The organism is Fangia hongkongensis FSC776 = DSM 21703, from assembly GCF_000379445.1.
In the GTDB taxonomy this organism is placed as follows: Bacteria; Pseudomonadota; Gammaproteobacteria; order Francisellales; family Francisellaceae; genus Fangia; species Fangia hongkongensis.
On record NZ_KB902262.1, the window covers coordinates 2,072 to 59,742 of the forward strand.

Sequence of the window (57,671 nt, forward strand, 5' to 3'; positions counted from 1 at the left end):
GCATTTTTGGCGGCATCATCAGCAACTGTTTTAGTTTTATCGCTCAGCTCTTTGGCTTGTTGGGCGGTGCTTTGAGCTTTATCGGCAGCGGTTTTAATGTCATTAATTTGGGATTTAGCCTCACTCGCATTTTTGGCGGCATCATCAGCGATTGTTTTAGTTTTATCGCTCAGCTCTTTGGCTTGTTGCGCCGCAGTTTGCGCACTAATAGCAGTAGATTTAACAAGTGATATTTCAGTATTAGCCTTAGATGCAAGCTCTTTGGCTGCATTTGCATTTGTATTTGCATTTGTAACTTCATCTTTAATGCCATTAGCAATGTTTTTTGCATCTGTTGCGTTGGTATTTGCTGCTTTTGCTATAGTCTGTGCATTACTTGCTAGGGCTTGGACCTCATCTATTTTGCTATTATATTGAGACACTCTTGTTGAAAGTGTGCTTATATTCGCCGCTGTTTGAGCGCTAAATGAGTTTATTAGTGCTGGCCAATCATTAAGCGCCCTGACAACATCACCAAGGGTTCGTTCCTTATTAACGTCAATGGGCTTCAGTTCTATTGCATAAGAAGTGGTAATTAGAGCAAATAATGGGGTTGCTATCAATAGGGCATAATTTAGTTTCATATATTCATCCTTCTCGTTTTCGTGTAAATGTATTATAAAAATTGGTATCCAATGCCAATAGAGAGATTAAACATATTGGGCACGTAGCTGGCATTAGAATAGGGTGACCAAATATTGTGACCAAGGCCATAAATGTATTGTATTTCTGTGTTGAGGGTGAAAGCGTTACTCAACTGATATTTATACTCCAGTGAAAAAAATGGCCGAACATTAATGCGATGCTTTGTATCTAAAGTGCTCGGGATATCACTTATTTCTTGCTTGGGAGAGAATGTTGAGAAAACTACTGAAGGGCCAGCTGAAAATAGAAAATCACTATGAATACTATAGACAGGCAGGTGTATAGTGGTATAAAAGTTAATTCCGGAAAATGACATATCACTTTGACCGTTTGGGTCGGGAGCGCCCATATGAGGGTCATAGGATAAGCCTGAGCTGTTTTTGAAAGTATTCCAGTAGCTAATGGCAATAGAAAAATATGTCAATGGTCTTATTTCAAACTTCATTGAAAAATAAGGGGAGTATTTGGGAGTTGGATTGAAAATATCATAGTACCCCCCATCTGCATTCAAAGGGGCAGTTTGACTATTATTTGGAAATTGTTTATATGAGACTCCACCATATAATGTCAACGAAAATAAATGGATTTTTGCACAAGAAGGGCTTTTTTGGCTTTGTGCTAAAATGAACCTATCTTGTATCCGTGTGATCAAATTTTCATTTAACTTACTGGCATAACTTACTGTTAGTAAGGATGAAAATAAGAATAAGAGGGCGGTTAAAAAAAATGGTTTGATCATTGTTATGTAAGTAAATCATATTAGAGGCATGTTAATTAGTCATGCATTTAACCTAAGTTCTTGTTTTACTGTCCACTGAAGGAAGTATGAATCGTCAAAATGATGGCATTAAAGAGGATAAGTTGCATTGCTGTGAATTGCTTTGTAGGTTGATATTGACGTTGCAAGCATATTATCAATAGTGGGTAATATGCTACTAGCAATTAGCACCACGTAAATTTTGAAAGAAAGGGATCATATATAAACATGAGTATGAATGAGCAGTCAGCCTATAAAAAACAACATAAAGAAAAGCAGTCAGAGATATCATATTTTGATGTGACAACTAAAAAATTAACCTTGGAGGAAGGCGCTCGTGAAATAGAAAGAGCGATTATATACCTAAAAAGGTATTTACAGACTCCCATTAAACGGGATTTTCCTTATATAGGTGAGGGAATTATTCAAAAAGCCAATGAGTTAGAGGATGTTGTTAAGCGTTTATACATTGAGAATGGCTTAGATAGTGCCGATAATTACTTGAAAATATATAAAGAAAAGATAATCGACCTACAGCATTCAGATACTGATAACCCCGTAACAATCCTTCACAGTATTTTGCAGCCTATTACTGAATTGAAACGAGATTTTCATTTGTTGAGATATCTATCAAAGGGAAGTCGTGTTTTTGAGGGAATATCCAAAAAAAGTCATATTGAGTTGCCTTTTGAGTTTGTAAGAGAAATTATTGAGCACATGATTGATGACAAAACGATTCAGAGGGATTTGTTTTTAGAAATTGATCAACCCCAAGACAGTAGCACCTTGTTCCGCCAAAACCTAAAGAATGCTTTCCATGGGATTTTGGAGAAAGTGAAGCCAAAAGATGACCTTAGAGCCTGTTTAGTCATCACTTCAGATATAATTGATTGTTTTCTAAATACTTGTGAGGGTAATAAAGGGAAGCTGCAGATTGAATCGCTATGTAAGGAAGTTAAAACAGAGAAGAAAGATACATATATTGATCATATTCTTGCCACTTGCCAAAGCTTTTCAAAGAATACTCAGGACAAAGAGCTAACTAAGAAGCTAGGTGGTAAAGAGATAACGACTGAAAACTTAATGGATTATATTAATGCTGAGGATGAACTGAAAAATGCTGATAATAGGGTTGAACCTAAGCGTAAGAAGAAAAAAAAGCCAAAATCAAAGTATAAAGTTGCAGAGGAGGTATACTCAAGCCTACCGACTTTAAATGCGGATAAAGATATAGATAAAAAATTGAATGAAGGTCATTCTCCCCTGTCCCATCTAGAGAGCAAGCAGGTAGTAGAAACTACAGTTACTGCATTGCCGGAGAGAATTTTCACTCAAGTGGATATGGAGTTTCAGGGTAATCAGAATGTTTCAAATGTCGTACTCAATGATGTTCAGATGGATGCGAGTAAGAATGTCGGATTGATGGTGGAGGATAAGAAAGAGCTTGAATCTGCAACAGTTATTCCAGTAGAGAACAAAATAGATACTAAAAAAGATTATTCTGATAATGAGAACTGCCTAATCAATAATGTATCTATGGAGGTTGAGATGAAAAAAAACTTACCTTTGAATGCTGAACCTTATATACCTAAAGAGAAAAAAGTTTATTTAAATATCGATCAGTCTGCAGGAGCGATACTAAACCTTTTTCTGTCTGTTAAATACAATAGAAATTTTCCTGAGAAGGCGTTTTTAAATGATACTTATATTTTAATTAAACAAGCGCTGAGCGATAGAACGGGTGGAGTGAGTAAACTATTAGATGTATATGAGAATATGAAAAAGCAACATGACGATATGGGAACATCAACCAATACAATAGAGCTGGTTAAGCAGAAAATAATAAAACTAGCTTATGAATATCATATGTTATATCAGTCTGATGGTGATGGTCATGCTATAAGCCATATTGAAGGAGAAAACAAGGACACTTTTAGTGGCGCTCAACACCATATCAAGAAACCCTCTTCAAATAGTCACTTCCACAACCAAGCGGTTAGTAGTCAAGGGTACTTAAACTTTAAATTTAACTAAACCATGTGCAATGCTTTAAGATTGTGACTTGTGAAAAGTCAGTTTCACAGCTGTGCAAATAGGTTTGATGCGCTCGACGTTTTGTCGGAATAGCTCAGGGGGTGTTGATTAGATATTCGATGAACGATAGGGTGCTAATCAGTTATTTGATTTTAAGTATGACTGAGCTTGTAGTAGCGCATGAACACCATCGATTATATAGCAAATATTTTAAAAATATTCGCAGGAGACAACAGGAATATAGGTGTTTATTCGCTATTGCAGTATTTGGCGGTGGTTATTGGTATGGTGCTGCTATTTATTGCAATGACTAGACTTACCAAGCATGGTAAAACACAGCAGATGTTTCGTTATTATGCCCCATCAACAACCATTTTTATGTTTTTCTCAGGGATTATGTTTTTATCTATGGGGAACTTCATACAAATGGTCAGTAATACCCTGTTTTATAATCTTCATGATTATATGAATCCGACTAATCGAATTGCTGAATATGTTAAAGAAGTTATCCATCTAAAAGATGCAGAGCTTGATATAGCTCAGCGATATTTAATATTTTCATTACTATCTATTGTAGGTTTTATCTCAATTTTAAGAGGGATGTTCCTTTTGATTACAAGTTCTGAAGGGCAACATCAAGGTGGGGTTTCCCATATTATAAGCCATATTGTAGCGGGGATCGTTGGAATGAATGCGGGATTTTTATGGGGAATTGTACAAAGCATTGGTTCATCTTGATTTTGGAAAAATATCAAGAATATTAGTTGTTAATACATTGTGAAATGAAAAACCATAAGGAAAGAGAAATGAAAAAGAATGAGTCGGTACAGAGTATAAGTATTATTGAAGGCAAAACTTGCAAGCGATCAAAGTCTCTATATGCTGTATACAAAAGATTTGCCATGGGGGTGCTGTTTTTTTGTTTAAGTATTGGTCTTTGTTATGCTGATGTTGACCCTGATCCTACACCGACAGATCCCAAAGCATTCTATGACTGGGCTTTGCATTTATTGTCTGTTTTCGGGCAGATAAAAAGTTTCCTTCAGGTGATTGCTTTGCTGTTAGGGATGTTTTTTGTATTCAGTGCATTAAATCATTTTAGGACGCACCATTCTAATCAGGGAGCGCAAGGTACACATCTCAAACATGGGTGTGGACATTTGGTGATAGGAATTTTTCTAATGTGTATTATTCCAGGGATTCAAATGTTGCAACAATCCATAACGAAAGATCTTGGTGATGGAAAGTATATGAAATTTACAGCTAAGACAGACTTTAAAGATACTAAAGAAACATCATAACAAGCGAAAGATACATATGATGAATCTTATAAACAAAAAAACAATATTACTACAAATGATTACTATAGGGATGATACTTTCGGGTTGTTCTTCAGCGCCTAAAAAGTCAACGCCAGAGCGTAAAGAAAGTGTTGAGTATATTAATCATATTGTGCTTGATGAGTTGAAAGCTTCAAGTGAATCGGTTCAGGGTTCATTGAAAGCACTCAACCAAGTGATGCTTGCGCGTTATGGAAACCCAAATATTCCTTTTCAAAATATTGATGATAAGAGGTTGAATCAAATTTTATCGCTATCATTTTATGGTCCTATCGAAGAGGTGGTTAAAAAAGTTGCAAAAGCAACAGGGTATAAAATGCAAATTTTTGGGAAAAAGCCACCTTTTTCTATTATTGTGATTTTGGGGAATTTAAATAAGCCTATTCATGATAGTGCAATCAATATACTAAGAAATATTGCTATCCAATCTGCTAAGCAGGCAACGCTTGAAATAAACCCTAGAGCCAATGTGATTAGTATTAGATATGTGGAGTTTTAAACGATGATCGCTGTTGATCTTCATACTTTATCACACCTCACGAATAAAACAGAACAAGTGAAATATAATGACGCTCAGATGACGCTTCGCCAAAAGATGATTATGGAAGTGGCTTTGGAGCTTGGTGTGCAAGGAGGGCTATATTTTGCCCAGGAGAAGATAAATAAAACCCTAAATAAGTTATCTTCAATACTGTATCAAACTTATAATTTTAATGCTTTAATGCTACCTAATCATGTAATGCCGCCTATTATTGCAACGGGGTACAATGGTGTTAGTGTATCTCATGACCAGCGTATCATTCAAACAAATGGGCAAGTATACCATATTGTCAAACAGGCGCATTTTGTTGCGAATGTTCCAACTTGGAGAGATTATCTTATTCGTGACTTTAAGCCGCCAACCTTACCCAAAAAAGCACTACTTCCAGGAAATGAAGATGAAGAAATGTTGTGGAAAATAACATTACAAGAAGCGTGGCAAAGTGGGATTGGACAAGCGCTGGATATTTTTAAACAGCAAAGTTATAAGCTCAAGCGTGATTTTGTAGGCATGATTACCTACTATCAGCTATTAGAGAATAATATGATTTTAACACCATACCTTGAGCGAAAATCTACGCCAGTTAAGAGTGATAGTGCAAACTTAGTGATTGACCATCAAAACGTTGCGATAGATAAGCTGCCTATGTTTCAAGGGGACCCTTCAAACTGGCGAGCGGTTATTGGTGAGAAAAGAGTTTCAGTCAAAGAAGGTAATGTTTGAAAATGTTTAGATTAATTAATAACGAGCCTGCCTATTTCTTAAAATCAACCTATTTAACTCTACTGGAAAAGTCAGTCGCTTTAAACTTAAGTGACATCACCTTTCAGACAAACTGTCCCATATTTGGAACCTTGCATGGTGAGCAGCATATTTTGACTGACAGGGAGTTGACTACAAATGAAGTGGAAGATTTAATCAATATCCTGTATGGAAGTAATGCCTATGCCAAAGTGCTAAGCGATGGCGATATTGATTTTAGCTACACTTTGAACGTGACAGAGCAAAAGTTACGATTTCGTGTTAATGCAAGCTTGATGAGTGAATATGGACATTTAGGTGTGCAAGTATCTATTCGCATACTAGGGAGTACGCCACCAACCTTAGAAAATTTAAAAACACCAAGAGCAATTAAACAACTGTCATATGTGAGAGAAGGAATAGTGCTGATTTGTGGGGCTACCGGTTCAGGGAAATCAACTTTACTGGCGTCAATGATTTTGGCAAGAGCGGAGGCGAAAGGGAGAGGTGAAAAAATTCTAACTTATGAAGCACCCATTGAATACATTTTACCAATGTATAGCAAAAATTCTCTTATTTCTCAGTCTGAGATTCCTCGCTGTATGCCAAGTTTTGCCCATGCTGTAAGAAATGCGCTTCGCAGAACGCCAACGGCCATAATGGTGGGGGAGTCTCGTGATAGAGAAACGATAGAGTCTGTTATTGAGGCCGCTCTTACGGGTCACTGTGTATATACAACATTACATAGTGAATCAGTTCAACATGCACTTAAAAGATTGTTAATGGTATTTCCAGAGGAAGATAAGAGACGTATTGCCTATGACTTTTTCAGCACAGTTAAAGCAATAGTTTGGCAAAGCTTAGTTCCAAGTGTGGATGGTGAGCGGATTGCCTTGAGAGAGTATATTGTTGTTGATGGAGAGTTAAAAGGGGAGCTACTTTTGTCGCTAGATAGTAAAAAGATAGATGATTTAATTTATCAGAGGATGGAAGAAGCTCAAAGTACTCTGTCACATCAAGGAAAATGGTTGTTAGATCAAGAGTTAATTACAGAGGAAGTTTATCAATCATATGTGCTATCAAAATTTGATCAATTTAAAAAGTAGAGAGAAATATGTATAACGATCACATTGCACATTGGAGAGATTCAGGTAGAAAAGCAAAATTTTTCATGATTGAAGCACAGGTGTTTTTCCCAATGGTATTAACAGTATTTCATTTTCGAACGTGGACAATCTCACTTAGCGTTTTGACGGCTATCTTACTATTTGTTTTGAGTCGCTATAACGTTACCTTTTGGGTGCTACTTATTAATTTACGTGAGTGGACTTTTGGCCGAGAAAAATATGTCGATATAGTAGAAGTAGATGAGTAGAATTAAAGGCTTAAGAGGCTTAACCAGAAATCAAGAAAGTAGACCTGCTGAGAGTATTCGTGATACACGCGCTTTGATCTATTTGGTATATGACTTAGCGTCTTCACGCTGGGGTAGTATATTTCTTATAATCCTTTGCTTATTCTGTCTTACTTTTTTGCCTTTGGTTACGGATATATTTCTCTTATTGATGTTAGTTATTTTTTGGAATGCCTTTTTTTATACACCAAAACTGCCCTTTCGTTTGCCCAGAGGAGTCAACTATCCAGATTTATCTAATAGTACTATAAGAGAAAAAAAATATATTAAGCCATCGGGTATTTACTTTTTTGGCAATGAGGTGGTAACCAATAAAGAGTTGTGGTTTAGTGATGAAGACATGCGAACGCACGCTTTGATACTTGGCTCTACTGGCTCAGGAAAAACGCAAACTCTCCTTTCACTTTCATTTAATGCATTAGTTCAAGGATCAGGATTTATTTATGTTGATGGAAAGGGAGATAATTCATTATACGCTCAAATATACTCTATGGCCAAATATATGGGACGTGAGGATGATCTTCTGGTGATTAACTATATGACTGGTGCTGAAGATATTATTGGACCTCAAAAAGACAAGATATCAAATACTCTAAACCCTTTTGCAATAGGTTCATCGAGTATGTTATCACAGCTTGTTGTTAGTATGATGTCTTCTTCTAGCGCAGGATCTGGCGATGGAGATATGTGGAAGGGGAGAGCGATTTCATTTGTTGAAGCATTGATGCGATTATTGGTTTATTTGCGTGATCAAGGATATTTATTACTTGAGGCAAACCTGATTCGTCGATACTTTGTGCTCGATGCGGTCGAAGACTTATTATACAGTGACAAGGTTATGGTTGATAATGGCGAGACGGTGCAGTTGAGTGAGAAGCTTCCTGTTGATGTTGTTGATCCGATGCATAACTACCTAGCAACCTTGCCGGGTTATCAGAAAAAAAATGTAGGCAAACAATCGGATAAAACTTATGAGCAGCATGGCTATATTACCATGCAGTTAACACGAATATTTGGCTCATTAGCTGATGTATATGCGCATATCATGCGAACAAACCTTGCAGATGTTGATTTTAGTGACGTTGTATTAAATAGACGTATTTTAGTTGTATTATTACCTGCATTAGAAAAATCTCCAGATGAATTATCTAATTTAGGAAAACTGATTATTGCATCGTTAAAAGCAATGCTTGCAGCAGGGTTAGGGTCAAAAGTACAAGGAACGTATAAAGATGTCATAGAAGCAAAACCCTCAAACTCTGATACCCCGTTTCTATGTATTCTTGATGAGTATGGATATTATGCTGTGGAGGGGTTTGCTGTTGTTCCAGCACAAGCGAGATCTTTAGGTTTTTCAGTAGTGTTTGCAGGCCAAGACATTCCGGCATTTCAAAAAGCCTCTAAAGAGGAGGCAGCTTCGATATTTGCGAATACGAATATTAAGCTTTGTATGAAACTTGAAGATCCAACAGAGACTTGGGATTTTTTTAACAAAACGGCAGGGGAGGCTTATGTGTCAACTGTTAGGTCTTATAACATGGGGCAAGATGGAAAATCATTTGGTTATCAAGATAGTAAAGAAGCAGGCATTGAAAAAAGGGCAAGAATTGATCTGATGGATCTTAAAGATCAGCTTCCAGGTGAAGCGCATGTATTTTTTAAGTCTAATATCGTTCGGATGAAATCTTTTTATACTGCGGTCAAAAAAACAAAAACAATTGGTTTAAATCATTTGCTAAAAGTTGAACCGCTAAGTCATGCTTTTATTAAAGCGATGCAGTTAAATCAGAAAAATAGCGTGTCTCCTTCTGCAAAACAGAGAAATTATAACTTTACTTCTAGATTATTACAGAGCTGGGTTGATCAAGAACAAAGCGATAAGGTGTTGGCAAAAAAAGACAAACGACAAACTAAACAGAATCCACAAAGTGCTGAAGAACATAGCATCTCAAATAGCGCCAATTTGATGAGTGATAAGTCAGATAGTGGCAACAGTTTGGGTGTGCTTTTTAGTTCGATCATGTTTGATGATTACGCAAATAGTGATTACTTTGATATTGGTTGCACAACAATGAATCAACAGCTTGTGAATCAAGATAGTTTGATAAGCTTGCTACACAAATATGGCATTATGAAAAACATCAATAAACATGACAGAGAAAACGACATCAGCAATAAAATGAATCGATTAAAAAAACTCTCTGAACATTACCTGAAAAATTTTGAGCCCGAATCTTTACAATCAGCGATGGAAGCATATCAACAATTAAGTGATGAAGGAGAGCATGATGGAAATAGTTGATTTGATCGATATTTTAGCAAACTTAGCTGAATTTAATTTTGTGGAAAAAGGGGTATCGAAAAATTTTAAGGAAGTGAAGGAAAAAGAGAAGCTATTGAGACATTTTACTCATTTAGCCAATAAACATTATAGTTATATTTTTGGAAAGGGCATGGAGGATAATAATAGCGCATTAAGCTTGCTGTTTATCTATGACGCTTTACTGGAATCTCAAGAAGATGCAGTGATTAATGTTGATCAGTGTTTAGTGGAGGCTTAGAGAAATGAGTGGAACTTCTGATCGTGACAATGATGGAATGGGACCTGCTTATGTTGTAGGAACACTCGTTTTAGCCGCATTGTTACTATACTGGGCTTTACATGACTATGTTGTGTGGTTCTGGTTTATGGTAAAAAAGCTGGAACTATTATTTATTATGTTATGGCATCCCCATTTTGAAATGTTAATGAACTGGTGTAATCATGTTTTAACAGCAAATGTCACTCTAGAGCATTTACAGTATCTTGCATATAATATATCAGATGCGCTCATTCCATGGGCATGGGGATTGGGTATAATTGTTATTTTATTATTGTACTTTTTCCACCCGTCACAGAAATTTCAGAGAAGTTTTTCTATGTATAAGTTAGCATACTTAATGTGTTGCCATTTTACAAAGGTATACTTTCCATCGAACAGGAAGCAGGAAAAAGCAGCTATATCCGCAGATGCCAGATCACCCTATGATTACCTTCAGCATTATAAAGTGTTGGAAAGCGGCCAACTCAATGAATCAACGCTATATTATCAGCTTTCCAAAGATTTAGGTGCTCCATGGTCTAAAGTTAAGGTGACAAATATTATTGTTTATGGTCTCTTTGCTGCTTTTTCGGCTTGTATTATCAATCAACGTAAAGTGGCGGATATGCTTTTAAGTGAGTTGACACAATATTTTGGAGATAGTCATACTCATCAAAACGGGTTTAAACAATTTCTCAGAGGGAGGCGAATCGCAAAAAATATAGAGATGATAGTGGCTGAAGTGAGTATGAAGCCAGTTATCCAGAAGTTGATAGGACAACATTTTTATGCTAGTACACTTTTGTGTGAACTTTTAAATCATGCAAGGAAAAGCGGAATTATGCCAAGTGCTAGTTTCCTTTGGCTCAAAAAAATAGATCGGTCTTTATGGTATGCATTAAATAGTGTCGGCAGAAAAACTTATTTTAGTGAGGGTGCTGCCATTGTTGCTCATTGGAATGCTGAGCGATCTTTAGGAGATCAAATACAATATCCACTGGTATGTAATGTGATTACGGCATTTAAGATGGAATATAGATTGCATGGGAGTAGAAAAGATGAAGCATTGTAGTAGCTCTTTAAACATCCGCGCTGTGTTTGATAATTGGTATGGCTTTCAAGATAGATTAAAACATCCCGCATATAAAAAGGTGAAAGAGACATTATTTCAAGAAAAAGGTTATTGCTATTTCTGTCAGCACCCTACTACACAGATGAAAGAGAGATTAGAGGTGATCAATTTAGATCAGAATTATCACAACAATAAAAAAGAGAATTTAGCCTTAGGCTGCCATTTTTGCAGCTATGTGCAACACCTAAACCCACTGGCAGAAGAATCTCTACAGGATCAATATTTTATTTATTTGCCAGCTAAGTCACAGCAAGAGCTGAGTTATTTATATCATGATTGGCAGCAAATGATTAAAAGAAAAGAAAGTATCCTTGAGATTAAAGAAGCGCTTTTAGAGCTTGCTTCGCTATCTGATCAATTGCATGAGGTGTTGGGCTTTTCTATCACATTTAAAGATGGACTGGCTTTATTTATGAGCTCTTATAGAGACAATACGGTTATGTCAGATATTAGATGGGTGCCCGGATTTGAGCTTTTATCTTACTTTGGAGTGAAGTAGATCAGTTAAATTAATTGTCCTTAAGTTTATGGTTATTGGTTGATCTCTAAAATATTATACCTTGAAGATTTTCAAGAAATTATAGCACCTTAGTTTTTTAAGGTTTAATGCCAGTTGAGGGGGCAGAAGAGGACTCTTGAAGCTTTTTATAAAATAATTCATTTGGCTCAATAGAGCTTGGTTTGGTGTTGCTCTGTTGCATAATTTTTCCAGATAAAGCATCTACTTTTTCTTGAACTGTTTCTATCCACTTGTTATTTGAAATTATGTCATCTTTAACACCTGACTGCCCTACATTTAATGATCTGGATCTAAAGCGCAAACATATTTTATCGTCTTTATCCAGCTCTACAGTAAACCCTCTATAGAATTTTCTATTTAGTTCATATTCACCATGATCGTTATGTCCTACACCTAAATAGGACTTAAGCATTACATCGTGCCCATTTGTTTGATGTCGATATCCGTTTTTCCCTGTTCGAAAACCCTCTAATGTTTCACTTTGTTTAGTATCATACACATCAAAGTACATAGCGGATCGTGGTAAAATAGGGAGCTCTTGAGATTTGAAATCTTCAAAGCTGCTTAACATTTCAAGTTTTTTATGTTCATCTACCCGATATACTCTATCTATTGGCATATCTGAAATTGCTTTATTTTCCTCTCCTGTAAACTCATACTCAATCGCAATGCCAATAAAATCATCGCCTGTGATTTTGGTAGGGTACTCTTCACCACTAACACTCCCATCCTCCTTTGGTTTCTTGCCTCTTGGCAGTGCATAATATGTAGATAGCAGCTTTCCTGTCTGCTCATTGTGGCGATTAAAAGTTTTCATAAGGTATATGCCTTCAACATCAGTACATTCATTATTTAGTTTTACAATGCCAGTAAATACAGCTTTAGCTCGTGAATACAGAGAAATTTTTTCAGCCATGTTCCTTAAATTAGCATATTCACTATCTTTAAGAAAAGCATTATGAAAATAGGATGTAAGCGTTGAAATTTCCTTATTGTCACTGTTCGTAAGCTTAGCTTTAAATTGGTTATCAAATTGCCCAAAATAGTCAAAACGGTCGCTTGTCGTTATGAGTTCAAGCTCATTAATGACTTTATTGAGTATATTATTTGCTTCTTTACTAATAGGATGGTTTTTTGCAAATTTATTAAAGCTTTCAAGTAGTAGCTTACTATACTGTCTTAACATGTTTTTCCTCATTTTTTTATATTATTAAATGGTGGTTACTTATCTTGTATTTATCTGTTAATTTAGGCCGTTTATTCAATGGTTTAATTAGTATTCGCTACTGTTGATCTTATGTATCATTCCTAACTGATTTTTATTAGTTGTGCTGAATTTCAATAGTGCTTAGCTACGATTTTAAGCCCTTTATTTATCAAACTAAAGAGGCTTGGCAGGGGTTTAGACATAATGACGAATATGTTGAATGTGTCTTGTATCTGAAGAATTGCTTAATTTAATATAGCGCTGAGTATCATAGGTTTTAAACACGGGTAGGGGGGGTGAATGAATATGAAATTAATAAGGTATTTGTTGGGAATGAAGGAGGTTTTCTTAGTCAAAAGTCGTTGTTTAAAACAATATATTTAATGCTTAGAAATAATTGGGTTTTTGAAGATTTCCCCAACTATGTTTTAAGAAAAAACTAAACGCTTAACCAACTGAAGAGTTGCAAATTAACATAGGAGAAACTAAATGGCAACATGGCAAAGAGCAAGTGATTGGAAAGATATGAGTACATTACCCAGCTCAGAGTGGCAGTATAAAAATAGGATTAAGAAATTTGATGAAACTGCGAAGGTAATCCCAAAAGCTCAATACTATGTGGATGATAAAAAGAGCCAGACTGTAGATGTTTATAAAATACAAAAAAATAATCAGACAATAGGCATTGCAGAAATGAATAATTTTTATTTTATATTTGATATGAATAAATGCATGACGAATCAAGATGACCGGGCTCTAGATATGTCAACAATTAAAGGCTGGGAATTAATAGCACACGGAAGTAGGAGTGATGTTTTTCTTAGGGATGACCCTTTTACACCGCCAAGTGGGGATTGGGACGTGCACTTTGGGGGACCTTATGGCGCTATTGCTATTACTTCTAACAGTTCAATGAGAGATGGCAATAGATATCAGGCATTTGGGTCATGGACACGTAAAAATGATAAAAATGAGCATAAAATATACTCTAAAAAAGATTCAAAGGTATTACCTGTTGACCATGTATATAGTGAATCACTATATAAATATGGGGATAAGGATAAGAAGGAGGCGCCTAAGAACTTTACTCGAAAAGGCAGCGCTAATCAGTTGCAAAAGATAGTTTCAGGAACAAATGGTTATAAAGATAAACTGATGGATATCCATTTGAGTACATTTGATAAAGACTTTGATATTATCTATAGCAATATCCAAAATAAGGATATGGGCGCTATATACACAAGAGATAAGTATCATGGAGAAGTTCAGTTAAGTGATTGTTTGAAAGACATTGCAAAACTGAAACTTGAGAGAAATGTAGGGATGATGGCTTGTCGTGGGACTTATAAAGATCGTAAAATGTATTGGTGGTCTCCGCATAATGAGGGTCCTCAAATGAGTGATCTCTTGCAAGGAAAAGAAAACTCAGCGACATACAATGAGCATGTCATTAATTCGGGGAGCAAAGGGGACTACAGCGAACAAGACAGCAATACCTCTTTATTGTTTGGCGCATTTGTCCGGGAAGATAAAGCACTTTTTGAAAGACTATGTAAAGAGGGAGAGGTTGATTTTAATCATAAGCTTAATGGGAGAAATATTAGGGAGTTAGCGGTTGAAAAAAATAAAATAGAGTTTATTGATGTATTAGATCGTTATAATCGATTAATAGAAGATAGAACTTTGAATAAAAAGAATGATAAAGATCAGCCTGTTAAAAACTGTTTTGGTGATGAGAACTTAGAAGAGTTAATGAAAAAAGCAGAAAAACTTAAATTGAGACTTAACGACTACGAAATTGAATATAACGAACTTAAATATAACGAACCATCTAGCCAAGATAAAATCAAGGAGCTTCAAGCTATAGAAAAAGAGTTACCTAAAAAGGTCACAATAGACAACTATAAAGAGACCAGTGAGAAGGTTGATAGTTTAAAAACTGGGATAAAGGAAGTGATTATAAAAGAACTACGTAACACCCCTAACCTTAATCACCTAGGAGAATTAGCAAATCGACTGACGCCAGAGATATTTATGAACACATCACCCCAGAAAAAAAGGTTAGTAAATAACGAAAACCTCTTTGATAAGAGTGTAACTTCTGAGTATAAATATTCAAAATAGTTACTCAACCAAAGCACTTTTAAGCTCATTTTGAGCCTTAAGGTAGCTGTCTTCTAGCATTTGAAATAAAGCGATATGACCTTTGGCATGCGAGCATGGAAAGGCATTTTCCATGACCCCAAAAAGATAATAGGTAAATGGTAGCGTTGATCTGATAAGATCGCCTTGTTGATGAATATTCAAGCGATTAAGATTGGCGCTCAAAATATCTGCTAAGCTTTCTGCATCTATATTCACTTCATCCCCTTTGTTATCTGAGCAAAAAAGAGGGACTTTTTGTGTCAGTCTTGCAAAGCTATCAGCTTCAATCAATAATGTTTTGCTATCATGAATGATAGACTTTGCTCGTTCAATGTCGTGTGGATTATCAGAGGAGGCAAGTTTGACATATTCAGCTACAGTTAACTCACTTAAGGGGATAAAGTGAGCACGTTGTGCGTCTGCAAATAAAGAAAGAGGCAGCATGAGAAGCATCAGCCCCCAGATAGATAGTATTTTTTTCATGATGTTTAGTTCTATTGAATAGGTTGTTGGTTATGTGTTTGTGCTTCTTTCGTTAACTCTTTAAGAATATCAATAATTTGTTGATACTCGGTTAAAGTAATAAAGTTAATGGCTGAAGTTGCTGCATAAACAGAGTAGGCATGTTCATCTGATACATCCAGTTGAATAGGCAGAGATTTTAGCAGGTTTTTATAGGTAGTGTAGCTATTTAGGTAGGTTTGCATAAAAGGATTATCTTTTAGTGTTTCTGTTGCTTTTTGATAGCTACATACTTTTTCTGGCGACTCGCTTAAATAAAATTTAGAAAACTCACTGGAATCATGCAAAAATTTAATATTATGTAAATAGCTAATGTTATCAACAAGTTGAGTGAAGCCGCCAATGATACTCCACATTTTCTTGTAAAGATCAGTTTTTCGTGATGCTTCAACAGCTAGTTTACAGTCTTGTAGCGTGAAATTTTTATAATTACTAATCCCTTGAGAAGTCGTGCTGTAAGCAATGTTTGCACCTTCAATTAGTTTTTTAGGAATTGCATAGGCGGTAGCCATAAGGTTGTAATAACGGTATTTTGCAGATTCTAGGTCAACATGATCCATTTTTTCCAAAATATGTAGGAACGTTTTTGTTGTGCTATAGCTCATAGCTTGTGCTGAACCATTCATCATTTCTTTCATTGTCACGTGATATTGATCCAAATCTCTATTGGCCTTTTCAAATTGCATATCTGATAAATGCGTTGATAAATTTTTTGAAATGGTAACCATCTTAAAAGAGTTAACCACATATTCTGGCAGTGCTTGAAATTTTTGCCAAGTTGTGTAATCGCTTGCTGCTGCACTATTGGCCCAATTTTCATGGTCCTCTTTCACTTCTTTTGTTTTGCGGGTGATATTTTCACTACTTTTTTTAATTTGATCTACAAGCTGTTGTACTCTTTCAGCTGGGTCAGTATATTGAGTTTGTACATTACTCTGGGCATAAGCTAAGGGAGTCATCAAAGGCAGCGTAAGTGTTAGTAGTCCCAATTTATAGTATTTCATCATCTATTCCTTATTTCAAAGTTGCAATTGACATGTTGATGTCATGAACGATGATGAGAGAAAGTCATCTTATAAACAATTACATGTGCTTAAATAACGACGCTTTGATGGTATTTTGTTATAGAGTTGCAGCTCTGTGAAATAGAGGTTTCATGAGCTACCACAGATAGTGACTACCTCAAGTTGAAATAGATTGAAGCAAGAGTAGGTAAACTTCGCCAGAAGAAAGAATTGCCAAATTAGTTGTTAGATATGCTGCCCAGATGTCTTTGGTATTGTGTCCCATTGTACTTGAAAATATCCTCATGCTTATTTTCACTTCGTTTTTGATCACCATATGCGTTCTTATCCCAGTTCTTAATGTCCTCTTTCGCCGCCAGATATCGAAAATCGCGTTGACGAGAGCCTATTAAGTCAAGCTCTAAATACTTGATAAGATTGTCATATGTATTCGTAGCCGAAAAAGCTTCTTTAAGCCTTTTCAGACTGCTTGTGCCACCTTTTTTAAAAAAACAGCCTCCTCGATATATCGCTGATATTTGAAATAACTTTTGGGCTGTCCCCTTTATAAATGTGGATAGTTCTTCTGGTGGCTTCTTCATGTAATCATCAATCTCTGTAATCAATTTTTGAAATAGCGTTCCTTTTGCATCATTTCTATCATTTTTCACATGCTCAATAAGCTTTTTGAGTTCGTTTAATGCTTTGTCTTCTTTAGTTAGGTCGCCAATTAAGTTTGTGACGTTACATTCCTTTTTATTTAGTCTTTTAACAAATTGAGTTTCGATATAGATCTTAGTTGTTTTTTCCGTATTACCTGTTAACTTATCTACAACAGTTTTAAGTTTAAAGTTATCAAGTTGAGAAAAAAGAGAAGTTTGTTTATTTTTGTCAGAACAGGAAACTTGAGAGTCTGCCAGTAAGTTATAATAGTTTGTTAAAAAGTGCTCTGACATATTTAATGCAGAAGTCTCAGAGGTTAGATCTTTTGTGATAAGATCTAATTTTAGCGAGGATAATCTATTAATTGCTTTATCTAGTTTATCACTTAAAGTTGTATTGATGTACTTCGCTAAGTTTTTGACCTTCTCTTCTCTTAGGGGATTACAGTATAGGTATGAATTAAGTAAAACCGATATGTTATTACATATCGCACCATGGTATTGATAATTTAGCAGACTCTTAATGTTGTCGTCATTTAAAGAGCTAATTACTCCCTCTAAGATATTATGATCACCACTAAATTTAAAACCATCATGAGCGTTTTGTAACAGGGTTAATAGCGATAGCTTTGAAACATTAAACTCGTCGCTATTTTTACGGAGCCATGTTGCATCAAAGTTTTCAAGGACTTTGTTTTTTGCATCCTTAATTGAAATGTCATTAATATAGGTATATAGAGTCGTAGCATTTTTTAAGATCAGGTCGATGTCTGATTGATTTTGCTCTTTTATGGCAGCAAAAAATAACTCAGAAGCTCTCTTTTTTATACCCGTATCTAGAGACTCTAGAGCATTTACTAAGCTTATCTTTATACTGGAGGAAAGTTTATAAAATGCCTCTTTATCTTTATTTTGTATGAGCGCATCTGAAATAATACATTTTGTTGTGGTTACAGAAATAGGTTGATTCTCATGAGTATAATAAGCTTTTAGGCTATCAAGATTATCTAAAGCTTCTTTATAAGTATTGGCATCATTTTCGTTGCTTAATTCATCTCTCAAATCTTGCAGTTCTTCTAAGAGTGTTGGCTGATCACCTTCTGGTGCTGCCCTATATCTATCCAAAAGATTATTAAGTTGATTTAGAGATAAGTCAGGTAATGTTTTTTCAGTATTATTTTTATCTTTATAGTAGCAATTTTTCTCTGGATGCTCTTCTGTGTAAAGCATAATGCCATTATGGAGTAATATCTTGGCTACATTATTTAAATTTTTATTCTCATATGGGTTTTGAGCCGAAGTGCTTGTCGCTAATGCATGAAGATTTTCAAGAAAAGCTAATAAAGTAACCATGGTAAGACAGGACTGAGAGTCTTTGCCCCAGTTTGTGATAATATTCTCGATAGCCTGCGGGGCATTATTGTATGCGGTGCTATATTTTAGCAGTACTATATAACTATTATCACAAATATCATCAAGAGAAGAGCATGCCTTGAAAAGTTTTATTAAGTCTATAAGTTTAGAGGGATTGCTCTTACAAGCAGGTATCAGTTGTTGAGATATGAGGCCATCTGTTTCATTTTCTTGCAAAAGTAACTTTAGTGTCCTCTCACTATTTTCTGGGTCATGATATATAGCCAGAAAACTATCCTTATTAAGGAGCTTCTGTTGTGTGGCAGTTACAATTGGCTTATATTGGTTAGCAGATTTATTTACATCAGGCAGTTGTCCTATTTGGGAGATAGCTTTCCAAATACTCTCAATAGCTGGCTCATCTATTTCATTCTTCGAATCCTTTGGAAGATCAAGGCTGTTGGCAAAAAACTGTAAATAGAAGTGCACATGACGAATAGATGCGCTATTATCTTTTAGGTCTATTTTTGGGAAAAGGCGCTGTGTTTTTTTCTCTAAATTTGACCAACTGATCCGAGGGCATTGTCCATCTACATATTTATATTGAGATTCATTTTGGCTTAAGAATGCTAAATACTGTTGAAAAGCAGGGTATTGTAAATTTTCTAGTGCATATTTGCTTGTAATAGCCCCTTGTTGAATAAGGCTGAGAAGTGCTTCTAGCTTAATGTTCTTGGGTTCGGCTTCACAATATTTTTGTATTATATTGCTAAGCTGATCTATTTCTCTGTACTCTATAAGTAGGGAGATATTACTAGAGTTGGATAGAAAGTTGCTTGTAGTGTCTTTGCATGCAAGAGAGTTGATATGCTTAACAGCATCCGTTGTAAGATCTTTATTATTGATGTAAGTGTTTATAATACCTTCTGAGAGAGGAATATCATTATTTAGATAGCTTGTAAGTACAGAATAAAGCGGATCTTTGTTACTAAGTTCACTCACATTTATTTCTATATCCTTAGTGAGGGCAATAAGTTGAGATAATTTATTTTTATCAAGTTCCCAAAAAACATCAGATAAGCAATAGTCCTGAATAAATGAACCATTGGTTTCTAGGGCTTTTTCAATACTTTCCCCATTTTCTGTATCTAAAGATGTTTTTAAATAAAACGCAATATCTCTTATTTCTTTTGATACATAGTCATCTTTTAATTTATATGTTGTTTTGAGATAGTCTTTCAGGTTGTTCGTGGTATCTTGTTCTAGATAGTTAGATAATATCTCATTTCGCTTAGTTTTACTTATGGTGAAATTGGGATGCGGTTTCTTAAGGCCATTTAAATCTTTACTGAGTAAAAGTGGGTCAAGTGAATCATATGCCTCCTGTATAAACTTACCAAAGATAACACTTTTATTGAAATAGTCTTCTAAATTAAGGGAAAAGTCATTTGAGTCGTCAAGTTTTTTATAGAGTAGCGTTTGAGCCGTTCTTGTGAGTTTTAAGTAAGCACCCTTTATGGTTTCTTTTTGAGTTGTATTTGTGCTAAAGTTATATAGCTCAACGACTGTTTTAACTGCATCGCTCTTGCAGAGTTCATCAAAGTTATCATAATTACTAGTAACTGCTTTTACTAGTGAGTTTAACGTGTTTGTCTTAAGGTTCTCGTGGAATTTGTCGACATCGTTGCAAGCATTCTTAAATTGTTCTTTATAGTTATAGTGTATTGGTCCTTGACCACGTACTTGCATCAAAGTATGAGATTGTAGATTTCCATTAATAGTTTGTGAAAATTGGATAATCACATTATGTGGGATATGCTCTGGATGATCACGATAAAACTTAAAGTTATCTTCTAGGATGTCTAGTCTGTCATCGTGTATACAAAAAATGTGGACGTGGTTAGGGTTTTGTATCGCAATCTCTTGAGAAAGGTAGTAAGTTAGATTGAGTTTATTCGAAAAAATGGTTTTGTTAATGCTTTTATCTGCAGCTTCATTATCACTATCTTGATCTTTATTTACATAATCTTCATCCCTAAGCTTTAGTGCATCAAAATAGCTGTTATTTTTCTTGTTTCGATATGCATCAGCAAACGACACCTTATTAAAGCTAATTTTTTTGCTATTATCTGGTTCGCGGAATAACTTTGGTAGAATAGGGAGATAGTGTCCATTGTTAAATTCTGAAGAGTTGTATTTATCTAGGGCTTCGGTTTGCCTCATGCTGAAGTTGTAGTATTCTACTTTGTTAATATTAGATTGAGCAAAGTTCTTGTAATGCGCCAGAAGTCTTTGGGTGCTGATTGTTTTTACGTGTTCTGTGTTATGGGCTTTCTCAGCTAGACAACCATCATAGTCAATCCCAAGCGCTATGTTACAATTGGTAAATCGAGCAAGCGATTCTTGTGAGACTTCTTCTCCACAGCTTGTGATAATCTTTTTTATACAAGCCTCTAAAGTATTTTCTGTAGAAATGTCAACATATTCATTATAAAATTGTTTGGCGTAGATAATGCTTAACAGTAAGCTAGTTGGCGTGTAAGGCGAGTTATCACTGTTTGAATCTTTATCGCTCTTTGCAATTTTTCCTGTTATCTCGCAAAATTGTGTAAATTGTGTATCATCAAGCAAATTAAGCATATCATTACTTGGTAGCTGATGTTTATTATCAACAAGCCTAGATAGATTTTTTATGCCCTCAGAGCTTAATTTTTCAAGTTTCGTTATGAGGAAGGATGCCACATCTATAAGTTTCTTATCTAAAAACAATTTTATAATAAGCTGCACTTTATCTCGGTATGTATTGATTGTGCTCTGATCATATTTTGCTAAAAATTGTATTGCCTCTTTACTAACTCTATGTCGAATTAACTCAGAAATATAGTCAAAGTTGTTATTAGTTAAAGAATCTAAACTATCAGAAAAATTGACATATGCTTCTTTTAGATTCTCTATAAAGTTATTGGAATGTACTATCTTTAATAGCTTGTTTTTGTTCTCTGTAGAAAGATTTTTATTATCCAGAATTTTATCATTGCATATCTGAAGAAGTTGCAGATCTTTCTCCACTAGTGCACTATCAGTGGTTTCTAAGCTCTTGATAAGAGGTTCTCTATAGTGGGAGTGAATCCTTTCTTTAAGTGAGCCTTGAAGAGATGTTACATAATCCTTCACCTTGTTATCATTATCAATTTGATTACATATTGTTTCAAAGCTATCTTTTTGTTGATGGGTATTCCAGCTCTGAGTTTTATCTGAAGCTGTGTTGTCATAATCATTAAGGTGTATGGAATAACTAGTGCAAAATTGATTTATAAGATCAGAGTATGTTGGCAAATATTTTACAGGAGCAACAGAGTTGAGACCGATATATTCTGTCTTATTATATGTAATTGTAACCTTATGATGTATAAGATCTAATATTCTTTTGTCTTTTAACCAACTATTGATATAGTCATCAAGTGCAGGAATTTTAGAGATCTCTATTTGACAAGCTTTATTAATGTCAATTCTGGAAAGTTGGCTTATTAAGGCAAGTTGAAATTGTAACATTAAAGGCGCGATGATGCTGTACTGAAGGTTATCTTTGTTGTCTAGAGTAGCTAAAATAGCCAATAATTCTTTAACCGTTGAGCTATCAAAAAAACTATTAATATTCTCAAAAGAGGCTTCTGAAAGGCTTGACAATAAGCCTGTGGTCTCATTGCATATAACTTTAGTTAAATCAATTTTATCGGAAGAATCTGAGGAATAAAGATATGATTTCACTGTACTAATTAATAATTTAGTCGGTTCATGACCTTGTGAGGTAGTAAAGTCATTTGATCTTAATAGATACTTCAAAATAGATGGGTTGGAAAAACCGTAGTTACTCTTTCCAGTAATAGTTTTCACATTATCTTTAGTATTATATCGAATACTCTTCTTTTTTGTTTCTAGTAAATCATTAGCAATATTTGTATTGATATTATTTATCTCTTTGTATGCTGGATTTGATCTATATAGAGATAAGTCATTCAGAAACGCTATAATAGAACCTTGAGTTTTCTGACTTAATTGTGTCAAGTCAACCGTATCTTTTTTATACAACGTATTAAAGAAACAAATCATTTCCAGCATTTGCAGGCGTAACTTAATGTCACTGTCACTTTTATCATTACTGACCATTTCTCTCATGGTCTTGTAATAGGTGTTTTGCTTTAAAAAATCGAGATCTAGATTTTCGTGTAGAAAATCTTGTTGCATAAAGCGTTTCTTGCTGAAGTTGATAATATGCTTAGGGCTTGAATTCTCAGATTTGCTTTTGTTATTTACATAAATATGCTCTTTTTCTTCTTTATGTTCTTTATTGTTGTCAATATAATCTAGATATATCTCATCAATGACGCCTGTGCCAGTGATGAGTTGCTTTTTTTGTCCTAGTTCTTTCTCACTCTCGTATAGTTTGACATCTAATGGAATATGCTCAATCATTAGCGGTCTTTCTTTTGTGATTCTATGTTCGTTAAAGCCATTTAAAACTATTTCTAAAGTGTCGCCAGCTTTTTGATGAGTAAAATGTTGCTGAGCACAATAATGAATTAGCCAGTATAAAACGCCTAAATCGCTGCCACCTTTAAACAGAGTTACTTTATCTGGGTTTGTGATTATATAAGGCTTTTTTGTGCATGTAAGGGAAAGCAGTTTGCTTTGATTGTCCGAGTCAACTAGGTCCCCTTCTATTTTAAAGGTGCCATCATCATTTTTTGATATCTTAATTAGATTATGTGGCATTACGTTCTCCTTATCATGTTTAAATAATCAACTATTCAGGCTTTGCACCATGAGGTCAGCTGGATATCCAGTTGCTTGTGATCTCAATAATTACTGGCTTGTATCAAGCAAATCGGCTGGGACACGCGTTTTTAAAGCTTATCGTTACATGAAGAAAGGGTATGCTAAAGGCTTGTGATGATATTTCGTCAAATTGATGAATTGTATTGAGCTATATACCACCCGCAAACCATTTCACCCTGTTTCTGCCATTGAATTTCTTGTTCTTTTGAGTCATCAGATATTGCTAATAGTCCCAGCTATTACCTGCAATCCAATGACTCAAAACTATCAAAAACTTCTTCAACATTAAACACCGAAAAATGATTTACGAGTGGTATAAGGGGGTATAAAAATGCCCGTTTTGGTTACATTTTGATTATATGTTTGTACTGTATAAAAAGGGCTGACTATCTACTTTAAGAAAGTAGCGCATTTTCTCATGCATTTTGCTAATTTTTACAACAAGTTCATATTTATTTGCACACTCAAAATGGTTACAAAAAAAACTGATAATTGATTCTACGGTTCGTGGTGATTTATTCAATATTTTACCAATTATTTTTGCGTCATAAAATCCGAAGTAAATGGCTTTAAAACATGCCATTTGCGTTGCATTAAAAGTATATTTTTCCTTTTTAGAGGCGCTTCTAAATAATCTAGTTGGCTTAAGGTGTTTGGTTATTTCAAATTGTTGAAAAATGGTTGGATATTCTGTGGAAAATTGTTTTTCAATGTGGTCCATGCATTGTTCTAATTGATTAATTTGATCATAGATGAACAGCTCAGCAGTTTTTGAAGTAAAGCAAAAAGATAATCTTGAGATGGAGCCATCTCTATTATGGCGGTGATAGATATACATATCTTGGTGGGATTGGATAGTGCTAATATAGGGGTAGTCGCCTTCGTCAAGGAAGTAAGGTTGTAATTGCTGATATTTAACTAATTTAGGGATGAGCAACAAATTTTCTCGGCAGGTTAAAGGTGACTTTTCACACCCTCCATCAAGCCAGATATCCATATGCTCATTCCAAAGAAAGGGTATAGCAATTACCTGTTCAGATGGGCTTATAAAAGAATAGGATACTTCTGATAGGGACAAGCTATCAATAAAGTGTTGAATAGATTTGTTTAAAACCCTATTGTATTTTGTATATCCAAAGGTTTGAATATCTTTTATTTCCATGTTTGTAATTCCTGATGTTTTGATGAAATATTTAATTTCTAAACTAATTTTGAGATGCTTAAGTCAGTTTTTATTTTGTTTAATGTGACCTGAGTCTACCAAGCTTTATATAGGAAGTTTCTGTAAGTCATGTGTGCTACATTAAGATCGCATGTGATGCTTATTTGTTCTCTAATCGTTGATATTGACGTGATCCCTATATATTTTTCCCCTAGATAGATATTGTGTTTTCGGCACCATTTTCTTACGGTTGCTTCGCTAAAGCCAAGCTTATTGGCAACGGCTGCGTAGCACTCACCCTTGCGAGAGAACTCTTGCAATATCATCTCAGGTTCCTGCGAATATAATATTTTTAATTTTTCTTCAAAACTAATGCTGCTATATTGATTCATAATAAAAGTAACTAATGCTGTTTTATGTTCAATGATTTTGAAGCGATAACCGGATTGTAAAGTGTATTATTTAGTTGAAATAGCGTAAAACTACGTGAAATGAGATGGATTTGCTCAAGGAGTTGTTCATATTATACGCCACCATATTGATTGTTTTATAAGCATCTATATTTCCTTTTTTTCCGATTCTCTGTTAGAATTCCCTTCTAACTTTAACTTACGTAGTTATTTTTAGCGTATACGAAGTTACATACTGATCATAATTTTCATAGGGGTGTGCGCAAAAGTGCTTTTTTCAAAACAGCGTATCTGGGTAGAAGCTATTGAGTCGTTTAATATGCAAAATTACTTGCTTGAAATGCAAGCGCTATTTGGATTTATCGGCGTCGATTATGCCGTTATTAATGAAGATTATAGCTGGTGTGTGCCATTGTCTATACATCCTTATGCTAAACGATTTCATTTTGATAAAAGTTACCGCTTTCAAGATCCGTTTCATGATGGCAGTCAGATTTCTTATTTGCCGCGAATATGCTCCTTAAGAGACTTTCAGTTTGATGGTTGGAAATCTCTGTTTCAGCCTGAAAAAGCGACTGGTATGCCGTGCTATCCAATTTCTTATGTCTTGCCAGATAGAGAAGCGATGACTTACTATCGTTTTGTATTTTATTTTGATAGCGTTCATGCTGTTTCAAAACTCTATCTTAGATTGCATTTGCTTTTGGAGAAGTTAACAGTAATTATCCCTAAAATGTCTATCTATTTAGCGCATCATTTTGACCTTTTCTCTATCCCGCAAAGCGCTCTTTCCTCTCTTGAGCTTTCACCAGATTGGTATGACTATGATGAAAATAAGCTAGCTGTGAATATGAGCGAACTTACTTTAAATGAGCAAAAGTTATTTTACCTTTTCTCTAAAAGTATGGATGATAGAAGAGAGATTGCTTCTAAGTTAAATATTTCGCTTCGTAGTGTTGAGAACATTATATCAAAATTAAAATCAAAACTTTCTTTTGAAACGACAGAAGAGTTGAAGCACTTTGCGAAAGCCTACTCAGTACTTTATAATACTGATACTATTCCCTCCGTGGATAAAGCTGATTGTTCAAAGGATAATGTGTCTTTATGCTTTTTAGGTGAGGAGGAAAACACGTCCATGACGTATGAGCACTAGTTTTTAGCGCTAAAAAGCGCTGTTTCTTCTATCGCATTAGTAAGTGCTTTGGTATAATGCGCTTTAGTGTAACTTATGCAGCAGAGATAATGACAAAAGATGGTCTGATCGGGAAGGTTTTAAGCAGTGAGAACGTTGAAGTGGAAGTGATTTCTAATGCTGCTAGTATTGAGCGTATCAAAAAGCATTTCTTTCAGTTGTCATCGACTAATAGAAATACATACACAATAATGGATGCGCTTGAAAGTAAAGGTGATATTTTTAATGATAAGGCGCCTCGCTAGACTTTGGCGCTACTAAGAAAGCATGTATTGTTGTTTTGTCTTTGTTGAGCATTAAATTGGTTTTCTAAAATTTGAAGACTTTTTTCATTTAGCCAGTTGCCTTTGTGGAAGTAACTTGCCAGTTGTATAAAGTCAAAAACTTCAAATGTGGCATAAATATTTTGAATGATGCTTCTAATTGAGGAGCCGGCGCGATGCGTTCTTTTTTCAATTTCTTGATTCGTTAAGCCATGGCATTTTAAAGTGAGAACATAAAAGTTGAGCGGTGATATTGTTATAGGTTTAAAATAATTATGAATGGTGATTACTTTTCCATCCCAAGAAATTGCATTTTTACGTAGTTTGAAATAAAAGCCGATAATTCTAGCATGTGACAGATTAACGTACTTACGCGTAGTAATGACTGGGGAGGCTCCTTTGTCATGTATATAGCGTAGCTCCTTTTGTATGCTAACACCTCTAGTAATGCATGCTGTACGTTCGCCAATAGCGTAGAATCTATCGTAGAATGGCTTAAGCTCAATAATCTGATTTTCTAACCTTCCGGTAATTAATTTATCATTGTCGTAACCCAGATCCTCTAAATATTGCTCATTGACGGTGATAAATTTACCATCTCTATTTTTCTCAAAGTATCCAATTTGCTTCCAATCCATATTATTCCCCATTACTAAATACCTAATGTATCCAGAGAGTCTTCATGGTACTGTGCAAAAAAGACAAATAATATCGTAAATTTACTATACACACATCAGTTTGATGAATATTAATCACTGGTATTGCAGTAGTTGGATTTTTGCAGTAAGGGAGCGTCAATTTGATGAAATGCTAAATGTAAAGATGGTCATTGTCGCGCTATCAAGCATAATGCTTTGCACTTATTCTGAAAATTTTGAAAAGGGAAGTATTATGTCAAACTACCAGATTACAGTTGAAAATATTAGTGTGGGAACAGGCCAACCTGTTAAAGGCTATAAACTACTCAAAGATGATGTTGCAGTTGAGATTAATAAGTTAAATGCGGTGAGGACTATTAATGAGAGTACAGTAATCGATAGGAGTTTTTTGAGATATGCTGCGGTTTTCAATAATGCTAAAAAAGTCATTAGTGATTATGAGGGAGTCATTAAGAAGCTGAGGGAAGAATTTGACACTAGTTCTGATACCTTAACAATAGGTGCTGGTGTGCAATATAGTCATCAAGATTTTTCAAACATTCCTGCAAAAAAAGTTTTACGTCAATACTCACATCTTGATCCTTTAAAAAATTATATGGATCAAGAGCCATTATTATTACAGATCATAAAACAAACCCTAAAAAATCAAACCCAAAAGATTAATCAGGCAGATCAAGAGACTTTAGGAACGGACAATAGCGTGAATAATGGAGGCGAACATCTAAATGATCAAGAATTTTTGTTTGAGGCGTGTGCTTTATCTCTATTTAGTGTCAATAATAAGTCGGTTGAAGGCAGTCAAATTGAAATATCTATAGAGAATGAGCAATTAAAATTAACTTTGGGTGATCAGATTGAGAGGTGGGAGTTATACCGAGATAGGTTCAAAGAAGCGTGGGAGAATATTAAGTCATTGGAAATTGGCAATGATTTTGCGCGATATTGTAGTAAAGACAGAGTATTGGAACGATATAAAAATTTAATTAAGGATAAAGGAGACAGTTTTTTTGAAAAGCCGTTAGAGAGTTATTTGGAGTTAAGGAAGAGTGTTTTGAGAGATCTTAAACTTCAATATGCTCAAGGGGATTGGAAGGCTAAGTCGCAAGCTAAGCTAAAAGAGTATTGTGAGGATGGGCAGGGGGTTAAGGCGTTTTTTAAAGGGAACTGGAATCGCCATCATGTCAAAGATGTAGAAGAATTTATTAATAAAGATGCCTCGGCTATGGAGTATAGTGATATGAAAAACTTTTATAACCAGTTAACAGAAAAGATTAACTTTAATAAAAGTGGCACAATAGAGAAAATATTTACTGGCATATTTCAAGAGTACAAAGATAAAGTTCAGACTCAGGGTAAAGCTGGAGACATGAAAAAAGAAGTGTAAGAACACTTCAAGGGTAAGTCAGTCTGAGTCCTTAGATAAAAAGTCTAGAGGAGCTGGTTTATGTTTGTTATTACTTCTCAGTAAGTGATTTTAAATAAGGAACAAGAAGAAGGCTGATAATGGCAGCAATAAGTGAAATTAAGGCAAAATAGCCAAAGCCTGATTCGTATATTTTTGAAGCCTCCAATGTGCTACTGCCATTTGGAACCGCAACAAAAACACCTAGAAATCCACTGACAGAAAAAGCAGCTGTTTGTGATAAGAACCACATGCCCATCATCATGCCTGTATAGCCCTTTGGTGATAAGACGGTAATCATCGCTAAGCCGACAGGGGAGATTAATAGCTCGCCAGTTGTTTGTAAAAAATAGCTAAGCACAAGCCAGCCTGAGGCGGTAATGCCATTGGTATTAAAATAACTGATTCCAAACCAAAGTACAGCAAATCCCAAAGTCATCAACCAAATGGCATAGCTGAATTTCAGTGCAATTGACGGGTTTAAGCCTTTTTTGCCAAGTTTAACCCATAGTAGCGCTAATATCGGTGTTAGGACGATAATGAAAAAAGGATTAAAGAATTGGGTGTTTTCTGCTGTGATAGGGATCCCTAAAAATGATTGCTCCATGTTTCTATTTGCAAAGAGCATCAGTGAGCCAAATGTCTGATTATACAGCGCCCAAAAAGCAATTGAGATAAATATCAAAATCAAGCATGCCAGCATTTTTCGTTTGGCGTCCTTCTCTAAAGTAAAAAGAATAAAAATCGTGTAGAGAGAAAAAAGCACAGTCCCGATAATCACAACGAGATTAAGGACAATGGGCGCTTTAAATAATAAAAAGGCAGCAATGATCAAAATCAATGAAAGTGCTGCGGTAAGTAGCCATTTTTGTGCGCCAGTCACTTTTTTGCTTTTTGAGGCTTCTTTATTGAGTTTTTCGCGATAGTGTTTTTTGCCTAGCTGAAAGGTAATCAAGCTTAATAGCATTCCAATAGCAGCAACAATAAAACCAAAATGCCAGCCATATTTGGCAACGACAACGCCAATAAAAAGTGATGGCAGTAAAGCGCCGATATTAATCCCCATATAAAAAATGGTAAAACCGCCATCGCGTCTGGAATCATTTTGTTGATATAAATCGCCCACAATGGAAGATACATTGGGTTTGAAATAGCCATTGGCTGTGATAACAATGGCTGCGCCTAGAATAAAGTACCAATATTCAGGCAAAGCCATACATAAGTAGCCAATCGCAAAAAGCACGCCACCGAGTAAAATAGAACGCTGATAGCCTAAAAGCTTGTCTGCCATCATTCCACCAATAACAGGTGTTAAATACATAAGTGAATTAATGCCAGAGACGGTTAGTAGTGCATCGGTGTCAGAGAATTTAAGTCCTTGGGTAAGATATAACGCTGCGATGGTTTGTATGGTATAGAAGCCAAAGCGCTCCCACATCTCTGTCATAAAAAGCCAATATAAACCCGTTGGCTGTGTTTGTGATGTTGTCATTTTTTGCCTGTGCTTAATTATTATTGGTAGGTAACTTAAATAATAAGAAGGATGTTATACTACCGTATTTTCTAGGCTTTTTGCTACAGAAAAGAGATTAAAATACTCATACAAAGTAACTCTACTAATCCAAGCTGAAGTATGTGTGCGAGAAATCTGTTTTAAGGTTAAATAGTTGGTGTTAGTTCCAAAGATAGCAGTACTCAGTATTACCGGTTAAAGAACTGCCGCCGTCGACTTTTAAATATCCAGTTGGTCCTGATGCGTTATCTCCACAGTTTGTATGAACCCAGTGTATGCCAACATCTCCTCCAGTATATAGCTCACCACACATTTCAACTTGTGCGCCCACTTGAATTTGATTGGAAAAGCTATTGGGAATAGAGTTGCCTTTTGTGCTGTCATAGTCATTTGCAAATACATTATCAACAGCCACATCATATGTCTTCCCATCACTGCCTTTAAGCGAAAAATGTGTATGGGATAACTCTACACCCTTTTTTGAGTAGCCATCTTGATAGCTAGGGGCGCTTGTGACAGTGCCACTTAGAAAAGCGGCCTCTTTTCCTGTGCAATCATTGCTGGTAGCGTTAGCAAATGTAAATGATGTTATAAGCGCGGCAAAAGCAAAATAGAGGATTCCCTTGTTCATATTATTCCTATTTGTTTTATTTAACTGCAAGTTGCAAATTACACTGATGCTGATCAAGGGTCAATATCTGTTATGCAGCAATTCAATGGGCTTGATTTTTGTTGTTATTTTACATAAAAAGCCTGTGGAAAAATGATGCGTTTTTGCTTGCACCTTCAGCAAGGTAACTATATACTGCTTGGCGTAAATTTACCGGATTAACGAGACGATGCTAGCAAACAGAAAACTCTACAAAAAGCACTTTTTTGCTTTCCAAATACTCCTTGTGGTATTGGGTAGTCTAATCTGTTTTTTATGGGGAAAAAGCTACGCACTTGGTTTTTTTCTTGGCTCGATTTTAATGTTTATCGCCAATGTTGTTTTCCTATTAAGATTGTTTTTACGCAAATCACAATACCACCCGATGAAAGAGGTGTGTATCTTATATGCTTGTGAATTCGCCAAGCTAGTACTTGTTGCTATTGGCACCGTATTGATTGCAATTTATATACAGCCTAAGTTTTTACCTTATATTATAGGGCTATTGGTATTGCAGTTAGCTATGTGGTTTATGCCACTATTTATGAAATTAACACACCTTAAGTAATAAACCAGAGAAAGAGAAAGAGTATGGCAGCAGGAGAACTATTAACTTCTTCAGAATATGTAAAACATCACTTGCATCACTGGCAAATTAGCCTCGGTGATTCGGCTTTTTGGACGCTTAATGTTGACACTTTGATTGTCAGTGCTGCATTAGGTGTTATTTTCTTAGCCCTCATGTACATTGGTGCAAGAAAGGCAACATCGGGTGTGCCCGGAAAGTTTCAAAATGGGGTTGAGGCTATTTGTGAATGGATCGATAACTCAGTTGCAAGCACTTATCAGCATAAACGTGATTTTGTCACGCCACTTGCAATTACCATTTTTATCTGGGTGTTATTGATGAACTTTATGGATTTGATTCCAGTTGATCTTGCAGGGTGGTTAATTGCAACGATAAGCGGTAATGACGCGTATTTCAGAATTGTGCCAACCGCAGATGCAAATTTAACTTTTGCATTATCCATTAGTGTCTTTTTACTTATTATATTTTATAACCTCAAATCAAAGGGTGCTTTTGGCTTAACGAAAGAGTTATTTAGTGCGCCATTTGGCATTTGGATGTTTCCGCTTAATATCGCCTTTCGTTTGATTGATGAAATTGTCAAACCACTTTCTTTGTCACTTCGACTTTACGGGAACTTATTTGCTGGCGAGCTTATCTTTATTTTGATTGCTTTGTTACCATGGTGGATTCAGTGGACACTCGGTGGCCTTTGGGCAATCTTCCATATTCTTGTGATTGTGATTCAGGCATTTGTCTTTATGATGTTGACAGTTGTCTACTTGAACTTGGCGCAAGATGATCATTAAGTAAGAATAATTAGCAATAATTGAATAATCAGTTTTAACCATAACCATTAAAAAATAAAAGAAACCAGAAGGAGAATAAAATGGAAATGTCACTACAAGTATTAGGTCAACTTAACGGATTGACAGCAATTGCTGTTGCATTATTGATTGCATTACCTGCATTAGGTACGGCAATTGGTTTTGGTGTGTTAGGCGGTAAATACTTGGAAGGGGTTGCACGTCAACCTGAATTAAGCGGAATGTTACTTGGCCGTATGTTCATCGTGGCGGCGTTTGTGGATGCGTTTGCTGCAATTTCAATTGCGATTGGTTTCTTAGTATTATATGCAAACCCGCTAGCAATTACTGGCTTGACTGAAGCGGCAACAAAAGCACTTGGCGCATAATTTGACTATAAGTATGAACTTATCCCCAAGGAGAAATCATGGATATTAATATTACCCTAATTGGCCAAATGATCACATTTGCCATATTTGTGGGCTTTACCATGAAATTTGTCTGGCCACCACTTAGAAAAGCGATGGAAGAGCGTAAAGCGAAAATCGCTGACGGTCTAGCTTCAGCAGATCGTGCTGAGAAAGAGCTTGAAGTGGCGCGTCGTAAGGCAAATGAAGTCGTCCAAGAAGCAAAAGCGCAAGCGACTAAAATCATTGAACAAGCAAATATGCGTGCGATGCAAATTGATGAAGAAGCAAAAGAAGCGGCTCGTGTTGATGCTGAGAGAATTAGAAAAGCAGCAAATGATGAAGCTGAAACACAAATGCGTGCAATGAAGCAGCAGCTTAGAAAAGAAGTGGTTTCTATTGCAATTCAAGGTGCTGAGAAATTGATACATAAAAATATCGATATGACAACCAATAACCAGCTCTTAGAAGAGATGGCAGCTGAGCTTTAGCGAAAGAGGTAAACTATGGCGGACATGACATATATAGCAAGACCATATGCCCGCGCAGCCTATGAATTTGCACGCGATAAAAAAGAAGTGAACAAGTGGACTGGTATGTTGTTGAATTTGGCTGAGTGTATTGAAAATCAGTCAGTTCAAGCGCTTATCGATGACCCTAACTATGCACAAAGTGAAGTGGCTCGATTTGTTATATCAGTATTAGATGAGTCACTCGATCAGCATGCTAAAAATTTCATTTTAGTTGTTTCAGAGCATAATCGTTTGGCGGTAATTCCGTGGATATATGCACTTTTCTTGCAATATAAGGCAGAAGATGAGAAAGCAAAAACAGCAAAAATCACTACTGCGTTTGAAGCGACTGATCAAGATATTGAAAAATTAAAGCAGCAGCTTGAAAAGAAATATAACTGTGCAGTACAAGTTGAAACAGCTGTTGATACGGCGCTTATAGGCGGTGCAATTATTGAGATAGGTGATGTGGTTATCGATGGTTCGATCAAAGGCAGACTCGATAAGCTGCAGCATGTATTACAAGCTTAAAAAACATTAGGAAGAAAGCATATGCAACTAACTTCAGCAGAAATTAGTGGATTGATAAAAGAAAGAATTGAAAAGTTTGATAATGCGCCTGAAACAAAGACTGAAGGTACAATTGTCAGCGTTTCAGATGGTATTATCCGTATTCATGGATTAAATGATGTTGCCTCTGGAGAGATGATTGAGCTTCCAGGAGGCGTTTATGGTTTGGCGCTTAACTTAGAGCAAGACTCAGTAGGTGCTGTTGTCTTAGGTGATTATGAGCAAATTCAAGAAGGTCAAAAGGCTTATTGTACAGGGCGTATTTTAGAGGTTCCTGTTGGTGAGGCGCTTTTGGGCCGTGTTGTTGATGCGCTTGGTAACCCGATTGATGGCAAAGGTGATATTAAAACAACAACAAGCTCGCCTATTGAAAAAGTCGCTCCTGGAGTGATTTGGCGTCAATCAGTTGATCAGCCTGTACAAACAGGAATTAAAGCGATTGACTCAATGGTTCCAATTGGTCGTGGCCAACGTGAGCTTATTATTGGGGACAGACAAACAGGTAAAACAGCGGTTGCTCTAGATGCGATTATTAACCAGCGCGATACGGGTGTTAAATGTATCTATGTTGCTGTTGGGCAGAAAGCCTCTTCTGTTGCTGATGTTGTTCGAAAACTAGAAGAGCATGATGCTTTAGCGCATACGATTATCGTTGCGGCAAATGCAGCAGATTCAGCTGCACTTCAGTATCTGGCACCATATGCAGGTTGTGCAATGGGTGAGTATTTCCGTGATCGCGGTGAAGATGCACTGATTATTTATGATGATTTAACAAAACAAGCATGGGCGTATCGTCAGATTTCACTTCTACTTCGTCGTCCACCTGGCCGTGAAGCTTACCCCGGTGATGTTTTCTATCTTCATTCTCGTTTGCTTGAGCGTGCTGCACGCGTTAATGCAGAGTATGTTGAAAAAGCGACTAATGGTGAAGTAAAAGGTAAAACAGGTTCACTGACTGCATTGCCAATTATTGAAACACAAGCAGGGGATATCTCAGCATTTGTTCCAACAAACGTAATTTCCATTACTGATGGTCAGATCTTTTTAGAAACTGATTTATTTAATGCGGGTATTCGCCCTGCAATTAATGCGGGTAACTCGGTCTCTCGTGTTGGTGGTGCCGCGCAAACTAAGATTATTAAAAAGCTTGGTGGTGGGATTCGTCTTGCACTTGCGCAATATCGTGAATTGGAAGCGTTCTCGCAGTTTGCCTCTGATCTAGATGATGCAACACGTGCACAGTTAAAACGTGGTGAGCGTGTGATGGAGCTAATGAAGCAAAAACAATTCCATCCGCTTAGCATCGCAAAAATGGCATTGTCGCTTTATGCTGCTGACAAAGGGCACTTAGATGATCTTGAGCTAAATAAGGTCATTAGCTTTGAAAGTGCGCTACATGCTTTTGCTGAAAGCCAATATCGTGAGTTTATGGATGAGATAAACGCACATTGTAATTATAATGATGAGATTGCTGCAAAATTAGAGCAAATCATTAAAGAGTGTAAAGAGACACAGTCTTGGTAATAGGAGGGCGTTATGTCTGGTAGTCGTGAGATTCGTACCAAGATACACAGCGTTAAAAATACACAAAAGATCACGCGTGCGATGGAGCTTGTTGCGGCAAGTAAGATGCGTAAAGCCAGAGATCGCATGGAAGAGGCGCGTCCTTATGCAGTGCATGCAAAAAATATCATCGCGCACATTACTCGCGCGAGTATGGAATATTTGCATCCTTATTTTCAAAAGCGTGAAGTTAAACGTGCTGGAATTATCGTTATTTCAACCGATCGTGGGCTTTGTGGTGGTCTTAATATCAACTTGTTTAAAGCAGTAGTTAAAGCCATTCAGCAATATCAGGCTGATAAAGTTGAAGTTAATCTTTGCTTGATTGGTGTCAAAGCTGAGAGCTTTTTTAAGCGCTTATCAGGCGTGAATGTTATCTCTGCTGCGAACTTTCATAATGGTGATGATGCTCTGGCGTCGATTACAGGTGCAGTTACGGTAATGATTGAAGCATTTGATAATGGCACGATTGATGAGCTGGATTTATTTAGCAATAAGTTTGTTAATACCATTCGTCAAGAGCCAACCAAAGAGCAGCTTTTGCCTATCGCTGAAATGCACGATGAAAAAGCCGAAGAGAATATGGCGGCACGCTGGGATTATATTTATGAGCCAGGTGCAAAACGTGTGTTAGATGTTTTGTTGGTGCGTTATATTGAATCGCAAGTTTATCGTGGTGTCGTTGAGAATTTAGCCTGTGAGCAAGCAGCAAGAATGTTGGCGATGAAAAATGCGACTGATAATGCCGGTGAGATTATTGATGAGCTGAAATTGAAATACAATAAAGCACGTCAGGCAGTCATTACACAAGAGCTGGCAGAGATTGTATCGGGTGCGGCAGCAGTATAAAAGTTTTAGTATTTGAAATGAGGATATAAAAATGAGTATGGGAAAAATTAGCCAGATTATTGGCGCAGTCGTTGATGTTAGTTTCCCGAGAGATCATGTGCCTAAGGTGTATGATGCTCTAATCGTAGAAGAAACTGGCTTAACGCTGGAAGTACAGCAAGAAATTGGCGATGGCGTAGTGCGTTGTATCGCGATGGGTGCTTCTGATGGTTTAAAGCGTGGTCTTGATGTTAAAAACACAAATGCACCTATTTCAGTGCCAGTTGGGCATGGTACTTTGGGGCGTATTATGGATGTGCTTGGTAATCCAATTGATGAGGCAGGTCCAATTGAATGTGATGACAAGCAGCCTATTCACAAGCGTCCACCGTCATTTGAAGATCAAGCCTTAAGTGCTGAGATTCTAGAGACAGGGATTAAGGTAATTGACTTAATCTGCCCATTTGCAAAAGGGGGTAAAGTTGGTCTATTTGGTGGTGCAGGTGTTGGTAAAACCGTTACTATGATGGAGTTTATTAATAACATCGCCAAAGAGCACAGCGGCTTTTCTGTATTTGCAGGGGTTGGTGAGCGTACACGTGAAGGAAATGATTTCTATCATGAAATGAAAGATTCCAACGTACTTGATAAAGTATCTTTGGTATATGGTCAGATGAACGAGCCACCGGGTAACCGTTTGCGTGTTGCGTTAACAGGTTTGACGATTGCTGAGAGTTTCCGTGATGAGAACCGTGATGTATTGATGTTTATTGATAATATCTACCGTTATACATTGGCAGGAACAGAAGTATCTGCACTTTTAGGTCGTATGCCTTCAGCTGTGGGTTATCAGCCAACACTTGCTTATGAAATGGGTGTGCTGCAAGAGCGTATCACTTCTACAAAAACAGGTTCCATTACTTCTGTGCAAGCAGTATATGTTCCAGCGGATGACTTGACAGATCCATCACCTGCGACAACCTTCTCACATTTGGATGCAACGATTGTATTATCGCGTCAAATTGCTGAGCTTGGTATTTACCCTGCGGTGGATCCACTTGATTCTACTTCACGCCAGTTAGATCCATTAGTGGTTGGTCAAGAGCATTATGAAGTGGCGCAAAAAGTGCAAGAAACATTGCAGCGTTATAAAGAGCTGAAAGATATTATTGCAATTTTGGGGATGGACGAGCTATCAGAAGAAGATAAGCTCACTGTTTCCCGTGCACGTAAAATCCAGCGCTTTTTATCTCAGCCTTTTCATGTGGCAGAAGTATTTACCGGTAATCCGGGTAAATATGTTCCACTTAAAGATACAATCGCAAGCTTTAAAGCAATTGTTGAGGGTGAATATGATCATTTACCTGAACAGGCATTTTATATGGTTGGTAGTATTGAAGAGGCGATTAAAAAAGCAGAGTCACTTTAATAGAGGGTCAAGCTTATGTCTGATAAATTAATAAAAGTTGATGTGGTGAGTCAAAAAGGCTCTATCTATAGTGCTGATGCCAAGATGGTGAATTTGCGTGGTGATGAAGGTGAGATGGGTATTTCCTATGGTCACACACAACTGCTGTCAACTTTACCTGCGGGTGTTGTCCGTATCGAGCGTGAAGGCGAGCAAGATACTTTGTTTGTCTCAGGCGGTATTGTTGAAGTGCAGCCACATCAAGTGATTATTCTTGCTGATGTGATGGAGCGTGCTAAGGATTTAAATGAAGCTGCTGCTGAAAAAGCACGTCAACAAGCCGAAGAAGCATTGAATAAAGCCAAAGGTGAAAGTAAAGTGGATGCAGAAGAAGCGCGTAGAATGCTCTCTGAAGCTGAAGCACGCTTAAAAGCGCTTAAAATTCTTAAAGGTGTTAATGCTTATTATTCTGATAGTGATCACTAACGCTATCAAATAACTTTCTTAAATAATGGATGGGTATAGATTTTATTCAGCCATGCATAAAGCCCTGGAAATTCAGTCCCTAAGACAAAAAAATCATCGACAACAACGCTTTCAAAGTCTCTTCTTTTCCAGTGTGCGCCAGCAAGTTTTGCTTCGGCTTCACAGACGGGGTTTCCTGTTACGTTATAGCCTTTCATTTTTCCTGTTGCAAATAAAATTTGGCTACCACGGCAAATAGCGGTTGTCAGTTTTTTATTGTCAATAAAATCTGAAGTAACCGCTTGAATGGTTGGGTTGTTTCTAAGTGTTTCGCAAGCTCTGCCGCCCGGCAGCAACAACATATCATATTCATCTGGATCGACGCTGTTAAGCCCAACATCAATCTTAAAGCGATGCCCTGCCCATTCGGTTACGGCTTGATATTTTGGGTTAAGGTCATGAATGCAGGTTGTAATGTAATCACCATCGGCTTTTCCTGTGGTTGTTGTGTGGACAGTATGCCCCAGTGCCCTAAAAAAATGATAGGGTACCGCGAGTTCATAGTCTTCAGACCAATCACCACAAATGCATAGAATATTCATATTTAGCTCTCCTTGAATAGTTGCACTTTAAATTGTAGATAGGATCTGTAAATTTGCCATATGGGGGATGTGTTTTTATGCATGTATGCTGTGGGTTTGATGGATATATTTCATTTCTATAGTTATTGCAATTGTAATTGATTCAAAATACTATTTCTGATCACTGAGTGTAGAGTATGTATTTTTGCAATTAATTCTTCTTTGCTTTGGCACATTAACTTTTCTCTTAGGTTGAGAATAATGCCGTCTATGGTGCGATTTGATAAATGAGCATGCCATGCAATATCTTTGTTTTTATAGATTCCAGCATAGATTAGTTTAAGCACTTTAAGCTCTGAATGATTAAGCTTAAACTGGCTTGTAATGGATTGATCAAGCAAATAAATGATATTATTTGTAGTATCACAGAAGTTTATAGCATTGGTTATATTAAATGCATGGTAGTGCTCTAAGTTATTTATTAATGTTTGGTATATAGCATCTAACGCCGTATCTAAATAACATTTATAGGCTAAAAGAAATTCGGTAAATCCTCTATCTTTGAGTTCAAAATATAAAGAAATAATGCCACCATCAAGCTGATACCTATGATATCCCCAAGGGTGAAGCATGTTTGGTGTCCGCTTTGAAATGGCTTCAAAATAATCAGTTTGTAAATAAGATTGGTAGTTTGGTATATAGGTGAAAATATCAGAAGAGAAAGAGCTCTGAGGAAGCTTTAACCTTGCTGTGTAGCTGAAGTTAGGCATGTTTTGCACAATGAGTGACTGTGCCCAAATTTCTTCCATTATGCCATTTTCAAGGATCAAGTAAATCACTTCTCCTGTAGGTGTGTTGATGTATACAAAAAGAGAGCCAGTATAGCTAAGAGCAGCGAGTGGTTTTTGAAGTTGCCGCTTGAAGGAGGTGATAAGTTTATTGTTTGTGCTTTTTCTTATCTGGCTGATCTTATGCATTTGCTGGACTTTATTTAGTCAAAAATACCAAGCAACAAATAATATAATATATTTTATCCAATTAATAGAGTAGTTCTACGCGTATATTCAGGCAGTGTATCGTATTAAATACAGTAATAGATCGCTAAAAAATCAGAATGATATTCAATAGAATTGTAAATGAACTCTAGCTAATCAGCTTAAGTCTAATGGTTTACTGTCAAATATTAGGGAACATGATAAATAGGTATAAGGAGAGGGTATGAGAAGATATGATTGGATAGTTAAAAGTTTACCAATAGCAATTTGTGGGGCGTTGTTGTCGGCATGTGGCGGAGGAGGTGGATCAGGAGGATCTGACACTCCGTCTGCTGCGCAATATAACGTGGAATATCAAGCACCTGAAAGTGCTTTTGTGGGGGCTGGAGCACAACTGGATTTAATGGTATCTGACTCTAAAGAACAGATGCTTGCTATTAAATCGGCGCCGACAGGGAAATATGCCGTTGAGGTTACAGATAACCCTGCATTTATTGTAAGTAATGAATGCAAGGAAGTAACTTTGGGGCAGCCATGTAAAATAATGCTGTCGCTATCTGAGCAGGCAGAAAAGAAAAATATTTTTAAATTTATGGTTGTGTTACCAAATGGACAGAAAAAAAGCTACAGTCATGTTTTTCTAAAGAAGTCTGTTTTAACCAATGTTTCACAAGAGTCGGTGTTGCCAACAAAAAAGAGCAATGTGATTACGATAGTAAACAACTCTAGACAGTCAATGTATATTAATACACCCCAAGTTTTAGATGAAAATAATAAAGTACTATCTAATGTGAAGATAACACAAAACTCATGTCATGAGAAAATTCCTCCGTCATCCGAATGTCAATTTCATATTCAATCGGATGGCGTTGTTAAAGGGCAGTTGAAGCTTTTTTCTGCTTTGCCAATTATTAAGAGTTTATCGTTTTCAAATGTTGTAGTGAAATCAAATAATCTTGAGGGTGTCCCAGCTAATGCAGTTAGAGGAATGAGCTACCCATTTAGCTATTCTTTTACCAATACAAGTAGCCAGTTGCCTGCTACGAATGTAAGTTTTAGCAATAATTTCCCTAAAGGTGCTTATAGTTTTGATGAAAAAGAAAGTACGTGCTCCGGAATTAAAACCCTAGCGCCAAATGGAAGCTGTATTTGGAAAGGCGTATTTAACTCTGCCGCTGATGGTGATCAGCCGTTGTCTATCTTATTGAATTATGCAGAAGGCTCAAGTGTAGGATTAAATGTAAACTCCCATGTTGCAAGCGTATCCATAAGAGGAGAAAAGTTAGAGGATATTCCAGTTAATGTGCAAAAAAATAAGCATTATCCATTTGTTTATATGTTTACAAATACAAATGATGCTCTGACAGCAACAAACGTTAGTTTTACCCATGTTTTTCCAGAGAGTGAGTATACAATAGATCATATCAACAGCACATGTGAGGGTATCAAGACATTGGCGCCAAAGGCCTCTTGTGCATGGCAAGGTGTTTTTGAACCAAATGTTACTGGGTCTAAAGATCTGGTTGCAACACTTAGCTATCAAGGTGGTCAGGATGTGATATTGCATAGTCACTCAAATACCACGGAAGTTGAAGTTGCGGGACAAAAATTGAGGGATATACCTGAAAATGTTGCACAAGGAAGAGAGTATCCTTTTAATTATATTTTTACAAACCTGAGTCATCATTTTACAGCTAAGGGTGTTAGTTTTTCCAATGTGTTTCCAGCGGATTACCATATAGATGATGCTAATAGCAGCTGTAAAGGTATCACAGAGTTGGCGCCAGGGGCATCTTGCTCATGGCAGGGCAAGTTCAAACCAACTAAGACAGGTAATCAGGTGATAAGTTCGATGTTACATTATGAAGAAGGTGAAGATATCTTGTTAAGTAGTGCCTCTCAAGTTACGGGGGTTGTCGTAACGGCACAAAAGGCACAAGAGATACCAGAGAATGTTATTAAAGATAAAAGTTATCCGTTTCATTATATCTTCCAGAATACAAGTAAAACAACTAGTGCAACGAATGTGAGCTTTACACAAGATTTTCCAGGAGGTGAGTATGTGTTTGATGAGGCTGCAAGTACATGTATGAATATAAATGCGCTATCTGCGAATGCAACCTGTTCGTGGGTGGGTGTATTTACGCCTAAAACAAATGGAATAAAATCGCACAGCATGATATTGCACTACACAGAAGGAAAGGATGTTGAGTTAAATGCTTCTTCTGTTGTATCAGAGGTTGGGATAGGAGCCGATGAAATACTAGGAGTCCCTGTTAACACTAGTACGGGTAGTTCCTATCCTTTCAATTATGTGTTTACTAACTTAAGCAGTATACATAAAGCAACAGGTATCAGTTTTACCAATGTTTTTCCAGATGGCTTTACAGTGGATGCTGAAAAAAGTACTTGTTTAGGTATTAGTGAGCTCGCCCCTAATGCTTTATGCTCATGGCAAGGCACATTTGCACCTAATGTTGATGAGGATGCAGCTTGGAGTATAACTTTGCATTATCATCAAGGCGCTGATGTGCCTTTAAATAAGAGCACTACCTCATCTACTGTAGTGGTAGAGGGGAGTAAAACGAATGATTTACCAGCGAATATGGCTAAGGGTGTTACCTATCCATTTACTTATACCTTTATGAATTTAAATGAGTTTTATCCAGCAACGAATGTAAGCTTTACAAATCAGTTTCCAGATGGCGTAACTATTGATAAAGATAAGAGTACTTGTGATGGAATAACCGAGCTGAAAGCAAATCAGAGCTGCTCTTGGGTGGGTACTGTTACACCGGCACTTGAGACGTCTTCTTATGTTGTTAGCAGCACACTACATTATCAACAAGGGGATGATGTGTTAGTGCAATCAAACTCTCAAGTTAGCTCAGTTGCTATTAGCGTGACTAGTGCATACTCATCGAATATATATCAGGGCTATCCTTATTTCAATGCAGCAACTGGTCAGCAAGCAGAGGTAACCTCTAAATTTACAAACACAAGTAAGATACTTCCAGCGACTGGGATTTCATTGAGCTGGGATAATGCGCTTTATACACCAACAGGAACATGCTTGAGCCTTGCAAAAGACGAGCTTTTGCCAGGCGAATCCTGTGAGATAACTATATCATTTAATTCAGGAAATATGCCAAGCGTTAAAGGCGTATGGATAAAACTGTTATATAATGAAGGAAACTCCATTCTTGCTGGTTTACCTCTAGCAGTCAATTTGCCAACTGGACCAATTGCTGAGCATTTAACTCATCACTATAGCGGCTGGGCATGGCCTCGTAAGCCTCAACGTTTTACTAGGCTGCAGATTGCTAAAGGTGAGAAATGTCAGGGTGCTTTATATGATGCTTTAACTAATCTTGCATGGGCGAGAACCCCGAGTGTACCATATGACACATGGGGTGAGGCGAATCTTTTCGCTCAAGAATCTAACCTATGTGGTTACAATAATTGGCGCCTTCCAACAGTTAATGAATTGCTCTCGATTATACCATTTCAGGGTAATAAGAGCGTCAGAGACATTCTAGCGCAATATGGTTTTTACTTTTCTCAACAGGAAAGGTTATATACAGAGGAAACAAATGGCTATGATACTCACTATGTGGTTTTGTTACTCGATTCATACGCTGGTGATAGTACATACTTTCTGACTGATAATCCCCTAATGCTTGCCAAGGCACTTCTTGTTCGGGATGTCGGTTAAGTTCGCTGCAATCTTAACTGCTAGATGATTAAAAAATATATTAAAGGTATATTTTGATATTCATTTTGTTAGCAGTCTTCGGATGAGCATTTGCTGATTAAGTAACAGCTGTAATATCAATAAAATAAAAAAAGAGATGATTGATATGAGAATGAAAATGAAAATACATTTGATGAGCAAACTATTAATATTGTTTTGTGCTTTGCTAATAATTTATAGTAGAGGTTATGCACAGGAACACGCTTTTGCAGTGGTCCAAGCTTCAGGGCCGACAATTCAGGGATCGCCTAGTAGTTGGCCTGATCCACGGCTGGTTCCTTATATTGACCCTAATGGCAATGCCTGTCCTAAGCTGAAGTACGATAAGTTAACAGGGCTGGTATGGTATCCTTATGCTTTAGGTGATGGGGATTTTATATATCAAGATGCGGTTAATGAAGTGAATGGCCTAGCAAAAATATGTGGATGGAAGCTGCGTTTACCCACAGCATATGAGGCTGTTGGGCTTATAAATTATGAGGCTCAATTTCCTCTTCGCTATTTAGAAACAATGTTTGGCTTTCCTAGTGAATCGCTAAGTAACGGTACTTATATTTGGCTCTCTTCACACTTAGGCCCTAATACAACCTATTTACGTATGCTGCTATATAGTGGTTCGATCTATGTTGATGTCCATAAGGTCTATAGCAGAGCTGAGCTTCTGCTTGTTGCAGGCCCAACCAAAAATGGTTCGGCCACATAGGGTATTATCAATTTTGAGTCAACATAATCTTTGAAATAAGTGGGGGCATTTATTTCTTAGCATGATGATACGGTTTGTATCATTAAATTCCGTACCGATTGCAAAATTACAGAGATTATATACGATATATTGGAGTGACTATTATAATGGATTTGGAATCGATTAGCAGAGTTAGAGCTAAGCATATTTTTAAACATATTAGCTATGAGTTTGAATATGGTCAGCTAGTTGTGAAAAAAGAAATTGATATGCAGTTGTGTTGGCTGGCAATATTTTCATTTATATTTGCTCTTTTGCTACTTTGTTGTGCACTTATATTTAATAAGGTAGTACTTACTTTCCCTACAATCTATTTTTTGTTTTCAATCATATTTTATTTTATATCTAACATAAAACGAAGATATACTTCGTGCGCTGGTGATATTAAAAGGCTTATTTCAAAAGCAGTAGAAGTGCAAAGCGATGCATTATTTCTCATTACGCATGCAACTATTTTGTCAAATGCATTAGGTCAAATAAATAGGAATAACAATAAAAAGCGTAGGCTTTTGAGCTGTAGTGTTATTTGTTTTTTAATTGGGATGTTTATGAGCTTTGCAATCATTATTTTAATTGATGAAAAAGTACTACTCTAAATAGATGCAACAGGAATAAAAGCATAACATGGCTGCATATCGTATAAAAATGCGTTAAAATTGTCCGGCATTTGCTAAAATGTACTGGTAAAAAAATTTATTTTGTTTAAAATTTACCAGTTTTTGGTGCATATAGATCAAATAACACTATACTCACCAAGGTAACCATGCATTTATGCGATTGGGGCCGCATACATTGCTGACTTACTCTATTTTTAACTTAAAGTAATCAGCTTTGGAAGATGAAAAACAATAAATAAGGAGCAAATAATGTTAATCTTAACCAGAAAAACCGGGGAAACTGTAATGATTGGGGATGAAGTTACAGTCACTGTTCTTGGTGTAAAAGGAAACCAAGTTCGTTTAGGTGTCAATGCACCTAGAGACGTTTCTGTACACAGGGAAGAAATTTATGTTCGCATAAAAGGTGAGCACTCAACAGACGAGGCTGAATAAAGCCTATTAAAAGCACCAAAAATACCGATTAAGCGCTTGACATCCAACGGTTGAATCGTTAAATTGTTGCAGTACTTCGGAGAGATGGCCGAGAGGCTGAAGGCGCTCCCCTGCTAAGGGAGTATGGGGCTAATAACTCCATCGGGGGTTCGAATCCCCCTCTCTCCGCCATGTGCCTCTAAGCTACTCTATTTTATTTCCAAACGAATGATTTCTAATTGTTGTTTGTGTATTATTTTACTGATGTTTTTTCCTTTGATATCTTTAGAAAGAAGCTGCGGATAAGTATTATTTTTCAATTTATCTATTAAGCTTTGAAGCATTTGTAAGCTTTCTCTATGAGATGGCGTTAAATCATCTAAACAATAACAAACATCTAAAAGCCTCAAAAAGCGAGCGGTATTTCTAAATGCATCGGTTTTTTTGAGCATCTCTAATAGTGCTTCAGCAGAATATTCATAAGCGGATAAAAGGGTTGTGTGATAGTGATAAAACTCTCTCATCAGCCGCATGATTTTTTTAGTGGGCTTTAATAGTTCAATCAGGCGCTCAATGGCATCAATACTTGTACTTTGATGTATGGTAAGCGCTAAAAAGAGATCATACTCTAATTGTTTTGTTTGTAGAAGCTTTTGTATATGAGTGCTTTTGTTATTTAAATATGCTCGTATTTGATTAAATGGTGCCAACTTTCCATTTAATGCATCAACCTGATATAGAACATTAAAAAATGAGGCGATGTTTCCTGTATTAAATGCTTTTATGAGCTCCATTGAGATGCGCTCAGAAGATAGATGCTGAAGCTCTCCTTTTGCTGCAATTTCTCGCATCAGATCAAGCGTTTCATTGGCAATAGTGAAGTTAAATGGACTTAATTTTGCTGCAAACCTTGCCACGCGAAGCACTCGAAGTGGGTCTTCTTGAAATTTCTCGCTGACATGTCTCAAATATCTGTTATTTAAATCATCAATGCCATTAAAAGGATCGATATACTTTCCATTTTCATCTTGAGCAATGGCATTAATCGTAAGATCTCGCCTCTTTAAATCTTCAGTGAGTGTAATCGCTGAGGTGTCAAAGTGAAAGCCTTGATAGCCTGCGGCAACTTTTTTTTCAACTCTGGCAAGCGCATACTCTTCATGTGTTTTAGGATGCAGAAAAACAGGAAAGCTTTTCCCAACAGATCTAAAGCCAAGTGCTAACATTTCCTCTTTAGAGCTTCCTGTTACCACCCAGTCTCTATCGGTAACTGGGAGTCCTAAAAGCGCATCTCGAATGGCGCCACCAACTAAATATATTTGCATGTAAATAAGAAGAACATAACGTATTACTTTATGTTAACAGTAAATTTGGTTAAACTCTGTCTAATTTATCAAAAAGCAATTATTTTTATGACCGCATCGGCAAATGTAAAAGAAAAAACGTATAAGCTGTATCGACGGCTCCTTTGGGAAGTGCGCGCACTTTGGTACTTGTTGGCTATCTCAGTGGTGGGTAGTATTATTTATTCGGCGTGTGATGCCTATGCAATGTATCTGATAAAGCCACTTTTAAATAAAGGCTTTACCCCAGGTGGTGGTGAGTTTCTAAAAGGCATTGCACTTTTGTTTTTGCTGCTTTTTATTTTGCGCGGTGTCGGCTCTTTTTTATCTTCTTATTTTATGGGAAAACTCGGCGCGAATGTTGTCTATCAGTTTCGCAAAAAGATGTTCTCAAGGTTTTTAGATTTGCCTGCAAATTATTATGATAAAACTTCATCTGGCAAGTTATTATCAAAGCTTTTATATAATGTGGATCAGGTGACAAGTGCAACTGGTTCTGCGATTATTACAGTGGTGCAAGATGGTGCTTTTGTCATTGGTCTTATTATTGTTATGTTAGTCACAAGTTGGCAGCTTTCGATTATTGTCTTACTGGTTGCGCCTTTTCTTGCGATATTTATTACATGGATCAGTAAGCGCTTTCGTCATTACAGCAGAAACACACAATCAGCAATGGGTTCTGTCACACATGCTGCTGAAGAAGCGCTGGTGAATTACAGAGAAATTCGTATTTTTGGTGGTCAAGCATATCAACAAGAGAAGTTTGATAAAAATCTTAAATACACTTATAAGCAGCAGCTAAGAACCTTACTGTTAGATGGCTTATCTTCACCTGTTGTCCAGTTTATTGGTGCAATTGTCATTGCGGTGATTTTATTTATTGTTGCCAGCTACGGACTTAAAAATGGTGGTTGGTTAGATGCTGGTGGATTTGTTGCTTTTTTTGCCTCAATGATGGCAATTTTAAAGCCAATTAAAAACCTAACCAGTGTGAATGCAACCATCCAAAAAGCGATTGCTGCGACAGAGGATATCTTCGATATTTTAGACAGTCAGCCTGAGCCAGATAACGGAACAAAAACGATTGCGAAAGTAAAAGCTCAGGTGAAATTTGATGCGGTGAGTTTTAATTACGCAGGGACAACACAAAAAGCATTAAATAATATTTCATTTACTGCTGAAAGCGGGCAGATGATTGCGCTAGTTGGACGATCTGGCGGTGGGAAAAGCACCTTAGTTAACTTGATTGCACGCTTTTATCAGCCAACTTCGGGAGTGATTACTATCGATGGGGTAAATACCGCTGAGCTTACATTAGAGAACTTACGCTCACATATCTCTTTGGTCTCTCAACATGTGAATCTCTTTGATGATAGCATTTATAATAACATTGCCTATGGAAAAGAAGGTGATGTGAGTCAAGAAGAGGTGCTAGCAGCAGCAAAAGCGGCCAATGCACTTGAGTTTATCGAGCGTCTGCCAAATGGTTTTGATACAGTTGTGGGTCAAAATGGCTTTAACCTTTCAGGGGGGCAAAGACAAAGAGTGGCGATTGCCAGAGCGATTTTAAAAGATGCACCGATTTTGCTGTTAGATGAGGCAACAAGTGCACTTGATAATGAGTCAGAAAGGGCAGTACAGCAAGCGCTTAATCGCTTAATGGAAAATAGAACCACCTTTGTGGTTGCTCACCGCTTAACCACAGTGGAGCATGCTGATCGCATTATTGTGATGGATGGTGGTGAAATTGTTGAAACTGGCGTGCATAAAACACTTGTTGAGAAAGAATCTGGGCTCTATGCTAAATTGTATCAGCAATCTTTAAGTTAAAAGATAGCATGTCCATTATTGAGAGAATGTGGTATACCCCTAAAAAAACAGCTTTAGCATGCCTTCTTTATCCAATTTCTAAGCTTTTTTTTCTGATTGCAAAAAGAAGAAGACAAGAGCAATCATCTTCTGCCTATAAAAGTAAGCTCCCGGTGATTATCGTTGGCAATATTACAGTGGGCGGCACGGGCAAAACGCCTGTTGTTGAGGCGATTTGTCATTATCTTTTAAAAAAAGGATTCTCTCCTGCCATTATCTCAAGAGGTTATGGGGGAAGTGCAAAATCCTATCCTTTTATGATTAGTGAAAGCACAAAACCTTGTCAGTGTGGTGATGAGCCTTATATGTTAAGCAAGCTTTTGCCTAACATTCCTATTGTTATTAGCCCTAAGCGTGTTGACTCTGTGCGTTATATTGAAAGTCAGCTTCAAGATGTCAATGTGATTATCAGTGATGATGGCCTGCAGCATTATGCGTTGGCACGAGATATTGAAATTGCAGTGGTGGATGGCAAAAGAGGATTTGGTAATGGGCTTCTACTGCCAGCAGGTCCGCTTAGGGAGCCCGTTCAACGCTTGGAGGAGGTTGATTTTACTATTATCAATGGTGGGGGAGATATTTCATTTGAGAATAGCTTTAATATGCGCTTAGTGCCTTCATGTTTTGTAAATATTGCAACTGGCCAAACGCTAAGTATTAGTGCGTTTCAAAAGCAATATCAAAATGATGATCTTATCGCTATTGCTGGAATAGGGAACCCAAAGCGCTTTTTTGATCAATTAGCATCACTTGGCTTTCATCAGCTTAAAGTGCGCGCATTTCCAGATCACTATGCTTATAAGCTACAGGATTTTAATGACCTTGATGCAAAACTGGTGGTGATGACTTACAAGGATGCGGTTAAATGTGAAAGCTTTGCTGGGAGGAATTTTTGGTATTTAAAGGTAGAGCCTAAAATAGAGGACGGTTTTTTCGCTCAGCTCTTAAGCAAGATTTAATAAATAATGGCTATTGTTGTACTGAAACAACCCAATCATGATCATTTAAGGAAAGCAGATGAAGTTTCTAAGACAGTGCTTAAAAGTCATAACCTCTCCGTTTTTATATTTCAAATCAGATAAACGCCCTTTTGCAAATCTGCAAAGTGAATTGGCTGAGATTAATCATCAAGTTACCCTTCTTGCCTATTACATGTTTAATAAGGATATTAAACTTGCCAGCCAAAACCTATCGGTATCAAAAAGTGATGTAAAAAAGACACTTCGCTCTTATGGTGTTAAGTAGTAAGACAAAAGCTATCAATGCCAAGCATAGTGCTTGAGGTGTTTTTATTCTGAACTAATAAGATGGGCAGTTTCCTTTCATAATTGACAGCGGTATTTCAGGAGACTGTGAAATTAAAATATACAGCTCATAGCGTGTTCTACATGCAAATACTTCACGCATTTCATCAAGGTGCTTTTCAATAGTTCTAGGAGATCGAGAGAGTCTTTTGGCGATGTCTTTTATACAGCGAATATCATGATAAATAAGCAATATTAGTTGATGTTTGATGCGGCTAAATTGCTTGAGTGCGAGGGAAATGCTAGGAGGAGTGTAACTTTGACAGACTTTTGCAATACTATATGGTCTGACAATTCCAGTAAAGTCATAGTATTCTAGCAGATTTTTATCATTTATATATTGAAGAAATGTATCGATAAAGCAATTAAGTTTTTGTTGGATAAAGTAGGTAATGGGAATCACTCTTGAGGCATTCATTTCTAGGCGAATCAGTGAGCCATCAAGCATTGGCCTGATATAAAAACTTGCCTTATCAGGGATATCATTAAGCTGATCTTTCATAGGAAAAGCACAGTCTTTATCCATCGAATCCAATATGCACTGATATGAAAACTGATTACTTGCAAGGTATAGGATGTTTTGGTAGTTATAGGTGGGCTCAAATATTTTCTCATCAAAACTATTCCAAGCCTCACTGATTTCATGTGGGATAATAGGGATGTCTATGATACGGCCGTTTGGCCAAAGCCAAGCTAAAATGAGCCCCTTGAGATCAAGATATTGGCGTAATTCCCGTACTATCTGTAAGCTTGAAAAATTGTGCCTGTGAGTATAGTTTGTAAATGCTTGATTTATTTTATCATGATCTTGAGTTGTATTATCCATTGCAAATCAGTTTTTCCAGCATGTTATAATTATAGATGTTTTTGTGATCAATTTTTTAGCAAAAAACATATTATAATCATGTGTTATATATCAAACTAGCGTAGATTTACGCTATTTTAATCATGAAATTTTAATTACCCTATTTTAAGAGAGTATTAAAAATACAGCCAAAGCGATTTTATTTTGGTTGATAATAAAATAATCCAAAAGGAGTTGTAAGATGTGTTATCTTGATGGATATAGATGGGTATATGAGCAACAAAAAGAGATACAAGAGGAGAGAAAAAGGTTACGCGAGCAGGAGAAATTGCACGCGACAAAGTATAAATTTCGTAGATTATTATTGCTGTTGAAAACGATACTATAGTCAATCATGGTCATTTGGATATAGCTGTGTTTTAATGCTTAACAATCTCAATGAGCAGCATCACAATCAGGGTGAAAAGTGCCGCATTAGCAATTAAAAAACTCATTAGCCTTAAAGCAAGGTTGTTGAATGTGAGATGGATAATGGAGTTAATAATTTTGAAGGCAACAAAAATCCAACCAAGCACAAGAAGATAGGCAACACTGGAAAGCGCTTGATCCAACATAATAATTAAAAAGCTGAAATAGAATAACACTGGGGTTTGAAAAAGGTTATTCAGATGTCTTGAGCTTACCTCCAGCCATGGATTGTCCTTTTTGCAAAAATCCATTGTTTTGAAATCATCAACACTGATATTGCCTTTTCTCAGGGCATGAATGCGCGCAAAAAGGGTAATGAAGATGCTGATAATACTAAAGAGCATCATAATAATAACAGGCAAAGCCCAGCTTAAAGATGACATGTTACAAGCCTTAAATCGCTAAGATGTTTGAGTTGCCTGCCACTTTTCAGGGGTATAGGTCTTCATTGCAATTGCATGGAGCTCTCCAGATGCAATGTAATCATTAATGAGGGCGTAGACCATCTGCTGTTGTTTCACTTTGCTGATAACACCATTGAAGCTTTCACTAATAATAGTGGCTTCAAAATGGACATTGTCAGGGCTTTCAACAAGTGCAGTTGTATTCGGTAGGGAAGACTCTATTAGTGTTTTGAGTTCATTCGCGGTCATCTTTGTTCCAATTATGTTGATTATCTAAATAGGGGGTTATGAGTGTATCAACCCCTTGAATACTTGCAAGTGTTTGTGCTTGGGTAGAGTGTAAATTCACAAATTTAAGTGCAATGTTTGCTTGTTTGGCTACAGTAATATTCTCAAGTATCCAAGCAATGCCAGCGCTATCAATGACACCTAATTGGCTAAAATCAATGCTAACATCCTGTTGCCAAGCATCTCTTGCTTTACCAGCATTAAGCTCTATTTGAGAGATTGTTTTAAAGGTTAGATCACCTTTAATCTGCCATAGATTAGGCTTTTTTATTATCAAGCTTGACATTCTTGCTCTCAATAGCGGTATTGATTTCTTTTAATGTTTTGTACTGTTTAAATTGTGCTTTTAGGTTATCCAAGATGCTGACTCCTGCAACGGATAAATCATATACTCGCCATTGTTTTTTATTGTTTTTCAGTAGATAAATGCTCATCTCAGAGCTACTGTTTTTTTGAAGATTGGTGATTCGTCCAGTGGCAACGATCACACGTTGTTTCTTCCAGCTATCATTATCAAATGGATTGATGGTGATTTTGTAATTGCCAGCTTGAGCAACATTTTTGGCATAAGTGTACACAAGCATATGTGTGATAGAGGCAATAAACTCTTTTTTATCTTTCTTGCTCGCTTCTTTCCATACTGTTTGACCCACCAGAAGCTGTGCAATAATATTTGTGGCCAGAATAGGCATAATGTTGTTATTGATAATCCTAATCAGCGCCTCTGGATTATCTGAGAGTTTTTCACTGTCCTTTACTAGCAAATTTTGCGTGTTAACAATGGAGTTATTCAGCATTTCAATTGGATTTTGCGTGTTTTTGGCACTTTGTACTTTAGCTGGTGTGTTTGCACTGTTGCTTGGCGCGCTCTGTTCTGTATTACTACTTGGCGCATTTTGCGCTGCAAAGCTAAATCCAGTTAATGCAAATAATGCACTTAAGATAATGGTGGTTTTTTTGATGGTCATTTTTTGGTCCCCGAACTTGATACAAATGTGTTGATGAGTGAGTTTAAATTAATTGAAGAGGTGGTGTTGGTGAGCGGAATCACGCTGCCATTTTTAAGATATTCACTGCCATATAAATTAGGAAGATTAATTTTTGCGGGCTCAAGTGCAACAAAGCTATCTCCAAGAATACCGCTTGTTTGAATTGAAGCAGAGTAGCTGCCAGGAATTTTATTGTATTTATTGTTGATTGAAAGGGTGACGGTTGCTATAAATCCACTATAGCTTGTCGCAAGCTCTATGTTTTTAACAGAACCAATTTCAACACCTGATATCCTAACGGCAGCGCCTGTTCTCAAGCTGCCTATATCTTTAAATTCAGCCTTAATTTCATAGTTTGAGCTGTTGATGCTCCCTATAGATAGGCCGCTGACTTTTAGTGCCATAAAAATAAGTGCGACAATGGCAAGTAATACGAAGATGCCAACGATAATTTCATAGGTTTTTTTATACATGGTTAAATCCCCTTAAACATCAATGCTGTCATTAGAAAGTCTAATGCGAGAATTGCAAGTGATGCATAGACAACGGTTTTTGTGGTCGCTCTGGCAATGCCGGCTGAGTTTGCTGTCGCGCTGTAGCCTTGATAGAGAGACACACAAGCAATAGCAATACCAAAGACAGCGCTTTTAATAATGCCATTTACAATATCTTGGTCGAACAATACCGAGCTTTGCATATTGCCCCAGAAGGTGCCTGAATACAATCCAAGTAACTTAACACCAATTAAATAACCGCCCCAGATTGCAATACAGTTAAAAAAGAGTGTTAAAGCCGGAACGCTAATCACACAGGCCCAAAACCTCGGGGCAAGAATAAATCGAATAGGGTCAACGCCCATCATATTTAAGCTTGAGAGTTGTTCGGTCGCTTTCATTAAACCAATTTCTGATGTCAGTGCACTTCCTGCGCGTCCAGCAAATAAGAGGGCTGTGACCACTGGACCAAGCTCTCGAATGACACTTAGGGCAACCATTGGCCCCAAAGCGGACTCTGCGCTAAATTTTGCTAAGGTGTAAAAGCCTTGTAGTGCCAAGACAAATCCAATAAAAAGACCAGAGACGAGTATGATTAAAACTGAATTAACCCCGACAACGTAAATTTGTTGTAAGATACCTCTGAAGCTTACTTTTCCAAATGCACTTTCAGCTGCTAGAATAAGTGACTCGCCAAGGTTCTGTATCGATAAAATAGCAATCTTGCCAAGTGTTTGAATGGCTCTCATTGTCCCCTCCGTGTCTGCTCTAGCATCGATGCGAATGTATCGCATGGATAATCAAAATGGATAGGACCATCGATCTCACCATGTAAAAACTGGTGAATAAAGGGATCTTTGGAGTTTTTAACCTCCTCTGGCGTGCCTTCAGCGGCAACTTCCTGATTGGCAACCACAATGACATGATCGGCTATTGAAAGCACCTCATTAATATCATGTGAGACGATAACTGAAGTAATGCCAAGCGCGGTATTTAAGCGCTTAATTAAGCTTAGGATAACATTGAGTGAGATAGGGTCTTGACCTGTAAATGGTTCATCATAGAGCATGATCTCAGGGTCAAGAGCAATGGCTCTTGCAAGTGCTGCACGTCTTGCCATGCCACCAGATAACTCACTTGGCATCATATCTATCGTGCCGCGAAGTCCAACAGCTTGCAGTTTCATTAAAACCAAATTATAGATAATATTCTCAGGTAAATTACTATTTTGGCGAATAGGGAAGGCAACATTGTCAAAGATCGAGAGCTGTGTAAATAGTGCGCCAGATTGAAACAAAACACCCATGCGTTTGCGTAAAGCCAACAGCTCTTTTTTATTTAAAGTTAAGAGTTTATTGCCTAAAACATTAATATCCCCTTTTTGCGGGGTGATCAGTCGCCCAATTAGATGTAAAAGGGTGGTTTTCCCTGTGCCAGATGGGCCAAGAATTGCGGTAATCTTTCCTTTGGGGATATCACAGGAGATATTGTTATAAATACAGCGTTTTCCACGATAGAAAGATAAATCGCGAATGGAAACCGCCGGTTGAGCTGCCATCCTTAGGCGTTGGCCTTTTTAGTTGGTTTTTCAACAGCCTGTGCAGACTCTGGAATGGTAACATTGAGCTCAAGCACAGAACAGTCTCCTTGGCTGTCAAGCTCGATTTTGATATCTTCATTGGCAACATGAACATATTTTTTAATGACATCCATAATCTCTTTTTGCATCAAGGCAATATATTCAGGTTGTTTTTCATCTGTTTTTACGACTGAGCGTTGATGAGCGACAATGATTTGTAGGCGCTCTTTTGCAATGCTTGCTGAGTTTTTCTCTGGTTTTTTTGTTTTGAAATAATCTAAAAATCCCACGCTATCTTCCTCCAAATAGACGTTTTAGGAAGCTTTGCTTCTCAGGTGTAATAAAACGAAGTGGTACATCTTGACCTAAAAAGCGCTCAACGGCATCCAAGTAAGCTTGCCCGGCTTGAGTGTCACTGTAAGCTGTCACTGGTGTGCCTGAGTTTGACGCTTGTAGCACATCTTTAGATTCAGGAATGACCCCTAAAACCGGGATAGAAAGAACATCTTTCACATCTTCTAAAGACAACATCTCTCCAAGTGCAACCCGTTCAGGTGAGTAGCGAGTGACTAGAAGTTTTGCCTCTACACTTTCATCGGTTTCTTTTGCCTTTTTAGTTTTGCTTGATAGCACGCCTAAGATTCTATCGGAATCTCTTACTGAGGAGACTTCTGGGTTTGTAACAACAATCGCTTTATCTGCATGATGCATTGCCATAAGCGCACCTTTTTCGATGCCCGCTGGCGAGTCACAGATGATATAATCAAACTGCGCTTTTAGCTCGTTCATTACTTCTTCAAGCTCTTCTTCTTTAAGTGCGTCTTTATCACGCGTTTGAGAGGCAGGCAGAATAAACAGATTCTCTGAGCGCTTATCTTTAATCAATGTTTGGTTGATATTAGACTCTTTATTAATAAGACTGATTAAATCATAAACGACACGTCTTTCACAGCCCATAACAAGATCCAAATTACGAAGACCAACATCAAAGTCAATGACAACCGTCTTAAAGCCTTTTTGTGCCAGTCCAAGTGAGATGGCTGCGCTTGTTGTTGTCTTACCAACACCGCCTTTTCCAGAGGTGATAACAATAGTTGTTGCGCGCTTTGACTCTTTTTGAGGCGCTTCATTTTTTTCAACTTTAGGCTTACTGTCTTCTACTTTTGGCTTTTCAGCGGCCTTAGTTGATTGTTGCGATTTTTTACTCACGCTTGTTCCTTCCATTTGTACTTTATGTTGTGACTCTATTTATTTTAGTTGAAATTAGAGTGAAGTGATAACAATTGTACCGTCTTTCAGCTGAATTTGGTAGCCGAGATTATCGCCATTTTCATGCTCGTAATCCTCTTCAAAGATGCGATACTGCCCTGCAATTGAAATTAAATCCGCCTCGAGTTTGTGACAAAAAATGCGCGCATTTGTATCACCATTTAACCCAGCAATCGCTCTGCCTCGCAGGGTGCCATAAACATGAATATTGCCAGAGGCAAGAAGCTCAGCGCCAGGGCTGACAGAAGATAGCACAATTAAATCCCCATTTTGCGCAACCACTTGTTGCCCTGAGCGAATACGTGTTTCGATTAATTTATTTTGTGCTTTTTCGGGCGCTTCACTTTGTGTGGAAGGGATATTGCGACTGTCTTTAAATATAGGAAAAAGTGCTTGTGATAGGGCTTTAGAAAGAACTTTATCTTTAGTGTGATAGCCTACCGGAATAAGCGTGTGTTTTTTCAGCATAAGGTTAAGATCATTAATAAATGTAATATCAACACTTTTCTCTAATAGGTTTAAATCAATCACAATCGGCGCGTGATTGAAAAATTGCGGTGCCTGTTTAATTTTATTTGTCAGTTGTTGTTCAATCTCTTTTAAGTCAGTGTTTAGCAGTTGTAACACACTTAAAGTAAATAAACTTCCTTTAATCTGAAAGGCCGCAGGCATGTGATTTTCCTTGTTATTTATGTTATGTTGGCTCATCTTGTAGTGTTTCAGTGAAACGATGGTCATGTGTTTTATATTTCAGGTGATAAGGCGATTTATAACGAATCTTGTACTAATTTTCAAGGCTAATTGCCATATTCAGTTAAGAAACTTGCTAAAGATGAGTGAAAAATGATGTATCAAGGCAAAAGAGCATTGATGATTGTTATTGGTTTGTATTTTGTGCTGATCATGATCTTTCTTATCGCCGTACTCTTTGGTGATGCGGGTTTGTTATCAATACACTCACTAACAGATGCGCTTGTGTTTTGGCAATATCATTTAGCCGTGTTAGTTGCCTCTAGTTTAATTGGTGCTGCCCTTGGTGTGGCAGGGAGTGTGTTGCAAGTGCTCTTAAAAAATCCATTAGCAGATGCCAGTGTGCTAGGTATTTCATCAGGGAGTCAATTTTTTGGTGTGCTTTTATTGTTATTTATGCCTTATTTTGCAATGAGTAACTACACATTCGCATGGTTTTTTCTGGCATGTTTAATTGGTGCGATTATTGTGCTTGGCCTTTTTTTAATCGTGATTGCACTTCAACGGATGTTATCGAATGTTGCTGTGATTATTCTTTTGGGTGTTGGCATTTCGGCAATATTTGGCGCATTAACGACTTTGTTAATTAGTTTTAGTGATAGTCAATTATTTCAGCAGGTTGTTATTTGGCAGTTTGGGGGCGTTTCCACTGTCAGCTGGGGGCAAAATATTCTAATTGCGCTGATATTTATTATCTTTTTTACCTTTGTTCTAAGAAAGGCAAATGTATTTGATATGTTTGCCTTGGGTGAACATGAGGCGCGATTAATGGGTGTAAATATTAAAGGGTTTTTTACTTGGGTAATGATTTTTCTTTCGCTTATGGTTGCAGCAACCGTTGCTGTAGCAGGTCCAATTGCATTTGTTGGACTCGTTGCGCCGCATATAGCAAGAATGCTGCTTGGAACGAATAAAACCCTATATGTCGCTATCTCAAGCGCAGCGTCAGGCGCACTTATCTTACTGATTGCACAAATCGTTGCGATGAATCTATTTTATCCAATGGTGATTCCAGTTGGCATATTAACGGCGATTATTGGTGCACCATTTTTGATTGTACTGGTTATTCGTTCATTGTCAGTTTCAATGGAATCTTAAAGCAGGCAATAAAAAAGCCCCAAATAAAATTTGAGGCTTTCTATATCTTTGAGT

At 37.0% G+C, this 57,671-nt stretch carries 56 protein-coding genes and 1 tRNA gene; 33 read left to right on the top strand and 24 right to left on the bottom strand.

What is annotated here, in order from left to right:
* Both A37Q_RS16375 and A37Q_RS0108330 read right to left on the bottom strand, forming a co-directional pair.
* Window positions 1-623, bottom strand: a 623-nt coding sequence (locus tag A37Q_RS16375; RefSeq protein ID WP_035405056.1) for a hypothetical protein, incomplete at its 3' end; no start/stop codon positions are given.
* Window positions 624-655: 32 nt separating this feature from the next.
* Entirely contained in the window at window positions 656-1,423 is a 768-nt protein-coding gene (locus A37Q_RS0108330) for a hypothetical protein (protein WP_018299817.1), read from the bottom strand.
* A gap of 246 nt (window positions 1,424-1,669) precedes the next feature.
* Between A37Q_RS0108330 and A37Q_RS0108335 the strand changes: the two genes are divergently transcribed.
* The 11 genes from A37Q_RS0108335 (at window position 1,670) to A37Q_RS0108385 (ending at window position 11,724) form a co-directional block, all read left to right on the top strand.
* Window positions 1,670-3,475, top strand: coding sequence for a hypothetical protein (locus tag A37Q_RS0108335; protein ID WP_018299818.1), 1,806 nt, complete (start codon window positions 1,670-1,672; stop codon window positions 3,473-3,475).
* 180 nt (window positions 3,476-3,655) lie between these two features.
* Window positions 3,656-4,213, top strand: coding sequence for a hypothetical protein (locus tag A37Q_RS0108340; RefSeq protein ID WP_018299819.1), 558 nt, complete (start codon window positions 3,656-3,658; stop codon window positions 4,211-4,213).
* A 68-nt stretch (window positions 4,214-4,281) separates the two neighbouring features.
* Window positions 4,282-4,776, top strand: coding sequence for a hypothetical protein (locus A37Q_RS0108345; protein ID WP_018299820.1), 495 nt, complete (start codon window positions 4,282-4,284; stop codon window positions 4,774-4,776).
* A gap of 19 nt (window positions 4,777-4,795) precedes the next feature.
* The gene (locus tag A37Q_RS0108350) at window positions 4,796-5,314 is read left to right on the top strand and encodes a DotD/TraH family lipoprotein (RefSeq protein WP_018299821.1); all 519 of its coding nucleotides are present in this window, start codon (window positions 4,796-4,798) and stop codon (window positions 5,312-5,314) included.
* Between the two features lie 3 nt (window positions 5,315-5,317).
* A complete protein-coding gene (locus A37Q_RS0108355; protein ID WP_018299822.1) occupies window positions 5,318-6,079 on the top strand; it encodes a type IV secretory system conjugative DNA transfer family protein in 762 nt (253 codons plus the stop codon).
* Window positions 6,080-6,081: 2 nt separating this feature from the next.
* The gene (locus A37Q_RS0108360; RefSeq protein WP_018299823.1) at window positions 6,082-7,203 is read left to right on the top strand and encodes a type IV pilus twitching motility protein PilT; all 1,122 of its coding nucleotides are present in this window, start codon (window positions 6,082-6,084) and stop codon (window positions 7,201-7,203) included.
* A gap of 8 nt (window positions 7,204-7,211) precedes the next feature.
* Entirely contained in the window at window positions 7,212-7,472 is a 261-nt protein-coding gene (icmT, locus tag A37Q_RS15050; RefSeq protein WP_018299824.1) for an IcmT/TraK family protein, read from the top strand.
* Window positions 7,465-9,813 (top strand): type IV secretory system conjugative DNA transfer family protein, encoded by a 2,349-nt coding sequence (locus A37Q_RS15055; RefSeq protein WP_018299825.1) that lies wholly within the window; start codon window positions 7,465-7,467, stop codon window positions 9,811-9,813. The genes icmT and A37Q_RS15055 overlap by 8 nt, the downstream gene beginning before the upstream one ends.
* A complete protein-coding gene (locus A37Q_RS0108375) occupies window positions 9,800-10,072 on the top strand; it encodes a hypothetical protein (protein ID WP_018299826.1) in 273 nt (90 codons plus the stop codon). The genes A37Q_RS15055 and A37Q_RS0108375 overlap by 14 nt, the downstream gene beginning before the upstream one ends.
* Window positions 10,073-10,076: 4 nt before the next feature.
* Window positions 10,077-11,165 (top strand): secretion/conjugation apparatus DotM-related subunit, encoded by a 1,089-nt coding sequence (locus A37Q_RS0108380; protein ID WP_018299827.1) that lies wholly within the window; start codon window positions 10,077-10,079, stop codon window positions 11,163-11,165.
* The gene (locus A37Q_RS0108385) at window positions 11,152-11,724 is read left to right on the top strand and encodes a hypothetical protein (protein WP_018299828.1); all 573 of its coding nucleotides are present in this window, start codon (window positions 11,152-11,154) and stop codon (window positions 11,722-11,724) included. Before A37Q_RS0108380 ends, A37Q_RS0108385 begins: the two co-directional genes overlap by 14 nt.
* A gap of 97 nt (window positions 11,725-11,821) precedes the next feature.
* On the opposite strand, the gene A37Q_RS0108390 is transcribed toward A37Q_RS0108385, so the two are convergent.
* On the bottom strand, window positions 11,822-12,931 hold the full coding sequence (locus A37Q_RS0108390; protein WP_018299829.1) for a hypothetical protein: 1,110 nt from the start codon (window positions 12,929-12,931) through the stop codon (window positions 11,822-11,824).
* Window positions 12,932-13,441: 510 nt separating this feature from the next.
* Here A37Q_RS0108390 and A37Q_RS0108395 point away from each other — a divergent pair.
* On the top strand, window positions 13,442-15,076 hold the full coding sequence (locus tag A37Q_RS0108395; protein WP_018299830.1) for an AAA family ATPase: 1,635 nt from the start codon (window positions 13,442-13,444) through the stop codon (window positions 15,074-15,076).
* Here A37Q_RS0108395 and A37Q_RS0108400 read toward each other — a convergent pair whose 3' ends face one another.
* From A37Q_RS0108400 to A37Q_RS0108420, 4 genes are all read right to left on the bottom strand, one after another.
* Window positions 15,077-15,580 (bottom strand): hypothetical protein, encoded by a 504-nt coding sequence (locus A37Q_RS0108400; protein WP_026196600.1) that lies wholly within the window; start codon window positions 15,578-15,580, stop codon window positions 15,077-15,079.
* A gap of 11 nt (window positions 15,581-15,591) precedes the next feature.
* Window positions 15,592-16,623 (bottom strand): hypothetical protein, encoded by a 1,032-nt coding sequence (locus A37Q_RS0108405; RefSeq protein WP_018299832.1) that lies wholly within the window; start codon window positions 16,621-16,623, stop codon window positions 15,592-15,594.
* 239 nt (window positions 16,624-16,862) lie between these two features.
* A complete protein-coding gene (locus A37Q_RS0108410; protein ID WP_018299833.1) occupies window positions 16,863-23,411 on the bottom strand; it encodes a hypothetical protein in 6,549 nt (2,182 codons plus the stop codon).
* Between the two features lie 418 nt (window positions 23,412-23,829).
* Window positions 23,830-24,636 (bottom strand): hypothetical protein, encoded by an 807-nt coding sequence (locus A37Q_RS0108420; protein WP_018299835.1) that lies wholly within the window; start codon window positions 24,634-24,636, stop codon window positions 23,830-23,832.
* Window positions 24,637-25,314: 678 nt separating this feature from the next.
* Here A37Q_RS0108420 and A37Q_RS0108430 point away from each other — a divergent pair.
* Entirely contained in the window at window positions 25,315-26,202 is an 888-nt protein-coding gene (locus A37Q_RS0108430) for a helix-turn-helix transcriptional regulator (protein ID WP_018299837.1), read from the top strand.
* 89 nt (window positions 26,203-26,291) lie between these two features.
* A complete protein-coding gene (locus A37Q_RS0108435) occupies window positions 26,292-26,486 on the top strand; it encodes a hypothetical protein (RefSeq protein WP_154648660.1) in 195 nt (64 codons plus the stop codon).
* On the opposite strand, the gene A37Q_RS0108440 is transcribed toward A37Q_RS0108435, so the two are convergent.
* Window positions 26,483-27,142, bottom strand: a complete 660-nt coding sequence (locus tag A37Q_RS0108440; RefSeq protein ID WP_018299839.1) for a helix-turn-helix domain-containing protein — start codon at window positions 27,140-27,142, stop codon at window positions 26,483-26,485. The genes A37Q_RS0108435 and A37Q_RS0108440 overlap by 4 nt on opposite strands.
* 103 nt (window positions 27,143-27,245) lie before the next feature.
* On the opposite strand from A37Q_RS0108440, the gene A37Q_RS0108445 reads away from it, so the two are divergent.
* Window positions 27,246-28,547 (top strand): DUF5617 domain-containing protein, encoded by a 1,302-nt coding sequence (locus tag A37Q_RS0108445; protein ID WP_018299840.1) that lies wholly within the window; start codon window positions 27,246-27,248, stop codon window positions 28,545-28,547.
* Window positions 28,548-28,617: 70 nt separating this feature from the next.
* Here the strand turns inward: A37Q_RS0108445 and A37Q_RS15060 are convergent, their stop codons facing one another.
* Together A37Q_RS15060 and A37Q_RS15065 are read right to left on the bottom strand one after the other, a co-directional pair.
* Window positions 28,618-30,057 (bottom strand): peptide MFS transporter, encoded by a 1,440-nt coding sequence (locus tag A37Q_RS15060; RefSeq protein WP_018299841.1) that lies wholly within the window; start codon window positions 30,055-30,057, stop codon window positions 28,618-28,620.
* 181 nt (window positions 30,058-30,238) lie between these two features.
* Window positions 30,239-30,709, bottom strand: coding sequence for a hypothetical protein (locus A37Q_RS15065; protein ID WP_018299842.1), 471 nt, complete (start codon window positions 30,707-30,709; stop codon window positions 30,239-30,241).
* Window positions 30,710-30,917: 208 nt separating this feature from the next.
* Between A37Q_RS15065 and A37Q_RS0108460 the strand changes: the two genes are divergently transcribed.
* The 9 genes from A37Q_RS0108460 (at window position 30,918) to A37Q_RS0108500 (ending at window position 37,875) form a co-directional block, all read left to right on the top strand.
* Window positions 30,918-31,295: an ATP synthase subunit I gene (locus tag A37Q_RS0108460; protein WP_018299843.1), complete on the top strand. Its 378-nt coding sequence runs from the start codon at window positions 30,918-30,920 to the stop codon at window positions 31,293-31,295.
* A gap of 23 nt (window positions 31,296-31,318) precedes the next feature.
* Window positions 31,319-32,104, top strand: a complete 786-nt coding sequence (gene atpB / locus A37Q_RS0108465) for a F0F1 ATP synthase subunit A (protein WP_018299844.1) — start codon at window positions 31,319-31,321, stop codon at window positions 32,102-32,104.
* An 80-nt stretch (window positions 32,105-32,184) separates the two neighbouring features.
* Complete coding sequence (locus A37Q_RS0108470; protein ID WP_018299845.1) at window positions 32,185-32,490, top strand: F0F1 ATP synthase subunit B; 306 nt, start codon at window positions 32,185-32,187, stop codon at window positions 32,488-32,490.
* A gap of 38 nt (window positions 32,491-32,528) precedes the next feature.
* Window positions 32,529-32,999, top strand: a complete 471-nt coding sequence (locus tag A37Q_RS0108475) for a F0F1 ATP synthase subunit B (protein WP_018299846.1) — start codon at window positions 32,529-32,531, stop codon at window positions 32,997-32,999.
* Between the two features lie 15 nt (window positions 33,000-33,014).
* Entirely contained in the window at window positions 33,015-33,551 is a 537-nt protein-coding gene (locus tag A37Q_RS0108480) for a F0F1 ATP synthase subunit delta (protein ID WP_018299847.1), read from the top strand.
* Window positions 33,552-33,572: 21 nt separating this feature from the next.
* On the top strand, window positions 33,573-35,114 hold the full coding sequence (atpA, locus tag A37Q_RS0108485) for a F0F1 ATP synthase subunit alpha (protein ID WP_018299848.1): 1,542 nt from the start codon (window positions 33,573-33,575) through the stop codon (window positions 35,112-35,114).
* A 12-nt stretch (window positions 35,115-35,126) separates the two neighbouring features.
* Window positions 35,127-36,002, top strand: a complete 876-nt coding sequence (atpG, locus tag A37Q_RS0108490) for a F0F1 ATP synthase subunit gamma (protein WP_018299849.1) — start codon at window positions 35,127-35,129, stop codon at window positions 36,000-36,002.
* Between the two features lie 31 nt (window positions 36,003-36,033).
* Window positions 36,034-37,410 carry a F0F1 ATP synthase subunit beta gene (gene atpD, locus A37Q_RS0108495; RefSeq protein ID WP_018299850.1) on the top strand — a complete coding sequence of 459 codons (1,377 nt, stop codon included), beginning with the start codon at window positions 36,034-36,036 and terminating at the stop codon, window positions 37,408-37,410.
* Window positions 37,411-37,425: 15 nt separating this feature from the next.
* Window positions 37,426-37,875: a F0F1 ATP synthase subunit epsilon gene (locus A37Q_RS0108500; protein ID WP_018299851.1), complete on the top strand. Its 450-nt coding sequence runs from the start codon at window positions 37,426-37,428 to the stop codon at window positions 37,873-37,875.
* 5 nt (window positions 37,876-37,880) lie between these two features.
* Here the strand turns inward: A37Q_RS0108500 and A37Q_RS0108505 are convergent, their stop codons facing one another.
* Together A37Q_RS0108505 and A37Q_RS0108510 are read right to left on the bottom strand one after the other, a co-directional pair.
* Window positions 37,881-38,456 carry a DJ-1/PfpI family protein gene (locus A37Q_RS0108505; RefSeq protein WP_018299852.1) on the bottom strand — a complete coding sequence of 192 codons (576 nt, stop codon included), beginning with the start codon at window positions 38,454-38,456 and terminating at the stop codon, window positions 37,881-37,883.
* 122 nt (window positions 38,457-38,578) lie between these two features.
* A complete protein-coding gene (locus A37Q_RS0108510) occupies window positions 38,579-39,412 on the bottom strand; it encodes a helix-turn-helix transcriptional regulator (RefSeq protein WP_018299853.1) in 834 nt (277 codons plus the stop codon).
* A 241-nt stretch (window positions 39,413-39,653) separates the two neighbouring features.
* On the opposite strand from A37Q_RS0108510, the gene A37Q_RS0108515 reads away from it, so the two are divergent.
* The 5 genes from A37Q_RS0108515 to A37Q_RS0108535 all read left to right on the top strand — a co-directional run bounded on the left by A37Q_RS0108515 (window position 39,654) and on the right by A37Q_RS0108535 (window position 45,149).
* Window positions 39,654-43,145: an Lcl C-terminal domain-containing protein gene (locus A37Q_RS0108515; protein ID WP_018299854.1), complete on the top strand. Its 3,492-nt coding sequence runs from the start codon at window positions 39,654-39,656 to the stop codon at window positions 43,143-43,145.
* Window positions 43,146-43,302: 157 nt separating this feature from the next.
* Window positions 43,303-43,887, top strand: a complete 585-nt coding sequence (locus A37Q_RS0108520; protein WP_018299855.1) for an Lcl C-terminal domain-containing protein — start codon at window positions 43,303-43,305, stop codon at window positions 43,885-43,887.
* Between the two features lie 146 nt (window positions 43,888-44,033).
* Window positions 44,034-44,522 (top strand): hypothetical protein, encoded by a 489-nt coding sequence (locus A37Q_RS0108525; protein WP_018299856.1) that lies wholly within the window; start codon window positions 44,034-44,036, stop codon window positions 44,520-44,522.
* A 270-nt stretch (window positions 44,523-44,792) separates the two neighbouring features.
* Window positions 44,793-44,978, top strand: coding sequence for a carbon storage regulator CsrA (gene csrA, locus A37Q_RS0108530; RefSeq protein ID WP_018299857.1), 186 nt, complete (start codon window positions 44,793-44,795; stop codon window positions 44,976-44,978).
* 78 nt (window positions 44,979-45,056) lie between these two features.
* Window positions 45,057-45,149, top strand: a tRNA-Ser gene (locus A37Q_RS0108535).
* A 17-nt stretch (window positions 45,150-45,166) separates the two neighbouring features.
* On the opposite strand, the gene A37Q_RS16545 is transcribed toward A37Q_RS0108535, so the two are convergent.
* Window positions 45,167-46,282: a tRNA nucleotidyltransferase/poly(A) polymerase-related protein gene (locus tag A37Q_RS16545; protein ID WP_018299858.1), complete on the bottom strand. Its 1,116-nt coding sequence runs from the start codon at window positions 46,280-46,282 to the stop codon at window positions 45,167-45,169.
* A 30-nt stretch (window positions 46,283-46,312) separates the two neighbouring features.
* Between A37Q_RS16545 and msbA the strand changes: the two genes are divergently transcribed.
* From msbA to A37Q_RS0108555, 3 genes are read left to right on the top strand one after another with little or no spacing between them, the layout of a single operon-like run.
* Window positions 46,313-48,130 carry a lipid A export permease/ATP-binding protein MsbA gene (gene msbA / locus A37Q_RS0108545; protein WP_018299859.1) on the top strand — a complete coding sequence of 606 codons (1,818 nt, stop codon included), beginning with the start codon at window positions 46,313-46,315 and terminating at the stop codon, window positions 48,128-48,130.
* A gap of 8 nt (window positions 48,131-48,138) precedes the next feature.
* Window positions 48,139-49,128 (top strand): tetraacyldisaccharide 4'-kinase, encoded by a 990-nt coding sequence (gene lpxK, locus A37Q_RS15070; RefSeq protein WP_234393744.1) that lies wholly within the window; start codon window positions 48,139-48,141, stop codon window positions 49,126-49,128.
* Between the two features lie 58 nt (window positions 49,129-49,186).
* Window positions 49,187-49,414: a hypothetical protein gene (locus A37Q_RS0108555; RefSeq protein ID WP_018299861.1), complete on the top strand. Its 228-nt coding sequence runs from the start codon at window positions 49,187-49,189 to the stop codon at window positions 49,412-49,414.
* A 54-nt stretch (window positions 49,415-49,468) separates the two neighbouring features.
* Here A37Q_RS0108555 and A37Q_RS0108560 read toward each other — a convergent pair whose 3' ends face one another.
* From A37Q_RS0108560 to minC, 11 genes are all read right to left on the bottom strand, one after another.
* The gene (locus tag A37Q_RS0108560; protein WP_018299862.1) at window positions 49,469-50,299 is read right to left on the bottom strand and encodes a helix-turn-helix transcriptional regulator; all 831 of its coding nucleotides are present in this window, start codon (window positions 50,297-50,299) and stop codon (window positions 49,469-49,471) included.
* 398 nt (window positions 50,300-50,697) lie between these two features.
* Window positions 50,698-51,129 carry an MAPEG family protein gene (locus tag A37Q_RS0108570; protein ID WP_018299864.1) on the bottom strand — a complete coding sequence of 144 codons (432 nt, stop codon included), beginning with the start codon at window positions 51,127-51,129 and terminating at the stop codon, window positions 50,698-50,700.
* 18 nt (window positions 51,130-51,147) lie between these two features.
* Complete coding sequence (locus A37Q_RS0108575; RefSeq protein ID WP_018299865.1) at window positions 51,148-51,399, bottom strand: BolA family protein; 252 nt, start codon at window positions 51,397-51,399, stop codon at window positions 51,148-51,150.
* Window positions 51,386-51,724: an STAS domain-containing protein gene (locus A37Q_RS0108580; protein ID WP_018299866.1), complete on the bottom strand. Its 339-nt coding sequence runs from the start codon at window positions 51,722-51,724 to the stop codon at window positions 51,386-51,388. The genes A37Q_RS0108575 and A37Q_RS0108580 overlap by 14 nt, the downstream gene beginning before the upstream one ends.
* Window positions 51,696-52,406 (bottom strand): MlaC/ttg2D family ABC transporter substrate-binding protein, encoded by a 711-nt coding sequence (locus A37Q_RS15075; protein ID WP_018299867.1) that lies wholly within the window; start codon window positions 52,404-52,406, stop codon window positions 51,696-51,698. The genes A37Q_RS0108580 and A37Q_RS15075 overlap by 29 nt, the downstream gene beginning before the upstream one ends.
* Window positions 52,403-52,900: an outer membrane lipid asymmetry maintenance protein MlaD gene (mlaD, locus tag A37Q_RS0108590; protein WP_018299868.1), complete on the bottom strand. Its 498-nt coding sequence runs from the start codon at window positions 52,898-52,900 to the stop codon at window positions 52,403-52,405. Before mlaD ends, A37Q_RS15075 begins: the two co-directional genes overlap by 4 nt.
* Window positions 52,901-52,902: 2 nt before the next feature.
* Entirely contained in the window at window positions 52,903-53,670 is a 768-nt protein-coding gene (gene mlaE / locus A37Q_RS0108595) for a lipid asymmetry maintenance ABC transporter permease subunit MlaE (RefSeq protein WP_018299869.1), read from the bottom strand.
* Window positions 53,667-54,479 carry an ABC transporter ATP-binding protein gene (locus A37Q_RS0108600; protein WP_018299870.1) on the bottom strand — a complete coding sequence of 271 codons (813 nt, stop codon included), beginning with the start codon at window positions 54,477-54,479 and terminating at the stop codon, window positions 53,667-53,669. Before A37Q_RS0108600 ends, mlaE begins: the two co-directional genes overlap by 4 nt.
* Before the next feature lie 2 nt (window positions 54,480-54,481).
* Window positions 54,482-54,790 (bottom strand): cell division topological specificity factor MinE, encoded by a 309-nt coding sequence (gene minE, locus A37Q_RS0108605; protein WP_018299871.1) that lies wholly within the window; start codon window positions 54,788-54,790, stop codon window positions 54,482-54,484.
* Between the two features lies 1 nt (window position 54,791).
* Complete coding sequence (gene minD, locus A37Q_RS0108610; protein ID WP_018299872.1) at window positions 54,792-55,724, bottom strand: septum site-determining protein MinD; 933 nt, start codon at window positions 55,722-55,724, stop codon at window positions 54,792-54,794.
* A 39-nt stretch (window positions 55,725-55,763) separates the two neighbouring features.
* Complete coding sequence (minC, locus tag A37Q_RS0108615) at window positions 55,764-56,441, bottom strand: septum site-determining protein MinC (protein WP_018299873.1); 678 nt, start codon at window positions 56,439-56,441, stop codon at window positions 55,764-55,766.
* Window positions 56,442-56,612: 171 nt separating this feature from the next.
* Between minC and A37Q_RS15895 the strand changes: the two genes are divergently transcribed.
* On the top strand, window positions 56,613-57,617 hold the full coding sequence (locus A37Q_RS15895; RefSeq protein WP_018299874.1) for a FecCD family ABC transporter permease: 1,005 nt from the start codon (window positions 56,613-56,615) through the stop codon (window positions 57,615-57,617).
* The last annotated feature ends 54 nt before the right edge of the window (window positions 57,618-57,671 follow it).

Excerpts from the sequence above, each read along its gene's own strand:
- A37Q_RS0108330 (WP_018299817.1), bottom strand. The coding sequence starts at position 1,423 with ATGATCAAACCATTTTTTTTAACCGCCCTCTTATTCTTATTTTCATCC.
- A37Q_RS0108335 (WP_018299818.1), top strand. The coding sequence starts at position 1,670 with ATGAGTATGAATGAGCAGTCAGCCTATAAAAAACAACATAAAGAAAAG.
- A37Q_RS0108340 (WP_018299819.1), top strand. The coding sequence starts at position 3,656 with ATGAACACCATCGATTATATAGCAAATATTTTAAAAATATTCGCAGGA.
- A37Q_RS0108345 (WP_018299820.1), top strand. The coding sequence starts at position 4,282 with ATGAAAAAGAATGAGTCGGTACAGAGTATAAGTATTATTGAAGGCAAA.
- A37Q_RS0108350 (WP_018299821.1), top strand. The coding sequence starts at position 4,796 with ATGAATCTTATAAACAAAAAAACAATATTACTACAAATGATTACTATA.
- A37Q_RS0108355 (WP_018299822.1), top strand. The coding sequence starts at position 5,318 with ATGATCGCTGTTGATCTTCATACTTTATCACACCTCACGAATAAAACA.
- A37Q_RS0108360 (WP_018299823.1), top strand. The coding sequence starts at position 6,082 with ATGTTTAGATTAATTAATAACGAGCCTGCCTATTTCTTAAAATCAACC.
- icmT (WP_018299824.1), top strand. The coding sequence starts at position 7,212 with ATGTATAACGATCACATTGCACATTGGAGAGATTCAGGTAGAAAAGCA.
- A37Q_RS15055 (WP_018299825.1), top strand. The coding sequence starts at position 7,465 with ATGAGTAGAATTAAAGGCTTAAGAGGCTTAACCAGAAATCAAGAAAGT.
- A37Q_RS0108375 (WP_018299826.1), top strand. The coding sequence starts at position 9,800 with ATGGAAATAGTTGATTTGATCGATATTTTAGCAAACTTAGCTGAATTT.
- A37Q_RS0108380 (WP_018299827.1), top strand. The coding sequence starts at position 10,077 with ATGAGTGGAACTTCTGATCGTGACAATGATGGAATGGGACCTGCTTAT.
- A37Q_RS0108385 (WP_018299828.1), top strand. The coding sequence starts at position 11,152 with ATGAAGCATTGTAGTAGCTCTTTAAACATCCGCGCTGTGTTTGATAAT.
- A37Q_RS0108390 (WP_018299829.1), bottom strand. The coding sequence starts at position 12,931 with ATGTTAAGACAGTATAGTAAGCTACTACTTGAAAGCTTTAATAAATTT.
- A37Q_RS0108395 (WP_018299830.1), top strand. The coding sequence starts at position 13,442 with ATGGCAACATGGCAAAGAGCAAGTGATTGGAAAGATATGAGTACATTA.
- A37Q_RS0108400 (WP_026196600.1), bottom strand. The coding sequence starts at position 15,580 with ATGAAAAAAATACTATCTATCTGGGGGCTGATGCTTCTCATGCTGCCT.
- A37Q_RS0108405 (WP_018299832.1), bottom strand. The coding sequence starts at position 16,623 with ATGAAATACTATAAATTGGGACTACTAACACTTACGCTGCCTTTGATG.
- A37Q_RS0108410 (WP_018299833.1), bottom strand. The coding sequence starts at position 23,411 with ATGCCACATAATCTAATTAAGATATCAAAAAATGATGATGGCACCTTT.
- A37Q_RS0108420 (WP_018299835.1), bottom strand. The coding sequence starts at position 24,636 with ATGGAAATAAAAGATATTCAAACCTTTGGATATACAAAATACAATAGG.
- A37Q_RS0108435 (WP_154648660.1), top strand. The coding sequence starts at position 26,292 with ATGACAAAAGATGGTCTGATCGGGAAGGTTTTAAGCAGTGAGAACGTT.
- A37Q_RS0108440 (WP_018299839.1), bottom strand. The coding sequence starts at position 27,142 with ATGGATTGGAAGCAAATTGGATACTTTGAGAAAAATAGAGATGGTAAA.
- A37Q_RS0108445 (WP_018299840.1), top strand. The coding sequence starts at position 27,246 with ATGAATATTAATCACTGGTATTGCAGTAGTTGGATTTTTGCAGTAAGG.
- A37Q_RS15060 (WP_018299841.1), bottom strand. The coding sequence starts at position 30,057 with ATGACAACATCACAAACACAGCCAACGGGTTTATATTGGCTTTTTATG.
- A37Q_RS15065 (WP_018299842.1), bottom strand. The coding sequence starts at position 30,709 with ATGAACAAGGGAATCCTCTATTTTGCTTTTGCCGCGCTTATAACATCA.
- A37Q_RS0108460 (WP_018299843.1), top strand. The coding sequence starts at position 30,918 with ATGCTAGCAAACAGAAAACTCTACAAAAAGCACTTTTTTGCTTTCCAA.
- atpB (WP_018299844.1), top strand. The coding sequence starts at position 31,319 with ATGGCAGCAGGAGAACTATTAACTTCTTCAGAATATGTAAAACATCAC.
- A37Q_RS0108470 (WP_018299845.1), top strand. The coding sequence starts at position 32,185 with ATGGAAATGTCACTACAAGTATTAGGTCAACTTAACGGATTGACAGCA.
- A37Q_RS0108475 (WP_018299846.1), top strand. The coding sequence starts at position 32,529 with ATGGATATTAATATTACCCTAATTGGCCAAATGATCACATTTGCCATA.
- A37Q_RS0108480 (WP_018299847.1), top strand. The coding sequence starts at position 33,015 with ATGGCGGACATGACATATATAGCAAGACCATATGCCCGCGCAGCCTAT.
- atpA (WP_018299848.1), top strand. The coding sequence starts at position 33,573 with ATGCAACTAACTTCAGCAGAAATTAGTGGATTGATAAAAGAAAGAATT.
- atpG (WP_018299849.1), top strand. The coding sequence starts at position 35,127 with ATGTCTGGTAGTCGTGAGATTCGTACCAAGATACACAGCGTTAAAAAT.
- atpD (WP_018299850.1), top strand. The coding sequence starts at position 36,034 with ATGAGTATGGGAAAAATTAGCCAGATTATTGGCGCAGTCGTTGATGTT.
- A37Q_RS0108500 (WP_018299851.1), top strand. The coding sequence starts at position 37,426 with ATGTCTGATAAATTAATAAAAGTTGATGTGGTGAGTCAAAAAGGCTCT.
- A37Q_RS0108505 (WP_018299852.1), bottom strand. The coding sequence starts at position 38,456 with ATGAATATTCTATGCATTTGTGGTGATTGGTCTGAAGACTATGAACTC.
- A37Q_RS0108510 (WP_018299853.1), bottom strand. The coding sequence starts at position 39,412 with ATGCATAAGATCAGCCAGATAAGAAAAAGCACAAACAATAAACTTATC.
- A37Q_RS0108515 (WP_018299854.1), top strand. The coding sequence starts at position 39,654 with ATGAGAAGATATGATTGGATAGTTAAAAGTTTACCAATAGCAATTTGT.
- A37Q_RS0108520 (WP_018299855.1), top strand. The coding sequence starts at position 43,303 with ATGAAAATACATTTGATGAGCAAACTATTAATATTGTTTTGTGCTTTG.
- A37Q_RS0108525 (WP_018299856.1), top strand. The coding sequence starts at position 44,034 with ATGGATTTGGAATCGATTAGCAGAGTTAGAGCTAAGCATATTTTTAAA.
- csrA (WP_018299857.1), top strand. The coding sequence starts at position 44,793 with ATGTTAATCTTAACCAGAAAAACCGGGGAAACTGTAATGATTGGGGAT.
- A37Q_RS16545 (WP_018299858.1), bottom strand. The coding sequence starts at position 46,282 with ATGCAAATATATTTAGTTGGTGGCGCCATTCGAGATGCGCTTTTAGGA.
- msbA (WP_018299859.1), top strand. The coding sequence starts at position 46,313 with ATGTTAACAGTAAATTTGGTTAAACTCTGTCTAATTTATCAAAAAGCA.
- lpxK (WP_234393744.1), top strand. The coding sequence starts at position 48,139 with ATGTCCATTATTGAGAGAATGTGGTATACCCCTAAAAAAACAGCTTTA.
- A37Q_RS0108555 (WP_018299861.1), top strand. The coding sequence starts at position 49,187 with ATGAAGTTTCTAAGACAGTGCTTAAAAGTCATAACCTCTCCGTTTTTA.
- A37Q_RS0108560 (WP_018299862.1), bottom strand. The coding sequence starts at position 50,299 with ATGGATAATACAACTCAAGATCATGATAAAATAAATCAAGCATTTACA.
- A37Q_RS0108570 (WP_018299864.1), bottom strand. The coding sequence starts at position 51,129 with ATGTCATCTTTAAGCTGGGCTTTGCCTGTTATTATTATGATGCTCTTT.
- A37Q_RS0108575 (WP_018299865.1), bottom strand. The coding sequence starts at position 51,399 with ATGACCGCGAATGAACTCAAAACACTAATAGAGTCTTCCCTACCGAAT.
- A37Q_RS0108580 (WP_018299866.1), bottom strand. The coding sequence starts at position 51,724 with ATGTCAAGCTTGATAATAAAAAAGCCTAATCTATGGCAGATTAAAGGT.
- A37Q_RS15075 (WP_018299867.1), bottom strand. The coding sequence starts at position 52,406 with ATGACCATCAAAAAAACCACCATTATCTTAAGTGCATTATTTGCATTA.
- mlaD (WP_018299868.1), bottom strand. The coding sequence starts at position 52,900 with ATGTATAAAAAAACCTATGAAATTATCGTTGGCATCTTCGTATTACTT.
- mlaE (WP_018299869.1), bottom strand. The coding sequence starts at position 53,670 with ATGAGAGCCATTCAAACACTTGGCAAGATTGCTATTTTATCGATACAG.
- A37Q_RS0108600 (WP_018299870.1), bottom strand. The coding sequence starts at position 54,479 with ATGGCAGCTCAACCGGCGGTTTCCATTCGCGATTTATCTTTCTATCGT.
- minD (WP_018299872.1), bottom strand. The coding sequence starts at position 55,724 with ATGGAAGGAACAAGCGTGAGTAAAAAATCGCAACAATCAACTAAGGCC.
- minC (WP_018299873.1), bottom strand. The coding sequence starts at position 56,441 with ATGCCTGCGGCCTTTCAGATTAAAGGAAGTTTATTTACTTTAAGTGTG.
- A37Q_RS15895 (WP_018299874.1), top strand. The coding sequence starts at position 56,613 with ATGATGTATCAAGGCAAAAGAGCATTGATGATTGTTATTGGTTTGTAT.